At 39.0% G+C, this 42,830-nt stretch carries 48 protein-coding genes; 22 read left to right on the top strand and 26 right to left on the bottom strand.

Annotated features, from left to right (window positions below; translation table 11 throughout):
- Positions 1-74 precede the first annotated feature (74 nt).
- Complete coding sequence (locus A1QC_RS04485) at positions 75-401, top strand: hypothetical protein (protein WP_017023688.1); 327 nt, start codon at positions 75-77, stop codon at positions 399-401.
- Positions 402-619: 218 nt separating this feature from the next.
- Here the strand turns inward: A1QC_RS04485 and A1QC_RS04480 are convergent, their stop codons facing one another.
- Positions 620-1,024 (bottom strand): cystatin domain-containing protein, encoded by a 405-nt coding sequence (locus tag A1QC_RS04480; RefSeq protein ID WP_017023687.1) that lies wholly within the window; start codon positions 1,022-1,024, stop codon positions 620-622.
- Between the two features lie 170 nt (positions 1,025-1,194).
- Positions 1,195-1,506, bottom strand: a complete 312-nt coding sequence (gene yciH / locus A1QC_RS04475) for a stress response translation initiation inhibitor YciH (protein WP_017023686.1) — start codon at positions 1,504-1,506, stop codon at positions 1,195-1,197.
- Between the two features lie 129 nt (positions 1,507-1,635).
- Between yciH and A1QC_RS04470 the strand changes: the two genes are divergently transcribed.
- Positions 1,636-2,601, top strand: coding sequence for a tyrosine-type recombinase/integrase (locus A1QC_RS04470; RefSeq protein WP_017023685.1), 966 nt, complete (start codon positions 1,636-1,638; stop codon positions 2,599-2,601).
- 31 nt (positions 2,602-2,632) lie between these two features.
- Here the strand turns inward: A1QC_RS04470 and A1QC_RS04465 are convergent, their stop codons facing one another.
- On the bottom strand, positions 2,633-3,628 hold the full coding sequence (locus A1QC_RS04465) for a D-alanine--D-alanine ligase (RefSeq protein WP_017023684.1): 996 nt from the start codon (positions 3,626-3,628) through the stop codon (positions 2,633-2,635).
- Positions 3,629-3,797: 169 nt separating this feature from the next.
- Complete coding sequence (locus A1QC_RS04460) at positions 3,798-4,379, bottom strand: SPOR domain-containing protein (RefSeq protein WP_017023683.1); 582 nt, start codon at positions 4,377-4,379, stop codon at positions 3,798-3,800.
- Positions 4,380-4,757: 378 nt separating this feature from the next.
- Here A1QC_RS04460 and A1QC_RS04455 point away from each other — a divergent pair, with 378 nt between their 5' ends.
- Positions 4,758-7,433: a bifunctional acetate--CoA ligase family protein/GNAT family N-acetyltransferase gene (locus tag A1QC_RS04455; protein WP_017023682.1), complete on the top strand. Its 2,676-nt coding sequence runs from the start codon at positions 4,758-4,760 to the stop codon at positions 7,431-7,433.
- Positions 7,434-7,509: 76 nt separating this feature from the next.
- Here the strand turns inward: A1QC_RS04455 and A1QC_RS04450 are convergent, their stop codons facing one another.
- Positions 7,510-8,406: a LysR family transcriptional regulator gene (locus A1QC_RS04450; protein ID WP_017023681.1), complete on the bottom strand. Its 897-nt coding sequence runs from the start codon at positions 8,404-8,406 to the stop codon at positions 7,510-7,512.
- Positions 8,407-8,642: 236 nt separating this feature from the next.
- Between A1QC_RS04450 and A1QC_RS04445 the strand changes: the two genes are divergently transcribed.
- Positions 8,643-10,790 carry a TonB-dependent hemoglobin/transferrin/lactoferrin family receptor gene (locus A1QC_RS04445; protein WP_017023680.1) on the top strand — a complete coding sequence of 716 codons (2,148 nt, stop codon included), beginning with the start codon at positions 8,643-8,645 and terminating at the stop codon, positions 10,788-10,790.
- A 519-nt stretch (positions 10,791-11,309) separates the two neighbouring features.
- Here A1QC_RS04445 and galE read toward each other — a convergent pair.
- Entirely contained in the window at positions 11,310-12,326 is a 1,017-nt protein-coding gene (galE, locus tag A1QC_RS04440) for a UDP-glucose 4-epimerase GalE (RefSeq protein ID WP_017023679.1), read from the bottom strand.
- A 139-nt stretch (positions 12,327-12,465) separates the two neighbouring features.
- On the opposite strand from galE, the gene A1QC_RS04435 reads away from it, so the two are divergent.
- Positions 12,466-13,215 carry a 5-oxoprolinase subunit PxpA gene (locus tag A1QC_RS04435; RefSeq protein WP_017023678.1) on the top strand — a complete coding sequence of 250 codons (750 nt, stop codon included), beginning with the start codon at positions 12,466-12,468 and terminating at the stop codon, positions 13,213-13,215.
- Positions 13,216-13,237: 22 nt separating this feature from the next.
- Here the strand turns inward: A1QC_RS04435 and A1QC_RS04430 are convergent, their stop codons facing one another.
- The 4 genes from A1QC_RS04430 to A1QC_RS04415 all read right to left on the bottom strand — a co-directional run bounded on the left by A1QC_RS04430 (position 13,238) and on the right by A1QC_RS04415 (position 15,717).
- The gene (locus A1QC_RS04430) at positions 13,238-13,483 is read right to left on the bottom strand and encodes a DUF2789 domain-containing protein (protein ID WP_017023677.1); all 246 of its coding nucleotides are present in this window, start codon (positions 13,481-13,483) and stop codon (positions 13,238-13,240) included.
- Positions 13,484-13,604: 121 nt separating this feature from the next.
- Positions 13,605-14,033: a YeeE/YedE family protein gene (locus A1QC_RS04425; RefSeq protein WP_017023676.1), complete on the bottom strand. Its 429-nt coding sequence runs from the start codon at positions 14,031-14,033 to the stop codon at positions 13,605-13,607.
- A gap of 11 nt (positions 14,034-14,044) precedes the next feature.
- Positions 14,045-14,464, bottom strand: a complete 420-nt coding sequence (locus A1QC_RS04420) for a YeeE/YedE family protein (protein WP_017023675.1) — start codon at positions 14,462-14,464, stop codon at positions 14,045-14,047.
- Positions 14,465-14,625: 161 nt separating this feature from the next.
- Positions 14,626-15,717: a ketoacyl-ACP synthase III gene (locus tag A1QC_RS04415; RefSeq protein ID WP_017023674.1), complete on the bottom strand. Its 1,092-nt coding sequence runs from the start codon at positions 15,715-15,717 to the stop codon at positions 14,626-14,628.
- A 162-nt stretch (positions 15,718-15,879) separates the two neighbouring features.
- Between A1QC_RS04415 and trxC the strand changes: the two genes are divergently transcribed.
- Both trxC and A1QC_RS04405 read left to right on the top strand, forming a co-directional pair.
- Positions 15,880-16,314 (top strand): thioredoxin TrxC, encoded by a 435-nt coding sequence (trxC, locus tag A1QC_RS04410; RefSeq protein ID WP_017023673.1) that lies wholly within the window; start codon positions 15,880-15,882, stop codon positions 16,312-16,314.
- A gap of 209 nt (positions 16,315-16,523) precedes the next feature.
- Entirely contained in the window at positions 16,524-17,684 is a 1,161-nt protein-coding gene (locus tag A1QC_RS04405) for an MFS transporter (RefSeq protein WP_026025642.1), read from the top strand.
- 87 nt (positions 17,685-17,771) lie between these two features.
- Here A1QC_RS04405 and queE read toward each other — a convergent pair whose 3' ends face one another.
- Together queE and queD are read right to left on the bottom strand one after the other, a co-directional pair.
- Positions 17,772-18,440: a 7-carboxy-7-deazaguanine synthase QueE gene (gene queE, locus A1QC_RS04400; RefSeq protein ID WP_017023670.1), complete on the bottom strand. Its 669-nt coding sequence runs from the start codon at positions 18,438-18,440 to the stop codon at positions 17,772-17,774.
- A 15-nt stretch (positions 18,441-18,455) separates the two neighbouring features.
- The gene (gene queD / locus A1QC_RS04395; RefSeq protein ID WP_017023669.1) at positions 18,456-18,818 is read right to left on the bottom strand and encodes a 6-carboxytetrahydropterin synthase QueD; all 363 of its coding nucleotides are present in this window, start codon (positions 18,816-18,818) and stop codon (positions 18,456-18,458) included.
- Positions 18,819-19,036: 218 nt separating this feature from the next.
- Between queD and A1QC_RS04390 the strand changes: the two genes are divergently transcribed.
- Positions 19,037-19,219, top strand: a complete 183-nt coding sequence (locus A1QC_RS04390; protein WP_017023668.1) for a DUF2986 domain-containing protein — start codon at positions 19,037-19,039, stop codon at positions 19,217-19,219.
- Between the two features lie 43 nt (positions 19,220-19,262).
- Here the strand turns inward: A1QC_RS04390 and A1QC_RS04385 are convergent, their stop codons facing one another.
- The 5 genes from A1QC_RS04385 to A1QC_RS04365 all read right to left on the bottom strand — a co-directional run bounded on the left by A1QC_RS04385 (position 19,263) and on the right by A1QC_RS04365 (position 22,646).
- Entirely contained in the window at positions 19,263-19,736 is a 474-nt protein-coding gene (locus tag A1QC_RS04385; protein WP_017023667.1) for an NYN domain-containing protein, read from the bottom strand.
- 75 nt (positions 19,737-19,811) lie between these two features.
- Positions 19,812-20,135: a divalent-cation tolerance protein CutA gene (gene cutA, locus A1QC_RS04380; protein WP_017023666.1), complete on the bottom strand. Its 324-nt coding sequence runs from the start codon at positions 20,133-20,135 to the stop codon at positions 19,812-19,814.
- 37 nt (positions 20,136-20,172) lie between these two features.
- Positions 20,173-21,867, bottom strand: coding sequence for an SgrR family transcriptional regulator (locus A1QC_RS04375; RefSeq protein WP_017023665.1), 1,695 nt, complete (start codon positions 21,865-21,867; stop codon positions 20,173-20,175).
- A gap of 120 nt (positions 21,868-21,987) precedes the next feature.
- Positions 21,988-22,227, bottom strand: a complete 240-nt coding sequence (locus tag A1QC_RS04370; RefSeq protein WP_017023664.1) for a DUF3389 family protein — start codon at positions 22,225-22,227, stop codon at positions 21,988-21,990.
- Positions 22,224-22,646, bottom strand: coding sequence for a hotdog fold thioesterase (locus A1QC_RS04365; protein ID WP_039836068.1), 423 nt, complete (start codon positions 22,644-22,646; stop codon positions 22,224-22,226). The genes A1QC_RS04370 and A1QC_RS04365 overlap by 4 nt, the downstream gene beginning before the upstream one ends.
- Positions 22,647-22,925: 279 nt before the next feature.
- On the opposite strand from A1QC_RS04365, the gene A1QC_RS04360 reads away from it, so the two are divergent.
- Positions 22,926-23,729: a M48 family metallopeptidase gene (locus A1QC_RS04360; RefSeq protein WP_017023662.1), complete on the top strand. Its 804-nt coding sequence runs from the start codon at positions 22,926-22,928 to the stop codon at positions 23,727-23,729.
- 372 nt (positions 23,730-24,101) lie between these two features.
- Here A1QC_RS04360 and hutZ read toward each other — a convergent pair whose 3' ends face one another.
- Both hutZ and hutX read right to left on the bottom strand, forming a co-directional pair.
- Entirely contained in the window at positions 24,102-24,632 is a 531-nt protein-coding gene (hutZ, locus tag A1QC_RS04355) for a heme utilization protein HutZ (protein ID WP_017023661.1), read from the bottom strand.
- Between the two features lie 11 nt (positions 24,633-24,643).
- Positions 24,644-25,153: a heme utilization cystosolic carrier protein HutX gene (gene hutX, locus A1QC_RS04350; protein WP_017023660.1), complete on the bottom strand. Its 510-nt coding sequence runs from the start codon at positions 25,151-25,153 to the stop codon at positions 24,644-24,646.
- A 173-nt stretch (positions 25,154-25,326) separates the two neighbouring features.
- Between hutX and A1QC_RS04345 the strand changes: the two genes are divergently transcribed.
- The 7 genes from A1QC_RS04345 to A1QC_RS04315 all read left to right on the top strand — a co-directional run bounded on the left by A1QC_RS04345 (position 25,327) and on the right by A1QC_RS04315 (position 30,410).
- Entirely contained in the window at positions 25,327-26,100 is a 774-nt protein-coding gene (locus A1QC_RS04345; protein WP_017023659.1) for an energy transducer TonB, read from the top strand.
- A gap of 2 nt (positions 26,101-26,102) precedes the next feature.
- Positions 26,103-26,801, top strand: coding sequence for a MotA/TolQ/ExbB proton channel family protein (locus A1QC_RS04340; RefSeq protein WP_017023658.1), 699 nt, complete (start codon positions 26,103-26,105; stop codon positions 26,799-26,801).
- A complete protein-coding gene (locus A1QC_RS04335) occupies positions 26,798-27,232 on the top strand; it encodes an ExbD/TolR family protein (RefSeq protein ID WP_017023657.1) in 435 nt (144 codons plus the stop codon). The genes A1QC_RS04340 and A1QC_RS04335 overlap by 4 nt, the downstream gene beginning before the upstream one ends.
- On the top strand, positions 27,229-28,098 hold the full coding sequence (locus tag A1QC_RS04330) for an ABC transporter substrate-binding protein (protein WP_017023656.1): 870 nt from the start codon (positions 27,229-27,231) through the stop codon (positions 28,096-28,098). The genes A1QC_RS04335 and A1QC_RS04330 overlap by 4 nt, the downstream gene beginning before the upstream one ends.
- A gap of 22 nt (positions 28,099-28,120) precedes the next feature.
- Positions 28,121-29,155, top strand: a complete 1,035-nt coding sequence (locus A1QC_RS04325; RefSeq protein WP_017023655.1) for a FecCD family ABC transporter permease — start codon at positions 28,121-28,123, stop codon at positions 29,153-29,155.
- Entirely contained in the window at positions 29,155-30,012 is an 858-nt protein-coding gene (locus A1QC_RS04320) for a heme ABC transporter ATP-binding protein (RefSeq protein ID WP_017023654.1), read from the top strand. Before A1QC_RS04325 ends, A1QC_RS04320 begins: the two co-directional genes overlap by 1 nt.
- A gap of 92 nt (positions 30,013-30,104) precedes the next feature.
- Positions 30,105-30,410 carry a DUF406 family protein gene (locus A1QC_RS04315; protein ID WP_017023653.1) on the top strand — a complete coding sequence of 102 codons (306 nt, stop codon included), beginning with the start codon at positions 30,105-30,107 and terminating at the stop codon, positions 30,408-30,410.
- 171 nt (positions 30,411-30,581) lie between these two features.
- Here A1QC_RS04315 and A1QC_RS04310 read toward each other — a convergent pair whose 3' ends face one another.
- Complete coding sequence (locus A1QC_RS04310; RefSeq protein ID WP_017023652.1) at positions 30,582-31,703, bottom strand: 1-acyl-sn-glycerol-3-phosphate acyltransferase; 1,122 nt, start codon at positions 31,701-31,703, stop codon at positions 30,582-30,584.
- Positions 31,704-32,037: 334 nt separating this feature from the next.
- Here A1QC_RS04310 and A1QC_RS04305 point away from each other — a divergent pair, with 334 nt between their 5' ends.
- A complete protein-coding gene (locus A1QC_RS04305; RefSeq protein ID WP_017023651.1) occupies positions 32,038-32,574 on the top strand; it encodes a hypothetical protein in 537 nt (178 codons plus the stop codon).
- Here A1QC_RS04305 and A1QC_RS04300 read toward each other — a convergent pair.
- Positions 32,571-33,092, bottom strand: coding sequence for a nicotinate-nicotinamide nucleotide adenylyltransferase (locus A1QC_RS04300; RefSeq protein WP_017023650.1), 522 nt, complete (start codon positions 33,090-33,092; stop codon positions 32,571-32,573). The two genes, A1QC_RS04305 and A1QC_RS04300, sit on opposite strands and share 4 nt — an antisense overlap.
- A 160-nt stretch (positions 33,093-33,252) precedes the next feature.
- Between A1QC_RS04300 and nadE the strand changes: the two genes are divergently transcribed.
- Positions 33,253-34,083 carry an ammonia-dependent NAD(+) synthetase gene (nadE, locus tag A1QC_RS04295; RefSeq protein ID WP_017023649.1) on the top strand — a complete coding sequence of 277 codons (831 nt, stop codon included), beginning with the start codon at positions 33,253-33,255 and terminating at the stop codon, positions 34,081-34,083.
- Between the two features lie 91 nt (positions 34,084-34,174).
- On the opposite strand, the gene A1QC_RS04290 is transcribed toward nadE, so the two are convergent.
- Both A1QC_RS04290 and A1QC_RS04285 read right to left on the bottom strand, forming a co-directional pair.
- Positions 34,175-34,744 carry a YceI family protein gene (locus A1QC_RS04290; RefSeq protein WP_026025636.1) on the bottom strand — a complete coding sequence of 190 codons (570 nt, stop codon included), beginning with the start codon at positions 34,742-34,744 and terminating at the stop codon, positions 34,175-34,177.
- Between the two features lie 11 nt (positions 34,745-34,755).
- Positions 34,756-35,295: a cytochrome b gene (locus tag A1QC_RS04285; protein WP_017023647.1), complete on the bottom strand. Its 540-nt coding sequence runs from the start codon at positions 35,293-35,295 to the stop codon at positions 34,756-34,758.
- Between the two features lie 384 nt (positions 35,296-35,679).
- On the opposite strand from A1QC_RS04285, the gene msrP reads away from it, so the two are divergent.
- The 4 genes from msrP to A1QC_RS04265 all read left to right on the top strand — a co-directional run bounded on the left by msrP (position 35,680) and on the right by A1QC_RS04265 (position 39,126).
- On the top strand, positions 35,680-36,699 hold the full coding sequence (msrP, locus tag A1QC_RS04280; RefSeq protein ID WP_017023646.1) for a protein-methionine-sulfoxide reductase catalytic subunit MsrP: 1,020 nt from the start codon (positions 35,680-35,682) through the stop codon (positions 36,697-36,699).
- A gap of 3 nt (positions 36,700-36,702) precedes the next feature.
- A complete protein-coding gene (gene msrQ, locus A1QC_RS04275; protein WP_017023645.1) occupies positions 36,703-37,347 on the top strand; it encodes a protein-methionine-sulfoxide reductase heme-binding subunit MsrQ in 645 nt (214 codons plus the stop codon).
- A gap of 58 nt (positions 37,348-37,405) precedes the next feature.
- A complete protein-coding gene (locus A1QC_RS04270; RefSeq protein WP_026025635.1) occupies positions 37,406-38,197 on the top strand; it encodes a lipase family protein in 792 nt (263 codons plus the stop codon).
- A gap of 161 nt (positions 38,198-38,358) precedes the next feature.
- Positions 38,359-39,126 (top strand): EAL domain-containing protein, encoded by a 768-nt coding sequence (locus A1QC_RS04265; protein WP_017023643.1) that lies wholly within the window; start codon positions 38,359-38,361, stop codon positions 39,124-39,126.
- A gap of 147 nt (positions 39,127-39,273) precedes the next feature.
- Here the strand turns inward: A1QC_RS04265 and ppiC are convergent, their stop codons facing one another.
- The 3 genes from ppiC to A1QC_RS04250 form a co-directional block, all read right to left on the bottom strand.
- A complete protein-coding gene (gene ppiC, locus A1QC_RS04260; protein ID WP_017023642.1) occupies positions 39,274-39,552 on the bottom strand; it encodes a peptidylprolyl isomerase PpiC in 279 nt (92 codons plus the stop codon).
- An 88-nt stretch (positions 39,553-39,640) separates the two neighbouring features.
- Positions 39,641-40,324 carry a MaoC family dehydratase gene (locus A1QC_RS04255; RefSeq protein WP_017023640.1) on the bottom strand — a complete coding sequence of 228 codons (684 nt, stop codon included), beginning with the start codon at positions 40,322-40,324 and terminating at the stop codon, positions 39,641-39,643.
- A gap of 553 nt (positions 40,325-40,877) precedes the next feature.
- Positions 40,878-42,608, bottom strand: coding sequence for a choice-of-anchor I family protein (locus A1QC_RS04250; RefSeq protein WP_017023638.1), 1,731 nt, complete (start codon positions 42,606-42,608; stop codon positions 40,878-40,880).
- Between the last annotated feature and the right edge of the window lie 222 nt (positions 42,609-42,830).

Below are 42,830 nucleotides of genomic sequence, written 5' to 3'. Positions count from 1 at the left end.
CTCATTGATTTATTCTAATTCTAGTTAGAAGTATAACGTTATGTCATGCTGCAGTAATACAAGAGGCTAACGTAATGAGATCTATTTTATTCACACTTATCTTTTTAAGCCAGATTACCTATGCAGATGATGACAGCAAAAGATATAAGGCCGCAAAGTTTTATAAGCAGCAAGCGCAATCTGCTGTATATGCTTCTAAAGCAAATGTTAAAGGGGATTGCCAGTTAATGCTGACAATGCATCATATTGATCAGAAGTATGCACAACTTAAACGAATAAAATACACGGGTAGTCCCAAAGTCTGTAAAGTGGCAAAGAGAGAATTAAAGTCGTATATAAATAAAAATATTCGCTATGATATTACTGAAAAGTATTTAAGAATTGAGGTTAGTCGTTGGTGAAGCCAAACTAATTTTGTAGTGATTGAATAGCGATAAGAATTTTTATCATGTAAATATTTCCTTTTTCACTCCCTACACAGTGCGCATTATGTATCTTATGTTAAATTAGAGTGCGATGTGACTGAATTCTACCCAGCCTACCCCTTAAAGAAAAACAATAAAATAGAATATTCCAACAGAACTTAGCTTTATTTAAGTTAAGCTCTGTTGAATTTATCTTATTCGGATTTATTGCACTCATCTACTAAGGCTTGAGGTTGAACACTGATCAGTTTGTATTCGCCTTTTAAGCTTCTAAATACTACAGTTGAATACGCTTCACCATCTTCAATGGTAAAGTTAACTTTGTAATTCATTCCTGCTACAACTTGTTGTTCAACACTGTGAATCTCTTTTAACGAGTGCCCACCATCCATGCTTGCTGTTGCAAGAACCGCAGCCTGTTTTGCTTCAGGCGTAACTTCTGCTGGTTGCCAGCTTCCTGGCATTGCTTTGGCAGGTTCACAAATCGCCTGTTGAGTTGAACCTGTGCTTGCTGTTTCTGCATCTGGTGTTTCAGGTGATGAACTACATGCCATAAGTGCCAATGCTCCAACGGTAACAACGAGAAGTTTCTTGTACATATTCAATTCCATTTTGTGTGCTTAAGGTTCAGTACCTTAGAAAATCTACTTTGATTATAACCAACTATGAAATGCATTCAAAAATATGTTCGTCATAACCTTGGTTTTTCTTTATTTATTGTGTAGTTAAGCAAAGAAGTAGTCGTACCATTAACTTTCTCTGTAAATATTTAGCCACCGGCTAATTTGACTTTATGGCCTTTTTTTTCAAGATGAGCTTTGATTTTATCTCTATTATCACCTTGAATTTCGATGTTTCCATCTTTAACGCTACCACCACAACCACATACTTTCTTTAGTTCCGCAGCGACTAACTTTAACTCTGTATCATTCATGTCTAAACCTGAAACGATACAGACACCTTTACCTTTACGACCTTTCGTTTCTCGTTGAATTCGAACAATACCATCCCCTTTAGGGCGGATCTCTTCTGGTTTTTCTTGTTTGATGCGACCAACATCTGTTGAATATACGAGTGACATACAAAACCTTATTGATACTTGGAAATTAAAAAGTGTTTTTATCTAGAATAATCTAATAGTAAATGTATTTGGTATAGGTTCAAGTATTTGCTACTATTATTTTAGTTATAGTGCTTTAGGTTAAACAGTATGAAGAAAGTAATTCCATTAATATCTGATTTAAGTGAGCTAAAATCAAGCCAAGCCAAATTTTCACATCTTATTATGTATGATGATTTGAATAAACTAACCGCTTATCAATATGCTCATAACTCTTTGCTTTCTATGGTTAACGATTGGAATCGATTTGTACAATTTTGTCAGAGCAAGCATGTTAGCGCTTTACCTGCATCTGTAACCGCTATTCGACTTTTCTTGGAAAAAGAAAGTGCCCAAAGAAAATATTCAACCCTACGTCGTTATAGCCTAACCATAAGCTTACTCCATCGATTACATGGGTTACCCGATCCTGTTAATCATAGACAAATCCATTTCACTTTATCCGCGCTCAGAAACCTTAAAAAAGGTGACGCCACCCAAGCTACGCCTTTTTCAGCTGAACATCTCTCTGCGTTAACTAAGATACTCGTATCTTCCGAGTCAATTAAAGATTTACGTGATTTGATCATATATTACCTTATGTTCGAATGTATATTGAAGCGAGGCCAATTAAGGATGCTTTCAATTAATGCACTCGATACGACTAATCCGCATGCCATAAAGTTAAGCATAGGTGATCAAACTTACAGCCTTTCAGAAATAGCTAGTTCATTGATTACACGATGGTTATGTATTATTAATCGGGATACCGGATTTTTACTTTGTCGAATTGATAAGCATGAAAATATTGGCAATGATGCTTTAAATGACTCTTCGATCTATCGTGTATTTCGTCGTGCAAGTGAGAGACTTGGCCTACCACAGCATTTACATTTCTCTGGTCAATCAACACGTGTAGGTGCAACTCAAGAGTTATTTAAACAAGGATATAATCTTAGACAGATTCAAGAAGTGGGTAGATGGGTAAGTCCTGTTATGCCGGCACAATACTTGGGTCAGCATCAACTTTCAGAATCAGAACAATTGGTTTTCAAAAGAATAAAAAGTTGGGATTAATCACAAACATCCCAACTCTTATAATCAGCGACTAAGATGAAAAACTTTGTCTAATTGTCTGTTCAAGGAACTCATGGAATTTATCGCCATTATATTCCATTAACTTAGGAAACATTGAAATGGGCGTCATTCCTGGGAACGTGTTAACCTCATTAAGGTAAATCTCATCATCTTCTGTTAAGAAGAAATCAATTCTCGATAAGTTCTTTAAATTCATGTGAATAAAGACCTTTCTTGAGTACGTCTCTATTTTCTTTTGTTGCTCAGTTGATAAACCTTCCGCTTCTAAAACCGTTGTAGAGTGGCTATCAGCGCTGTATTTTTCATCATAAGTATAAAAGACACCTTCAGGTGCTATTACTTCTCCAGGCTTAGTGACAATTAATTGGCCATTGAGCTCATAGGCAGCGACTTCAAGTTCACGGGGTTTAACTGCTTTTTCAATCAGGACTTGTTCTGAAAATTGAAATGCATCAGATACGGCTTTAGCTACTTCACCTTTAATGGTGACACTGTAACATCCAACGGAAGATCCCTGCCTTGCGGCTTTAACGAAAACTTTTCCCCATAAATCAAAAGCTTGCTCTGCAACTTTAATTGAGTCTTGATTATTTTCAGTCAAAAAACGATACGGTGTATTCGGAATATCTAATGCATCATACCAAAGCTTTGATGTTATTTTGTTAAAGCTATTTGAGCTTGCTTCTGGCCCACAACCTAAATAGGGTATATTTGCCATTTCAAGCAATGATTGGATATCTCCTGTTTCACCAGGAAAACCATGAATACAAGGAATGGCATAATCGATTTTAATCGTCTCGACGTCATCTCCTTTTAAACAAGCATGAGCAATATCCAATTCAACTTTTTGCCCTTCAGAGGTAAGCCAACCTTGTTGCGTTATTTCAGCTTTAACGATATTAAAATCGGCTGTTAAACCCAATTGTTGCTCTAAGTATTTCGCTGATACCAATGATACTTCATGTTCAGAAGAACCACCGCCACACAAAAGTAAAATATTTTTCATCTTTAATTCGACGCTTTTATAGTTAGTGTATGCAAGTAAATCATTTATCTAATCATAATGTTTTATTTATACATGTTCAGTATAAACTTCAAATTATGCATACACATTCTTAAATGAGGGAGCGACACCGTCTATGTCCTATCAGCTCCCATGTATTCTAGTTGCTTTCTTATGGTAATTTTTTCAAATCAGGATACGGTGATGATGAAATAGATTTGACACTTTTCACAAATGGGCCCATTGATTGATAAGATGCAGGTAATTTCATTAACGCATCTTTGGCATCTTGAGCAGTAGAAAAGTCCCCCACCAATAAGCTGTGCCATTGCTTACCATTCACTGTTTTAACATTTTCCCATTTAGGTAAACTCTTTGGTAGGTTAGCGGCTGTCGATAACAAATGCTGCTCGTTTTCTAATGCTGCAATTTGAATGAGATAACTATTCGTCCCTGGTTGTTCTAAAGCCATTGAATTATTTGGAGGGCTTAGCTTAACTACTTTTTTGCCGTTTGAGTTAGCGACTTCTGGAACTTTTGGTTCAACCATAGAAGGTTCGGCAACACTTGCTGTGTTCACCGTTTGTATGTCTTCTTCTATTGGCGCTACCGATGATTCCGTAATAGGTTGAGGTACTTCGTCGGTTTTGAACGTTTCTTGATATGTTTCTGTTGTTACTTCATTGTCGTAATCTGAAGATGAACATGCGGATAGTAATAAAACAGAAAGAGAGATAATTGCAATTTTTTTCATAAAAAGACCAAAGCGTTAAAAATCTTTATGCATCATGCCCCCACCATTAGTGAATATCAAGATGAATGAACAAAACTTGATGAGAACCTTACAGATTGATTCAGTTAAGTAATTTATTGTTCATAATTTATAAATAAATACGACTGTTTGATGAAAATTATCGTGATAGATCACACTCAAACATCAGGTTAATACCTTCATACTCAAATCATATTATTATAATTAAAGCATGGGATAAATTCGCAAGCTTATGATTATTCTCAACCCTTTGTCACCTAATCGCTTAAAGTGCGCTTTTCAATGTTCAACTGAACATCTCTTAGGTCGATCGATTTTAGGTATAATCAGCGTGATAACAACTTTCTAAACGGTGGATGAATGCTCAATCTTAATCATTTTTTGAAACCCAAGTCCATTGCCGTTATTGGTGCTTCTCAACGACCTTTTCGTGCTGGTTCCATCGTCATGCACAATTTGCTTCATTGTGGTTTCCAAGGGGCGATTATGCCCGTCACTCCTAAGTATCAATCGGTAAGTGGTGTATTAGCCTACCCTAATATTAGTGATTTACCCCTCGCACCAGACCTTGCCATTGTTTGTACAAATGCCAAATACAATAAACATGTGTTTCAAGAATTGGCTAAAATTGGGGCAAATGCTGCCATCATTGTTTCTTCAGATATGCATCAATGCCTTAATACTGAGCAAAGTGTTGACCAAGAATGCTTGGATATTGCTCGTCAATCGAATATACGGATCCTTGGCTCTAACAGCCTTGGTATGATTTTACCTTGGCTCAATTTAAATGCCTCCCTTTCACCGGTTACAGCGTCACGTGGTAATATTGCATTCATATCACAGTCAGCAGCGGTATGTACCACCATTTTAGATTGGGCAAATGATAAAAATATCGGCTTCTCCGCTTTTATCTCTTTGGGAAATGCTATTGATATCGATTTCTCTGAGCTTTTAGACACCTTATCTGTAGATAGTAAAACCTCTGCCATTTTACTTTATGTCGACTCAATCAAAGACGCTCGTACTTTTATGTCAGCGGCGAGAAGCGCATCCCGTAATAGAAGAATCCTTGTTTTAAAAAGTGGTCGCACGCCCGAAGGGCAAAATGCAGCCTCTATACACACTGGTGGTAGTCAAAGTTTAGACATCATTTATGACTCTGCAATTAAACGCTCTGGCATGCTGCGCGTTAATAATACACATGAATTATTTGCCGCTCTTGAGACACTCACCCATGCTGTACCATTGCGTGGCGAGCGTTTAGCAATTGTTACCAATGGTGGTGGCCCTGCAATTATGGCTGTTGATGCTTTGATTGAACGTGGCGGTAAACTGGCTGTACTGCCAGAACAAACCATTGAAAAGCTCAACACCATACTTCCCAGTGGTTGGTCGCACAGTAATCCCATTGATCTTGTCGGAGATGCAGACAGTCAGCGTTACGCCAGTGCATTAAATGTGCTATTAGATTGCGGTGAAGTCGATGCTATCCTAGTCATGCATAGCCCTTCGGCCATTTCTCACCCGACACAGACCGCTCAAGCTATTATTGACACAATAAAAGCACATAAGAAAAGCAAACAATTTAACATTCTCACCAATTGGTCTGGTGAACAAACCGCTAAAGATGCTCGTTTGTTGTTTACTCAAGCCGGTATTCCAACTTATCGCACACCTGAAGGTGCAGTTGGGGCTTATATGCATCTAGTTGAATACCGTCGAAACCAAAAACAACTAATGGAAACCCCTTCCTCTGTTGAACTTAGAAATGCAGCGCAGCTAAGCGATGCCCATCAGTGGGTTCAACGTAACCTTAAAGAAACCGTCACAACCTTTGATTCACATCAGCTTAATGGCCTTTTTAGTTGCTATAACATTTCTGTTCTTCCAACTTGGCTCGCATCCGATCCTAGCGAAGCGGTTCATATCAGTGAAAAAATTGGGTATCCCGTTGCCGTTAAATTACGTTCTCCAGATATTCTTCATAAATCAGAAGTTCAAGGAGTCATGCTCAACTTGAGAAACGCCAATGAAGTTGCGAGCGCCACTCAGGCTATATTAGATCGAACCTCCCTTTCTTATCCCTCTGCGCTAATTCAAGGTGTTTCAGTACAAAGTATGGCTAGCCGGTCTGGCGCTCAAGAGTTAAGAATTAGAATTGATAGTGACCCCATTTTCGGCCCTGTCATCATGCTAGGGCAAGGTGGAATGGACTGGGATATTAACCAAGATGCATCTGTTGCCCTACTTCCCTTAAACATGGCACTAGCGCGTTATTTAGTCATTCGTTCCATGCGAGTAGGAAAACTACGCCTAGAGCAGCTTCCCCATCCAGTTGATACGATTGCTTTATGTGAATTTCTCGTTCGTCTTTCACAAATGGTGATTGATAACAGTGAGATAATCAGCTTGGATTTACACCCTTTATTGGCAAATGGTAATGAATTTTCGGTCATTGATGCTCGAGTAGAATTACAAGCCAAAAATGGTGTTAAGCGACAACGACTAGCAATCAAACCATACCCTGTTGAACATGAGCAAGCAGTTGAACTTAAAGATGGTGAGATGTGTTTATTCCGACCGGTATTGCCTGAAGATGAACAAAAGATGGCTAACTTCATCACTCGAGTCTCTCGTGAAGATCTTTATAAGCGGTTTTTCTCTGACGTTGGAGAATTTAACCATGAAGCTTTAGCAAACCTAACCCAAATAGATTATGACCGTGAAATGGCTTTCGTCGCGACAAGAATGGAGAACAAGCAAGAAGTCTTACTAGGCGTTGCTCGGGTTGTAGCCGATTCGCATAATTACGATGCGGAGTTTTCGATATTAGTGCGTTCAGATTTAAAAGGTAAAGGTTTAGGTAAGATGCTGATGCAAAAGCTTATCGATTACAGTCGAACCAAAGGCACAATACGGTTAAGCGGTATCACTATGCCTTCTAATAAAGGGATGGTTAGCTTAGCAAAAAAATTGAATTTCAAAACAGATATTCACTTTGAAGATAATACTGTTGATATGCTTTTAACACTGTAGTGATCAGGATTCATAAACTTGATGCGGGGTGTTAGTGAGACACGCCCGCACTATAGCTACCTATTATCGTCTCAATTTAACGACCAAACTCACTAAGTTTCCAATATTTTTTCAAGTATTGAATACACCACGATTTCGATTTCCCCATTTTATTTCGTCGCCAAGCAATCACCATGTCCAATGACTGCGCTTCACTACCTTCAATTATGGCTAATTTATTCTCTGTAACCAGAGTATCTGCAATATGTCTTGGTAAGGTTCCAATTCCTAATCCAGCGCACAGTGCATCAATTTTGACCGGAAAATTACTCACGGTTAAACGTGGCTGATCATCGATTAAATTTCGGCTTAATCTAGGTGCAGTTCTTGCGGAGTCAGCAATAACTATCGCCCTGTATTTTTTCCTTGATGTCTGATCAAATTGTGACGTTCTTTTATGAACAATATGATCAGGAGAGGCAACCCACACCATATCGAAGCTGCCTAAAACTTCTACTTTTACATCAAGCGGAATATGTTCCGGTTTTGGGCAAATTAGTAAATCGGCCCTGTCATAGGACAAAGCTTCCCAACATCCAGCTAATACTTCTTCTTGTAATTTAACTCTCGATTTAGATACAGAGGCAAGATCACGAACCAATGGAAAAAAGAAGTCAATAGGCAACAAATCATACGCAATTGAAATCTCTAATTCCCAACCATGAGCAAGAATATTGGCATCCTCAACCAAATCATTTGCAGCAGAGAGCAATATTCTGCCCCTATTTAACAACAATTGCCCCGCTTCAGTGAAAACGGCTTTATGTCCAGAACGATCAAAAATTATAAGATCAAGATCTTGCTCTAATTTTTGAACTTGGTAACTCAATGAGGATGGCGCTCGATTCAATTCTTGAGCCGCTGCGGCAAAACTGCCTCGACGATCGATGGCATCAAGTACTTGTAAAGCTTCTAAAGTAAGGCTGTTGCTCAAAATAAAGGTCCTCTAAAGGCACAAAAAGGTGATAAGTATCACAAAAATAACATTGTGTTATCTATATTAATAATAGAATAAATGAACGTAACCAACTGAAATTATTTATAAAAATAAAAAACAAACATATTGCTATTTTAATAAAACACACCAAATGCAATTACAAATGATAGTTATTATCATTACAGTTAAGTAGAATGCGATCAAATCATTAACATAGTGAATGGAAAAACTATATGTATACCCCCAAGTTTAAACCAACCTTATTGGCAACATCTATTACTTTCTCTTTGTTTGCAAGTAACGTAGCCGCCCAACAATCTGAATTACAAGAAGTTGTTGTATCTGCTACTCGTACTGAACAAGATATTAAAGATGTATCCGCGTCAATAGAAACGGTTTCTTCAAATGATATTAACCAAGAAATGGCGACCGATCCTAAACAAGCTTTAAAATACACTCCTGGTGTTGATGCTCAAGGTTCAGGCCGCTTTGGTATCTCTGGTTATAATATTCGAGGTATGGAAGACAGCCGAGTGAAAGTCATGGTGGATGGCGTAGAACAGCCTACCCCTTACAATCCTGGATCTAAAGAACAACGTTCTTACCCAAACAATATTGAAGTAGATACGCTATCTGCTATTGAAATTAATAAAGGCCCTTCTTCTACATTGTATGGTTCAGATGCTTTAGGTGGCGTTGTTCTCTTCAAAACAAAAGATCCATCCGATGTATTAATTACCGATGGTGATGAGAATCGTTTTGGTATTAAATCTGGCTACACTTCCGCAGATGAAACCTTTAAAAATACCTTAACGTGGGCATTACGTAATGGCGATCTAGAAACCTTACTCATGTTAACCTATGCCAATGGGCATGAAACTGAAACTCATAGTGATGGTGCCGATATTACAGGCCCAGATAGAGGGGCAGCCGATCCTGCCGATAAAGAAATAGGCAATCTACTTGCCAAAGTATATTACCAAGTTAACGAAGCTAACCGAGTTGGATTGGCCGTTGAATATAATCAAAGAAACTATGATGAGACTGAGCTTTCTTATGAAGGCTATGAAATTTTTCCCGGTTTTGTTTATACCAATAACTATAACGAAGATGAAACCCAAAGATTACGTATAAGTTTACTGCATGATTGGCAAATGAATACCACAATAGCCGATAGCTTATCTTGGTCATTAACTTATCAAGGTACCGATTCACTGTCCAAAAACTATGATACCACTCCTTCTAATGGACAGCGTGAACGTCGACGTGATGCAAAAGACACAAGTATTCAACTTGATGCACAATTTGATAAATTAGTTGAGCTAAATAGCAGTTATCATCAACTCACCTACGGCCTAACTTTTATTAATGATGAATTTAAGCTTGATAATACCGATCATAAGTTCGATTTTGGCACCGTGACACCGGGTAGTACAGGTATGCCAGATTCAACCGTACAAAAGTGGGGTGTCTATCTACAAGACCAAGCTTTCTTCTTACAAGAGCGTTTGATCCTAACTGCAGGTTTACGCTATGACTCTTTCAGTACTTCCCCGGAAGCTGATGATGGATTCTCAACCCAATATCCAGACAGTGATAGCGACGCATTTACCGGTAAAATTGGCGCAGTCTACCACTTTAGCGAAAACTTCAGCGGCTTTACTCAAATAAGCCAAGGGTTTAAGGCTCCAACTGTTTATGACTTGTACTATTTCTATAATCAAGGTGCAGTTGTAGAACCTAACCCCGATCTACAACCTGAAAAAAGCACCTCTTATGAAATTGGCTTTAGAGGTAATAATGACAGTACTCGCTTTGAAGTTGTCGCATTTTACAATGATTACACCAACTTTATCAGCGATGTCAGCCTAGGAACTATTGATGGCAAAGATGGATATACCAAGGAAAACATTAACAAAGCTGAAATTTATGGTGCTGAATTTTCTTCTACTACCATGTTAGATCAAGCCTTTGGTGCTCCAAAAGGTTTATACAGTAAATTAAGTGTTGCTTATGCCGAAGGCCGAGATAAAGACACAGGCGATCACTTAGATTCTGTGGCCCCTCTCACTGGTAACATCGGTTTAGGTTATGATAGTACAAACTTTGTCTACGGTGGTTTAATCAATATTACGATGGCAGCCAGTAAAGATGATTGGACAACGGAAGACAATTTCGTTACCCCTGGCTACTCACTTGTCGACTTAACAACGTACTACCGACCAGTGCAAGACCTAACATTACGTGCTGGTTTATTTAACGCATTTGATAAAAAATATTGGTTGTATTCTGATGTGAACGGACGAAGCCAAGGTGATAATCAAGATTTCTATACTCAACCTGGGCGAAACTGGGGTATCAGTTTAGATTACCAATTCTAATCTTTACTTAATCTCCTATACGTTTACTCATCTACAGTCACTATATCTAAAGTTGGATATAGTGACTTTTTTAATATGAAGGCACAAAAAAAGCCAGATAACTGGCTTTTTAACTTAAATCGATTAGCTTGAGAGTTGATTCAAGCTATTGAATGAGAAGTAGCAAAATGAACGATAAAGGTATCTAAGCTTCTCAAGTATTCAAATCGATTAAGAATTTTTAGACATTTCATGTTTTACCATTGCCGCTGCAGCAACGATAAAAGCAATAATCAAACCCAATGACATTACTATCCCCTAAACGTTAATTAAATAATAGTGGTCGATGACCAGATAAAATCGAGCGCATTATAACCAATTTAGTTAAAGAGATGTGTGAAATGTATAAATATGAGAGTTAGTCTACGTTTTGTGTCATTAAGTTATGAATATCAGATAATTGAAATAATAAAAATAAAATAGCGCCAGTTGTTAGGCGCTATTTTTATTCTAGTACTAAGCAGATAAATGTATGGTTACTTATTTTTCTGGATAGCCTTGTGGATTATTCGACTGCCAACGCCAAGTATCTTCTGTCATTTCTTCTAACGAACGAGTCGCCTTCCAATTCAAATCTGCTTGCGCTTTTGCAGGATCAGCCCAACATTCAGCAATATCCCCTGGGCGGCGATCAACGAGTTTATAAGGCACTTTTGTACCAGATGCTTTTTCAAAGGCAGAAACCATTTCTAAAACACTATTACCACAGCCTGTACCAAGATTATAAATATGCAAACCTTGCTTACGACCAACATGCTTTAATGCAGCAAGATGTCCATCCGCTAAATCCATAACATGAATATAATCACGAACCCCGGTTCCATCTTTGGTTGGATAATCGCTCCCAAAAACAGATAAGAATTCACGGCGACCAACCGCAACTTGAGCAACAAACGGCATTAAATTATTCGGGATCCCTTGAGGATCTTCACCTAACTCACCAGAAGGATGAGATCCTACAGGGTTAAAGTAACGCAATAAAGTAATGCTCCAATCAGGATTTGCAGCTTGGAAATCAGTTAAACATTCTTCAACAATCAACTTACTGCGACCGTATGGGTTCGTCGCACTGGTTGGAAAGTTTTCTAAAATAGGCACAGAAGCAGGGTCGCCATATACTGTTGCTGAAGAGCTAAATACTAATGATTTAACGCCAGCATCACGCATCGCATCAACTAAAACAAGGGTTCCATGAACATTGGTATCGTAGTATTCAAGTGGTTTTTCAACCGATTCTCCAACTGCTTTTAAGCCAGCAAAGTGAATAACCGATTCAATATCATATTGTTTTAGCACAGCTTCAAGATCGGCTTTATTTCGAATATCACCTTCAATGAAAATTGGACGAACGCCAGATACTTTCTCAATACGGTCTAATACAGTTGGCTTGCTATTGTATAAATTATCAAAAATGATGGGGGTCATCCCAGCTTCGATCATTTGAATGCATGTATGGCTACCGATGTAACCCATTCCACCTGTAATTAGAACAAACATAAGAACCTCGTGATTGAATTTATATATGAATTTGAATAATTGCCAATACCTTACAACAATGCTTCTTGATGATATACCCTTTGAGTGTCAATATTAATAATCTATATCAACCAGTTGAGCCCAGGCTCAAAGGAATCCTATGACTCTTGAAATTGCCAAACTTAAATTAAATTGTGATATGGGAGAAAGCTTTGGGTACTGGACCATGGGTAAGGATGAAAATGTTATGCCTTACGTCCATATGGCCAACATTGCTTGTGGGTTTCATTCTTCGGATCCAGACACTATGGCGAGAACAATACAGCTCGCGCAAAAACACAATGTCAGTATCGGAGCACACCCATCTTACCAAGATCTCCTTGGATTTGGACGACGCTCAATCCCTCATACACCAGAACAAATTTCACACCTCATTTGCTATCAAGTTGGAGCCATACAAAATCTTGCGTCATTTTATGACTCGCGGGTTGATTACATTAAGCCTCATGGGGCCTTATATAACGACATGATGTCAAACCTTGAAATTTTCGAAGCGATTGTTCAAGCCGTTATGCCAACTGGCCTTCCCTTAATGGTGTTAGCAAAAAAAGACAACACACCCTATCTTGATATCGCCGACGAATATAATGTTCCATTATTATTTGAAGCTTTCGCAGACAGAGCTTACAAAGATGATGGAACATTAGTACCACGTCATCAACCTAATGCGGTTCATAAAAATGTTGAAGATATTTTCTATCAAGCCATGCAGTTGGCGAATTTTGGCACCGTCACCACTGCAAAAGGAAACACATTGGAATTACAAGCAGATACACTATGTGTGCATGGCGATAATGAGGAATCTATCCTCGTCATAAAAAAAATATATCAAGCCCTGCACCGTATTTAAGCCAAGATTTTATAAAGTAGATTTAGTGATGAGATGCTCTTAATAGCGCATCTAATTGATCGACAACTTCAGCCCAGTTCGCATCATCTTCTTTCGCTTCCTTAAGGAAAGTCGCTTGACCTACATTCCAAAAGTCTGCTTGATGTAATTCTGATGCACGATTTAACTCATTTGAATGCCGGTGAATGAATGACTCTATCTCTTGCTGTGAACTCGCTAAACCTAACTGTTCAAACAAGGTTGCTAAAGAATGATTGTGCAGTTCCATAAATCCTCCTGATCTGATTCATTACCTAAACCTTAGATCAATTATAGGACAAATGAAAACTTCCACTCTTGTTATCTATTTTAATTAAGCCGTCAATAGAAAGTGCCATAAAAATAACCCACTAATGTTTACTGGTTTTATATCCCAAATTGACCATCAACATACCAACTAACATAGAAACCACGAAAGCAATCAAACTCGTATTCATTAAAGATAGAGAAGCTAAAGCTGGCCCGGGGCAGACACCTGCTATTCCCCAACCTATTCCAAATAAACTGGCACCAAGGATCAATTTTTTATCTATCGACTTATTGTTTGGGATACAAAACTCACTGTTATCAATTGGTTTTTGTCTTGGTTTAATCAATAAATGGTATGCAGGCACAAACACCAGTAATGCCCCACCCATGACAAATGCAAGGCTTGGATCCCAATCACCTGCAACATCTAAAAATCCAATGACTTTGTCAGGATCAACCATACCTGAAAGCACCATACCAAAACCAAACAACAAGCCTGAAAATAAAGAAGCGAGACTATACGATTTCATTAGCGTGCCTTTTAAAGTAGGTGTAAACGAATAAAAACAACTAAAGCAGCAACACTCATAAACGTGCACGTTGCTGCAACAGAACGCACAGAAAAACGCCCCATTCCACAGATCCCATGGCCACTAGTACAACCATTACCTAACTTAGTGCCTATGCCAACAAAAAGCCCGGCAACAATCATCCAACCTAGACCATTTTTATACTGTATAGGAATAATACTGCTGCCATTTGAAATACCTAGATTCATCAGATAACCACCAGCAATCAACCCAACAATAAACAGCCAGCGCCATCCATTATGATGCTTTTCGGTAAAGAGCCCGCTAACAATTCCGCTTATCCCGGCAATTTTACCTTTGACTAATAATAAAATAGTTGCCGATAGCCCAAGCAAGATACCGCCCGCTAATGCATTCCAAGGTATATTCATTATGTTCTCCTACTATTTATCTCCACTTATTATATTAGCAATAATAAAATTAGCAATAGCTAAACTAATGGTGTTTTATTTTAATAAGGTAAGTTTGTAATAAAACGTAGATAAAAAAATACCCCATGAAAAATCATAGGGTATTGTTATCAAAAGTGTGTTTATTTTTGATAAGACTTACAATGTTCAATTGCCTCTTCTAGCAATTGCAGTGCTGTCTTATCGCACGGTTCTAGCTGCGCAGTTTGGGTCTCAATAGGAGTAATGCGGTCACCCCATTTGATCATACCCGCGCCCCAAGTTAAACCAGCACCAAATGCCGCAACCAAAATATTCATATTAGGCTGAACAAAACCCTGCTCTACCGCTTCACATAGCGCAATCGGTACCGTTGCAGCAGAGGTGTTGCCATATTTGTTAATATTTACAAATGCTTTTTCTTGTGGAATACCAGCAAAATCACACAAGGTTTGAATAATACGGATATTGGCTTGATGAGGAATAACGCAATCAATTTCATCTTTTTCTAAACCGGAGCGATCAAGCACAGATTGTGTTGCTGCGCTCATACCTCTTACCGCTCGTTTGAAAATATCTTTTCCTACAAAGTTGAAATCCCAATGACCATTCTCATCCGAAAAACGATCCATACTGGTTCCAAACTCAGGAATAGCTAAAATATCACGACCTTCCGCATCACAGCCTAACGCAGCTTCTTGTAATCCAACTGGTTGATCTTGTTCACGGCGACTTAAAATCACCGCACCAGCACCATCACCAAATAACACTGCAGTATCACGTTGTGTCCAATTGATGTAATAAGAAAGGTGTTCAGCACCAATCACTAGCGCATTTCGATAATTTCCCGCTTGAATTAATCGCGTTGCAGTTTCTAATCCGTATAAGAAACCAGTACAAGCTGCATTCAAGTCAAAAGCTGCTGCCATTTTAATGCCAAGATTACTTTGTACTTTAGATGCGATATTTGGAATGAGCGTATCCGGTGAGCACGTAGCGACAATAATACAATCTATGTCTTCCGCCGTAACACCTGCCGCTTGCATAGCATTCTTTGCTGCAACAGTCGCTAGATCAGAGGTATCAACATGAGAGATTCTACGGCTTTCAATGCCAGTGCGAGAGCGAATCCACTCATCTGATGTTTCTAAAAAAGTACTTAAATCATCATTGGTCAAAACAGCTGGTGGAAGACACTTGCCCCAACCAGTAATTTCTGCAAATACGTTGGCCATAAAAACACCTTACAATTTTATTGTTTTATTTTTGTTTATTTTAAACTTCGAAACATTATACGATACTTGCTCAATAACTGATACGTTGGTTTTCTCACTATTTACAAGGTTATAAATAACAATCATCAATAGTAGCCTCATTTATTTACCACAAGGATTTGTATGACCACTTTCACAACCCCGTGCCCTCATTGCCAAGGTAATAATAAAGTTCCTCTAGAACGCGTAGCCGATCATGCTAATTGTGGTCGTTGTAAATCTCCTCTTTTTGATGGCAAGCCCATTACTGGAACGTCGAATAACTTCAACGCTCTTTTAAAAAGTACAGTACCCGTCGTTGTCGATTTCTGGGCACCTTGGTGCAATCCTTGTGTTGGATTTGCACCTGTTTTTGAAGACACGGCGAGTGACATGGCAAATCAAGCTCGGTTTATAAAAATAGACACTGAAAGTGAGCAAAACATTGCAGATTTATATCAAATAAGAAGCATTCCAACCATTATGGTATTCAAAGATGGAAAACAAGTTGATATGATTAATGGCGCATTGCCAAAAGGTCAGTTTACTCAATGGTTAACACAAGCATTGAAGAAATAAAGCATAGTAATAAAACCCTACCTAAATAAGCCCGAAGTTCTATAAATCGGGCTGTAAACTATTAAAAACCCACATTCCACTCTTCAATTAATTTCTTTTATCGTTAACTCAAAAAAATCTCATTTTACTTAATGTGACATTAGCCTCATATTCGCCGCGAAAACTCTTACCTATTTCATTAATTTTTTAAACCAAAGCGGAGTATGGCGGTGAACGACGTATCTTTACCTTCATCAAAACAATCCCTCACCGTTCCTGTGATTGCACTTTCTTTGTATGCGATCGCGTCAGGTTATCTGATGAGTTTGATTCCTTTGATGCTTGATCAATATGGTTTAAGTACGGATGCTGCTAGTTGGTTGGCGAGTGCCTTTTATGCAGGATTGCTATTAGGTGCCATGTTTATTGAGCCTATCGTTGCTAAGATTGGCCATAAATACTCATTCATTTTATTTTTAATTGTATTCTCATTAACAATAGCGATCATGCCGGTCATTCCAACACAGGATATGTGGCTATTTGCACGCTTTATCGCTGGCATGTCGGTTGCAGGCATTTTTGTAGTGGTTGAATCTTGGTTATTGATCGGCGATGAAAAAAGCCGCACTAAGCGTTTAGGTCTTTACATGGGGTCACTCTATGGTGGCTCTACCTTAGGTCAACTTGGCATTGGTGTGTTTGGAAACGAAGGTACGACTCCATTTTTAAGTATTTTAGTACTGCTTGTGATTGCAACAACGATTTTGCTATTTTGCCGTACCCAACAACCGGAATCACAGCAGCATTTAAGTTTGAGCCTACGCAAGATTCTAAAGTTAGACAAAGCTGCCATCATTGGTTGTGCCGTCTCAGGCCTATTATTAGGCTCGGTATATGGTTTAATGCCTTTGGAGTTAAAAGCGCGTCACGTCAGTACTGAACACATTGGTACGCTAATGGCTTTATTAGTGCTTGGCGGTATGGCTGTTCAACCATTGGTTTCATGGGCGAGCAATCGTATGAGCAAAAGCTTATTAATGGGATTATTTTGCTTATTAGGTGTGTTTTCTATTGGCCTTACAACCATCAATGGCAGTTACTCGGTTCTTGCGATCTGCTTAGTGTTACTGGGAATGGCAACATTTTCACTCTACCCAATTGCGATTACTTTAGGGTGTAACCAATTGGAAGAATCGTACATTGTATCGGTAACACAAGTCATGTTGCTGAGCTACAGCATTGGGTCAGTCTTTGGTCCTTTAATGGCACATAACTTCATGCGCAACCCAGAAGGCTTAATGGGATACTTGTTCGTTATTTTACTGGCAACTGCCCTCTACATGTTTGCGGCAAGTTTAAAAGGCAAACAACGTATTGTGGCTGGCGATTAATACCTAACTGAACCCATTTATACTCGATATAAAAAGAGGCCCTGAAGTCGATTGATTTCAGGGCCTCTTTGTCATTTCATTTTATGATTAAGCGATATTTAGATATTTGTGAGTTTGAATAGAAAGCCTCCAATTGCGCTCAATACATGTATCCATGCAGAGTTCTGTCGCTCTTGGTTTTTGACTGATCGGCTGTAAAGCAATATGTTCTTTAGCCTCACAGTTGGCTTTTTTCAGTAGTGCGTCTAAATGATCAATATCTTTTTGTGTCCCAACCGGATGCTTTATCTCGTTAGCACGTTGAAGCGCGGAATCGAGAACATCAAGTTGCCCTTTCATGGCCACCTTTGGTGACACTGTCACCCATGTATTTGAGCTGCACAATATTTCAGAGGTGCCGCTGGTTTCAATTTGACATCGACACCCTATTGCCTCAAAAGCCTGAGTCAGTGGAATCAAATCATAAATACAAGGCTCTCCACCAGTAATAACAATATGCTTTGCTGTATAGCCTTGTGCCACATATTGCTGGATGATGCTTTCCGCCGTCGCGTGGCTCCATGTTGGGCTATCACCTTGCTTTAGCATAATATCACCCAAGGTGGTTTCATCCTGAATTTCAGCCGTCCACGTTTGTTTCGTGTCACACCAAGCGCAGCCAACTGGGCAAACTTGTAAGCGAACAAAAACAGAAGGCACACCGGTAAAGTATCCTTCGCCTTGAATCGTTTGAAAAACCTCATTAACTTTATACAAAGTGTCACCTACAACTTATTGACCAACGTAGATACAACCCGCGGTACACGTTTCTTTAATTTCAACTTTACTAAGCTCTGGTAATAATGGTTTGACTTCATTCCATATCCATTTCGCTAGTACTTCACTTGTAGGATTTTCAAGACCAGGAATGTCATTAAGATAGTAATGATCAAGGCGGTCATAAATTGGTGCAAAGATTTTTTTTACGTCACCGAAATCAATAACCCAACCTGTCGTGGCATCGACTTCACCAAGGATATACAAACGCACAAAAAAGGAATGGCCGTGTAACCGTCCACATTTGTGGCCTTCTGGTACATTTGGTAAATGATGCGCCGCTTCAAAAATAAAGTCTTTATATATTTCACAAGTCATCGTATCGGTATCTCAATAAAAATTTGGGCTAAGAATATAGAAGTCGACTCAAAAATGAAAGGTAATGATAAACTTTGCTTACTGTTCAAATGATGGCAATGCTTATACCAAAGTGACTTCAAGATACCAAGCTCAGAGTCCTAACTTGAGGTTACTTGGGTATATTCGTACTTTGGATAATCTGTTATGATACGGCACCATTTTATGAGAGCTTAGCTATGAACCGTAAAAAGAAAATCAACTCTATTTTAAAAAAGCGCCTTAAGCAGCAAAACGCGAAATTACACAGTTCAAATAAGCCTAAATACATCTCAAAGGCTGAGCGAGCTCGAATGGAAGAAGAACAAGCTCAACAAGCGTTAGAAGCACCAAAAACCGACGAATCAGCAGCCCAAGAATAATCCATCATATATTTTAAACTCATTGAAAGTGATAGCGACAAGATTATAACAGCAATGATGCTTCAATCGGGTGATAGTGATCGGCGGCTTCAATTAAAGAATTGGCCGTCAATCCAGGAACCCCATAAACTTCTACTCTTTTTCCGTAACGTTGCTGAATTCGTTTTGCTAACAAATCAAAATCACCATCACCGGATGCAACCACTATCACATCTGAAATTTCAGCAAGTTCAATCGCATCTAATGCAATACCTACATCCCAATCACCTTTTGCCGATCCATCTTGACGTTGAATAAATGGTTTTAACTTCACTTCAAAGCCAATCCCTCGCAGAATGTTATGGAATTGCTTTTGTTTATCATCACTACGCGCAATTGCATAAGCATTCGCTTGTACTAAAGTGCGATCTTTCATCACGTCAGCCCAGAATGCATTGTAATCAAAGTGACGCTGGTATTTGTCGCGAGTGGTGTAATAGATATTTTGTACGTCAACTAAGATTGAAACTGTTTGCATAATGTCCAACTACTGTTTGTTTAAAGAGAATGAAGAAATGCTGTACCCACAATCTTCAGCACTGTGGGAGACTGATTACTTACTGCTTTTTTGAATCCACTGTAAGTATTCGTGAAAACCTGTTTCGATTGGCAACATGACAACTTGCGGCACTTGATAGTTATGATGCGCTAGAATGACACGCTCTACTTCAATATAATGGCGATGCAATATTTTGATGATCATTAAAGATTCTTCATCGCAATTCACTTCACCATGCCACTGGTAATAACTGCTAATAGGCATGACTTGAATGCAAGCGGCTAGTTTTTCATTGAGTAAGGCTTCAATGATCGCTTGTCGAGATTCTTCATCATTGGTGGTAGATAAAACAATGGCATACCCTTCTTGACTTTCCATTATCGCTCTCCTTTGTATACCTAGAAACTTCACCGCGTTATTCTGGCTTCACCCATACTTGGCTAAAATCAAACCAGCCTAATGCATTACAAGTAGCATTTTGTAGAGAACCACATTGCTCATGGCTCACACCAAGCCAACAGTGAAACATAGGAATAAGCTGCTTCGTTTCTACTAACTGTTTGGCCAATTCTTTCGCTGGAAACTCTGTATTTGCGGTTTGACGCCAATGAGAAACCAAATTTTTCCATTCCGTAAAATTATCATTTGTACTCATCGTACTAATATCACTGTAGCCTAATAACCACCCTATCAGTGCATCTTTACGGTTATTTGCTAATCCCATGGGTTTAAGCCAAATATCAACATTATCAGGATCATCGACCGTTAGATCATATTTTAGCGCCTTTAACTGAATTCCATCTTCTTTTAACAAGGCTTTCATGGATTGGACAACGTAAGGAAATAGTGGATGCTTGGCATGATAAGCCACTGTTATTTCAATTTTATCATCCATATTTATTGGTGGCGTAGGGCACGGGTTAAGCATACCACTGTGATGCCAACCAGGTTTTAAACCATGTGCATGCAATAGCCCTAATTCAATCACTTTTTGATCCGGGATGTGTCTGAGTAAGCTAAATGGATTCAACTTGTGAGATAAATATTCAGCCCACAGATTATCCTTCGCGATGCCTTCCCGGCGGTTTAGTAGTAAATAGGTACAACCGGGATCAAGTTCAACATCGGTAAACTGACCTTCTTGAGGCATATTAGGATGCGTTAAACTTGGATAAACCATGGAAGAATGCGCTTGATCGATGACCCAAACTTCAACTCGTTCAATTAATGGTCTATAACCAAAAAAGTGCTCAAACCCTTCAAGTACTAGACGAGTCTCATCATTCCTTACAACCTTATAAGGTCCGGTACCATTAGGAACTAAGTCAAATTCATCATTTTGTTCAATTTGGCTTTGTAGAATTTTAGCTTGAGTTTCTGTCAGCAACAGAGGTAAATAATAATCATCAGTATGGAGGTGAATATCAACAATATTACTCGTTGGCGATGAAGCATAATCAATATGCTCAAAAAGTGTTAACGTGGATAAACGTTGAATACTCTTAACGACATCATCCATCACCAAGCGATCACCATTATGAAAACGCACACCCGATCGAAGGTAAAAACGCCAATGATTCGGTTGTATCATTTCCCAATGGTGAGCAAGATCAGCTTCTACCTCACCTCGTTCATCCAATTGGGTTAAACCACTGAAAATTTGTCGGATGATGTGTTGTTCGGATCGACGAGTTGGCTTCAAGGGGTTTAAAGTGGCAAGCTGTCGATAATAAGGCAAACGCATAACTTGCTGGCCTTCTAAATGACTAACACCTAAATAGCCTTGAAATACTTGTGTTAAGCGGGCTGGATCATTGTCCAAAACCGCTAAGGCATGTTCAATTTTGCCTTCTTCTAAGTAGCGCTTTGCTAAATTGTCGCTCACATCGTATTTGTTACGCTTAAATATAAGCTGAGACTGTTTACCTCGGCCAGCGGCAGGAATCCACTCAATCCACCCTTCTTCTGTTAGCTTGCTCAATACAATACGAGTATTACGTCGAGTACAGCACAGAATATCCGTTAATTCATCTAATTGGATCGCAGCATCTTCACCTTGAAAATGCTCAAATAAACGTTCAAATTGGGTTCGTAAACGTGGGCTACTCATAAAGAGGAAACTCTACTTTGTGACAATCGGATATTATTTCCTACTTTAGCACGTAAAAATCGATAAATCTTTGCCTGAAATAAATGGATAGCTGTAATTATTTACCTCTTTTAATCGCCGTTATCCGTTATTAACCGGTAAGCAGAGAAACTCAGCGAGCTGATTAAGCTGCTCATCATCGTCCAGTTTTATCGACCATTGGCAGCCCATATCATGCGCAGTGATGACATTAGCCCCACGCCCAATCAGAGTTAAACAATCAACTTGAGCTTGCAAACTTGAATGTGGAACCGCCACTAAACGAATAACGACTTCATGCTGGTTAGCAATTATTTTTCCATGCGAAAACTCAATGATCATTTTCTATGTTTCACTGCCATTGTAATTCGACTGGTACACAGCAACCTTTGCTCTTCATCAACAATTTCGATTTGCCATACTTGAGTCGACACACCGATATGTATTGGCCATGTTTTACCGGTTACCAAACCGTTACGCTTCGCTTTAATATGGTTCGCATTTATGTCTAACCCCACACAATACGCATCATCACCAACACACATATTGGCAGCAAGTGATCCCAGCGTTTCAGCTAAAACAACCGATGCACCGCCATGTAATAGCCCCATGGGTTGATGAGTTATGCTAGAAACTGGCATTGTTGCAGAAAGGCTATTATCGGTGAGCTCTACATACTGAATGTTTAAATGCTCAACTAAGGTATTTTTTGATGTTGAATTCAATAATTCTAAGCTGACGTCTTTTTTCCAGATCATAATTTGCCTATATTGATGAATAAAATTGATGGGTGAAATGACTAGGTATATAAGATATTCTCATCATCAATACACTTCAAGAGGTCTGATCTCTGGATGAGACTTGGGTAATGGTTTATGTATCAAAGCAATACACCTAATATTACACCTATACCTTACTAACTATTAGCTACAAATATCCGGCTACGAATAAGGTACTTTACCATTTTGCGCTATTGTCTAATTACTAAACTGTACCGTTATTCAAACAACGCTCGCTCATTACCGTATTAAGGGATTAGTATGTTTTTTTCTTCATTTTCATTCAAACATGTAGCCATTGGCAGCTTAATGATTTCCGCCTTAACAGCTTGCTCATCATCACCGACTGGTCGCAGCCAAGTGATATTATTTTCAGATAGTGAAATGTCGCAATTGGGTGCTCAATCTTTTGAACAGTTAAAACAAACGGAAAAAGTCAGCACTAATGTCAAAATCAATACCTATGTAACATGTGTGGCCGATGCCATTACTCAACAAGTGCCAAAGCAAGCAAGCTTTGATTCATGGGAAGTGGTCGTTTTTGATTCGCCGCAAGTGAATGCTTTTGCACTTCCTGGTGGAAAAATTGGTGTTTACACCGGCTTACTTAACGTGGCGACGAACCAAGACCAACTAGCAACGGTGTTAGGCCATGAAGTAGCACACGTTTTAGCTAATCATGGCAATGAACGCATGTCTCGAAGCCAAATCACGAATACCGGGTTACAAATATCCGACGTTGCTTTATCCACGACAGGCTACGGTGAATATAGAGATCTCGCAATGGGTGCGTTAGGTTTAGGCGTTCAATATGGCATTACATTACCTTATGGACGAACCCAAGAAACTGAAGCCGACATTATGGGTATCGACCTCATGGCTAAAGCAGGGTTTGATCCAAACCAAAGTATTCAGCTATGGAAAAATATGGCAAAGACCTCGGGTGGAAACCAACCACCAGAATTATTATCGACTCACCCCTCTCACGGTACACGTATAAATGATTTAACCTCAGAGATTAAACGTTTGCCTAAATACAGCGTGAAAGCACCTCAATGCCAGTGAGTTTTGCTAAAATGCACCACCAATTTAGAATCGAGTGCCATATAATTACAGTGTAAGCGTACGAAATGATCTTTAATCGTTAGATTTTGGCGTAAAAATTTGCAACATCTAAGCTAAATTACATAAACCACCATTACAAATAAGAGGCTTCTCACAGATATAACCATTTAACATGGATCTTTATTTATCCATTAGTATGCTGAATGAATAATATCCCTTAAAGGGAAATGTAAACGACCTTCGCTTGTATAAGTAAAAAGGGGTAAGTCAACTGACTTACCCCTTTTTACTTATGAAAACTAAATAAACAATAACAGTCAATCTCACCAGATGCAGAACTCAGAGAGCTCTTCTTGACGTTATTTGCATATATTAGTCATTCACGATTTTTTTATGACCTTGATCTAAATGAACCACATCAACCAAGTCATCACCAGAAACTTGGAAAGCTTGACCAAAACCTTTAACGAAAAGACCTTTTTCTGGTTTTAGGCAGAATAATTTAAAATCTTCTAACTGACTCAACCCTTTGATTATTTCACCAAATCGTTGCTCCATGTCTGAAATGACGCTATTCCACGTATCATTATCACGGCTCACAATACTCGCCACCGCATCAAACGTTAATCTTTTTCGAGCAAAAAGCTGATTGGCTTGCGCTTCATCTTCGATCAACATTAATGATACTTGAGGGTTTGTAGTTAAGTTTCTAGCATGGCGAGCTATTTCAGAGATCAATACAAAGTATCCATCTTGATTACACACAAAAGGTGCATAACTCACATTAGGCGTACCATCTTGATCTATTGTGGCCAGTTGGATTGTTTTTCTCTCGGCTCTAAACTCTTGAATTTCTGGCCCTAAACGATTTTGAAGGCGTTCTTGTTTCACTGTGCTGTCCATCATCTTAATCCTTATTGAGTAAACGCTAACTGTAATGCTTTGAATTTTTCGACTTGATCGCTCAACAATACACGTTTGTTATCTCGACCTAGGTAAATTTTAAAAATACTGTTTCCTTGAGCATCAAAGAAACCAAAGTAATAACTTTCCTTACCTCTGAACGGTTTAGAAACTAATGCTAGTTTGTCCATCAAATCCAATTTTAAGTGACCGTGTAACTCACCATCTCTTCCCATTAAGTTGTAATATCCATGCGCAACCTTCCCCTTGGGAAACGGCGCTTTTACTTCAAAAATAGAACCAAAAGAATGAATGATTGAAGTTACTGGCCCCCACTCAGGTAGTTGCTCTAGAATACCTTGTATATGTTCACCATTTACCACTACTGCCATTTCTTCAGGTAATAGGGAAACCACTTCTCCTTCACTTACTTGTAACTTTTCAGCTAAAGCAGCCGGTAATATGCTTGGGTCTTGTGTTACTGCATTGATTACCATTTGTTTTAAATCAATTTTTTCCATTCGATAGTCTTCCTATTTACCTATTCTTTAGGCTTAAAAATATCTTGCCATAATAATATTTTCAAAATAATAATACACCCAAATGATAATGCAATTGATAATTGATATTATTTGCATCCTGATCAATAATCGTTTGCAATGATGCTAAATATGGTACAGAAAAGGATATTCTTGTGAATTTGAAACGGTATACATTTGCTGCGGTCGTTTCTATCAGTGCTCATGCGGCTGCTATGGTTCAATTTAATGAACAAAAAGCATTCGCTATGCCCGTTGGCACGAATAGCACTTCTGTCTCAGTTAATCTTGTTTCTATGGTAAGAAGCGAGCCTGTACTCTCTCATCCAAAAAAAACAACGGTTCAAGAATCGGCAATTACTCCTGTACCAAAAGCCACCAAAGAAACCGTTCAAAAAACGACTCGCACTGCTAACGCAAAACCGGTATCAAAACCTGCTATTAAAAAAGCCGCCATTCAAAAGGCTACACCTAAAAAAGCAGTCACTCCTAGTGTTAATCAGCCAAGCAAAACCGTAAAAACAGCGTCAACCACGCAACAAAAGCAAAATATAACGAAACCACAGCCTAAATCTAAAAATGCTGAAATTACGCCTCATGTACAAAAGTCTCAATCAATAGCAGCAAAACAAGGGGCTTCCCAAGAACCTTTGATGATCGAAAAGCCTGATTTTCTTTCTCCTCCTAAGAAGCCACGTTACCCACGTTTAGCACAACGCAAAGGAATTGAAGGTACTGCGACATATGAAATTTGGCTCGATGAAAATGGACGCCAAGTTAAACAAAGCCTTATCTCATCATCTGGTGCGGCAATGCTCGATAAAGCGGCATTAGATGCCATTAAGAAATGGAAGTTCTCACCCCAAAAAATCAATGGCACGTCTATTGCCCATCGCGTGCAAGTCCCTATTCGTTTTAAATTGGATTAATCATGGAATTTATCAACCAAACACAGCAACACTTTGGCTTAATGGCTTGGCCTTTAATGATCTGCTCATTGCTAACACTCATTATTATTACTGAGCGCCTTATTCATGTAATTGCCAATTTACACTCAGGTCGTAAAGAGATTAGCTCCTTACTTGCCAATGCAAATTCATCCAATCCCACCGATATACAGATGGTCATTGATGCTATTTCAGAGCAAAAAGCTTTAGTTTTTCAAGCAACGAGCTTATTGCTTCGTCAATCTCATATTGAAAAAAACTTAAGAGAAGATCTCTTAGGCATCTGGTTACAAGAGAAGCGTCATCAATTACAAAGTGGTTTGAAAGTCTTAAGCCTAATTGGTGTGATTAGCCCGTTATTAGGTTTATTAGGTACGGTATTAGGCTTAATTGAAATGTTCAAAGGTGTGGCAATGAGCTCTGGTAATATCACCCCTAACGACTTAGCCGACGGCCTAGGTTTAGCAATGAAAACAACAGCCGCAGGTTTAATTATAGCCTTACCTGCCATTGTGGGAGCGCAATTATTTACTCTATGGTCTGAGCGTTTATTAGCAAAATTAGAACACAGTTTAAACCGCACTAATCTGTGGTTATCTGGTGTTCATGATAGCCCCTCTAACAAGCACTCAAACCAATCGACAAAGAATAACACGACATTAAATCAACAGGTTTTCGAATGATACGATCGAATCAACATATACAACCCCATTCGATAACTCCAGATCTAACCCCTTTATTGGATATTATTTTCATTGTAATGGTGTTTTTATTATTAACCGCTTCGGTAAAGCTCGCTTCCTTAGAGGTTGAACTTCCTTCCAATGAAACTAGTCAATCTGAAGCCATTGATACCCAATCCATTACTTTAAATATCTTAAAACAAGCGCCTCATTGGGCGATTGATGGAAAATCTTATCCAGATTGGAATAGCTTCAAAGAAGCTTTGTTATCACAGGTAGCAAAGCCTGCCCAAGAAGATAAACCTAAAAAAGATATTGTAATTGCTGCGGATAAAAGTGCAGAAATTCAGCACATGGTCAAATTATTCACATTTTTACAAGAACAAAAAATCTCTGCGACCCAAATCCTAATGGAGGATAAACTTCAATGACGTATTCGATATCTCCAACTCTAATGCGAGCACGAACCGTCTCGTTTATTGCCAGCATCAGCATTGGGTTAATGACCCCTTCTCTTGTTAATGCACAAGAAAGAATCATTAGTGCCGGAGCAGCAGTAACGGAAACAATCGAAGCATTAGGTGCCAGTAAAAACCTCATTGCTATAGACGTCACCAGCATTCAACCAAGTGACTCGCCACTCCCGGTTATTGGCTATCACCGTCAGTTATCGGCTGAAGGACTCATTGCTTTAAAACCGACGATGATCATCGGATCAGATGAAATGGGGCCAGACACAACATTAGATCTTCTAAAACAAAGCAATATAAAAGTCACCGTAGTTAACTCTGAACCTTCTGTTGACGGTTTAAAACAACGAATCGATGAAATTGCTCAACTGACGAACAGTGAATCACAAGCTCAGAAACTTAAATCGTTAGTAAATAGCCAAGTTGAGAGCCTTCAAAAACATTCGCGCACGGAAAAGAAAAAAATTCTATTTTTACTCATTCACTCCGGTCGTCCAGCAAATGTTGCAGGTAGTGGCACAACCCCTGATGCCATTATTAATCTAGCAGGAGGCATCAACCCTGCCGCTGAACAATTAAATTCATATAAGCCAATCTCTGTTGAATCCATGCTTCAAATGCAACCCGATGTCATTCTAGTCAGTGGCCGCAGCTTTAAAGAAATGGGTGGAGCAGCAGGCGTGATTAAAAAAATGCCAATGTTAGCGTCCACCCCTGCTGGAAAGTCTCAATCCATCATCACCATAGATGGGCATGCTTTAGTCGGTGGTTTAGGGCTTAAAAGTCTTTCTGAAGCCCAACGTATCCAAACATTGATATACCCTTAATGGACTAAAACAGGTACAGCAAATGTTACGCCAATTTTCACTCGCACCTTTGTTATTGTTTTTTACATTGTTACTCGCCACGACAGCAGTGCTGTCAATTACTGTTGGACCAATGAAAATTACGTTCATACACAGTTTACAAGGCTTGTTTCCGACATCGACACCCTTGCCTGAATATGTATCTTTAATTATTCATCAAGTCAGGCTACCCAGAACACTGTTATGTATGTTTGTTGGCGGTACGTTAGGTTTATGTGGTGCGGTGATGCAAGGTTTATTTAGAAACCCGTTGGCCGAACCGGGGATCATTGGCGTGTCATCAGGGGCAGCTTTAGGGGCAGCACTGGCTATTGTTTTATTTTCTGGCGTGAGTGCCAATTACCCTACCTTTATGAATCTTGCAGCCGTTCCCATTTTTGCTTTTATTGGTGGCGCTTTAACAACCATCGTAGTGTATAAGCTAGGTACCAGTGCCATGGGAACTTCTGTCACTATTATGCTTCTCGCAGGAGTAGCTATCAGTGCCCTTTCTGGCGCGGCTATCGGCTATTTAAACTTTATTGCGGATGACCAAATGTTAAGAGACTTAACGCTCTGGTCTATGGGTTCACTTGCTGGGGCTACGTGGTCTGGCATTGCTTTATCTGCCATTTCTTTAGTCTTACTCACTTATCTATTTATGAAGCAAGCTATGCCACTAAACGCCTTATTATTAGGTGAATCGGAAGCCAAACACATGGGGGTTCCGGTACAATCTTTAAAGCGTAAATTAATTTTACTTACCGCTGTGGGTGTGGGTGTAACGGTTAGTCTCAGCGGAATGATTGGGTTTGTCGGGCTTGTTATTCCTCATTTGGGCAGAATGTTAGTTGGACCGGATCACCGAGTGTTATTACCTGTATCTATTCTCTTAGGCGCGCTTCTCCTCACTGTTGCAGATATGTTTGCCCGCATCGCTGTTGCACCCGCCGAATTGCCCGTTGGAATAGTGACAGCCATTGTTGGCGCACCATTTTTCCTTTATTTATTATTTCAACAAAAAGGAAAGTTCGCATAATGGTTCCAACTACTTATTCAAATGAAAATTCGGTCGTGTCTTCTCCGGATAATCTACGTTATGACAATATCAACGCTATTACTGCTTCGCACCTTAATCTTAAATATGGTCAAAAAGTCATTCTTGATAACATCAATATTGAGCTTAAAACTGGTCAAGTTACCGCTTTACTCGGTCCAAATGGTGCAGGTAAAAGCAGTTTATTGAAAATCCTATGCGGAGAACAAGAAGCGGATATTAATTCTAATCAACCGCCTGTAATTCAATACTTTGGAAAACCAAGAACTGAATGGAACAAAAATGTCTTAGCAAAACATTTAGGTATTTTGCCACAACACAGTACCCTTTCATTTCCCTTTCTGGTGAAAGAAGTGGTTGAACTTGGCGGATTACCTTTAACCATTTCCAATGTGGGATTGAAAAGTATTTCTGAGCAATGTATGTCTGATGTAGGTATCCAACATATTAAAGACCGCATGTATCCTTCCTTATCCGGAGGTGAAAAACAACGCGTTCATCTTGCTCGAGTTTTAACTCAATTAAGCCAAGCCAAAGATCATAAAATATTTATGTTGGATGAACCAACCTCTGCGTTAGATTTATCTCATCAGCACAATACACTCATGCTCGCAAGAGAAATGGCGCGCTCTGGCGCCGCGATTGTTGTCGTGTTACATGACCTCAACCTTGCATCTCAGTATTCAGACCGCATTTTATTGTTGAATAAAGGTAAGATCGTGGCAGATGGATCGCCGTGGGAAACCCTAACTTCAGACATAATAGAAAATGTTTACCAACAAAAAACCATGATCACACCACACCCTAATTACGATATTCCGGTTGTTATGCCTATTTAACCGATTAAATCTTGTCCTTGCTCAATATATTTCACGCATTTTGACCTAGAATAGTGAGTAAAGTCACAACGATTTAAGCAGAGGAATTAGAAATGACAACAGAAGTAGACGTTGTTGAAAATGAAGTATGTGAAGCTTGTGGTTGCAGCGCAGAAATGGGATTTATCATCAAAGAAGGTGACGATGTCGCTGAAGTCACTATTTTGGCCCAAGGCAAAGACGTATTACTTACTCAACTTGAACCGTATCTAAAATTGGCAGAGCGTGTTAATCCAAATTATGAACATCAAGTTGATGATCTCGCTGAAGATGCGAATCAACTCACCGCTAGAATCAAATTTGAATGCAGCGCAGAAAAACTGATTTTTGAGCTTCAAAGCCGCTCATTGAATCGTTAGAAGTTTCAAAATTACTGACGCACAAAAAAAGCAACTGACAAAACAGTTGCTTTTTTGTGTCTTAAACCTAATTCAGCGATAGCTTTTAGGTAGTATCGTTTTTGTAGCAATAACACTGTTTTATCAGTATCACCGCTACTTATTGCCCTAGAATCATTAAACTAGAGGCACTCAAACCAAATCTAAATTCGATTTTTTAGCCACCGGATTGGCATACATTTCAACAAGCTTCTGCTGTGCACCTGGTGGCATCTGCTTTAATTTACTTGCGAAATTGGCTTCTACTTCATCAGTAATCGCATCACTTTGTTTACCCGCCGCCAATAAATTCACTGGGTATAATCGGTATAAAGAGTGAATTTGGCGGTCCAGTTCTAACGCCATTTCTTCCGGTGTTTCAAAGTTATCAGTAATCACGCTACCAAAACTCACATGAACGCGACCTTTCTCACCAATAATGCCTTTAACGATACTTTCAATATCTTCAAATTCTGTTTTCTCATAACGGCCATTCACTTCTATTTCATGCAACTCTTTGGCTTTGGCAATATCACAAGGATCATTTTCATAGGAAATTGAAACTGGAACGATTTTTAAAGATTTCATATACTCGCCAAAAGGCACTTTTTGACGCCTGCCTTCAACGTTGAACATCTTCAAGATAGCTGGTTCCGTTAGATCATTGCCATCTTTTGCTCGCCCTTCTCGTTGAGCAATCCAAATAGAGTTATTGGTATCAAGTGAATGTTTGATATATGAAGAAAGCAACCCAAGCGCTTTCATCATTTCACGCGGTGCCTTTGCTGAACGTTTCACAATAAAGCTTTTATTTAGCCTCATCATTTCCGTTGCACATGGCATTTTTAACAGGTTATCACCAATTGCAATACGTACCGTTCTATGGCCATTGTTGTATAAACCCCAATTGACCAACGCCGGATCCATCGCAATATCTCTATGATTCGAGATAAACAAATAAGATTGCTCAGGATCGAGTTTATCTAAGCCTGAATAGGTTACCCCATTGGTGGTTTTTTCTAACGTTGAACCCATATACAGCTCAACTTCACGCTGTATATCTTCAACTGTTTTTAGTTTAGACCACTTAAACTTTAGATAGATTTGAATCGCCGGTGAAACGAGCTTTTTGAACCAAGCTGGTTTATGAGAAAAACGATATTTGATAATGGCATTAATAAAGTCTTCATCGTTAATTAAACGTTCAAGCGCTGCCGGGATTTCATCATCGTTATACGGACGAATTTCTTTGTAAGGATCGTTATCTATACTCATTAAATTACTGCAGTTATGAATTAACACGTTATTTTACGTTGCACGGCGTCCAATAGACAGTAGTTATTCAACGCAAAACCTAAAAATCAGCGCGTAAAGTACATGAATTCATAAAAATAGTGAACAGACGCAGGTTTAATTTTTGTCACCAGAACGCTCGAAGATAAAATTACGCGACGTTTGCGTTTAAAGATTGGCATGAAAGCCAGAAAAAGCTAGTCTTAGCGCCCTAGGATTCACCTAACAATCTAAGCTTTTTGACACAATGAATTATTTAATCTCACACCATACCGTTCAACACTCTTTTCTTTCCATGACAGCGAGAAAGAAAACCATGAAGCACAAACTCATCTTTGTGTTGGATGGCCATGTGTCTGCTAGAGTTGGAAAAGAAGAATATGTCATCTCATCGCATGACGCATTTTGGTTGCCATTAGATTGCTTAACAGCCACCACTTACTTTCCCAACACTCATGTCTTAGAAGTAGAGATTTCTGCACGATCACGAAGTCGTTATTCTTATCAGGCTGGTTACTGTGCCATTTCACCACTTACGTTAGCTCTATTACAACAGTTGGCGTTGCAGCCCTTCAATCCAGAAAATAACCAACAATCGACATGGTTAAAAGCGTTAAATTTTGAGTTAGAAACACTAAAACCTCAAATTAATACTGGAGAAAACACCTTAGAAAAAGCATGCAAACAATCTCCAAACGCCATGTCTTTTCAAATGGTCATTAATGTTCGTGAAGCCTTAAAAGCACGCTCTTCAGGCGCTAAACGAGAAAAAGTAATCGCAGACTTCTTTAATGGTTCTGAAAGTAATGCCAATGAACTCTGCCTTGCTATTGCCAATACGCCTTTAAGTTAATCTCGGTATATCCCTTGCTGTTGTATAAAGTCATTCACTAAAGGTGTTGTTAAATCTTCAATGCTTTCCCCATTCAAACACCGCTGTCGGATACTGGTACTTCGAATAGGCAGTGTTTCAGGGCAAGCTAAAACTGACCACTGATGCATAATTGCATCTGCTTTATAAAAACTGGAAAACTTCGCAAAATTATCTGGGCCAATCACAAAAGTTAAACCATCTTCTGGATACAGCTCTTGTAAATTATTAAGCACCGAAAAGGTTGTGACGTTGTCACCTGGAGTATACAAGATTTCTTCTATTCTGCTGAGCTTTGCATTGGGTAAGTCAACATCAATAAGAAATTTTTCAACCATTTGGCAACGAATATCAAACGGTAACATATCTTTGCCCCACGCATGAGCAATGCTAGGGACCAATAAAATTTGATCAAAGTGAGACAAAGAATCCAATACACTTTTATGCCCAAGGCTTGGCGGATTAAATGCGCTACCAAATATGGCAATATTAGATTTCATTCTCTTTCCTTTTACTCTTCGTTTAAATTAGTCACCAGATGGAATTGTATGCAAATAGTGCACATAAATCATCTTGAAAGTTCAACCGCCCCTAGTATCTTAAAGACATTTAGGTATATGATAAATACGTTTATTTTTTGCTGCACAATAAGGAAGCCTCATGGAGCAACTCATCCGCCAAGAAATGCAAGTATTGCCATCAATTGATCCTCAGTTTGAAATCGCTCGTCGTGTCTCTTTTATCAAAAACAAACTAAAAGAATCTGGCTGCAAATCATTGGTTTTAGGGATCAGCGGAGGTGTTGATTCCACAACTTGTGGCCGTCTCGCACAACTGGCTATTGATGAACTTAATCAAGAAAGTCAGTCTACCAGTTATCAATTTATCGCGGTACGTTTGCCATACGGCGAGCAAAAAGATGAAGATGAAGCACAACTCGCGCTATCCTTCATCAAACCAACCCACTCTATTTCAGTGAACATTAAAGCAGGCGTTGATGGTATTAACGCAGCGACGCATGAATCGTTAAGCCACACCAATTTATTACCAAACGATCCGGCTAGGTTAGATTTTGTTAAAGGGAATGTAAAAGCGCGCGCTCGTATGGTTGCTCAATATGAAGTAGCAGGCTACGTGGGAGGCTTAGTACTGGGTACGGATCATTCTGCAGAAAACATTACAGGTTTCTATACCAAATTTGGTGATGGGGCTTGCGATCTCGCACCTTTGTTTGGTTTAAGTAAGCGCCAAGTTCGTCAAGTTGCTGGTGAATTAGGCGCACCTGAACAGTTAGTACAAAAAGTTCCCACCGCGGACTTAGAAGAATTAGCACCACAAAAAGCCGATGAAGATGCCCTGAACCTCACTTACGATCAAATTGATGATTTCCTTGAAGGAAAAGACGTTTCTTCCGATGTAATCGAACGTCTAGTTGGTATCTATAAAGCGACTCAACATAAACGTCAGCCAATTCCGACTATCTACGATTAAATAACAAAACTATTCAAAATATCAACAAAAAGGGCTCACACGAATGCGAGCCCTTTCTTTATCTGTCTATTACAGATGTAGCAACATCAAATTATTGCTTTACACCTTCAACATAAAGATCTAAATCAACGTAGCTCGCTCCAGCCATTTCTTGGATGCCGAAATCTTTTAAATCAATACGGCTTGTGCCTTTAAAGCCTGCACGCTCACCACCCCATGGGTCTTTACCTGCACCGATAAATTCGGCATTAATAGTAATAGGCAGAGTTTTACCATGTAGAGATAAATCACCATCAACAGCCAATTTACCTTCACCTTGATCAGTCACTTTTGTACTTGTGAATGTGGCTTTTGGGTATTTACTAACATCTAAAAAGTCGCCACTTCGGATATGCTTATCACGGTCTGCATGATTTGAATCAATACTGCCCGTATCCACTTCTACACTGACTTTAGAAGCGGCAATATCATTAGCATCATAAGAGAAAGTACCTGCAAAATCATTAAAGCGACCTTGAGTAAAACTGTACCCTAAGTGGCTAACACGGAAGTTGACAGAGGCATGCGCACCTTTGGTATCAATTTTATAATCAGCAGCGATAGCACCCATAGGAAGAACCATGGTCGCACATAAACCTGCTGTGGTTAGCCATTTTTTCATTTCCATTTTGATCATTTTATAGCTCCTGTTATTTTTCTTAAGGTATTGTCTTTATTAATAAAGTGATGTTTTAAAGCTGCTGCTGCATGAACCAATGCAAGCCCTATTAACACGTAAGCAAAATAATAATGTAGAGTCCCTGCAATTTCGGTTTGGTCTTCAAACAAAGCGCCTAACGAAGGTACAGTTACCCAATCAAAAATATCAATTCCACGTCCATCTGATGTTGAAATCAAATAACCTGAAATGAAAATCCCAAAAAGCAGAGCGTACATTAAAGTATGGGCAATCTTAGCTGCTACTTTTTCAAAATGTGACCCTTCAATTTTAGGCGTCGCTGTTATTAACTTCCAAACAACTCTAAATACGGTATAAGCGGCAAGTAACAAACCAACTGATTTATGCCAATGTGGAGCATCTTGATACCATGCACTATAGTAATTGAGATCCACCATCCACCAACCAGCAGCAAATAATCCAATGATGATAATTGCCGATAGCCAATGGTTCAGTTTTGCCAAAAAGTTATATTGTTTTACTTCAAGTTTCATATCATCGTCTACTGTTTCTATTTACTCAGTAAAGTATTACTGAATCCACTTTTTAATCAAACTCATACCACTGAACAACTTGTTCAAAAAAACTGATGCAGTTGTTGGTATTTTGTTGCGAATTATTTCAACACCACCAACCTTTAACTAACACTATAATGTTAGACACTAATACCACACATTTTTTCTGTTTTTTTCTGTAACATTTTGTCAGGCACTTTTGTTTCAGAAGTATCCTACAGCCCGCTTCGGTTAATCTGCGGTACATTATCGATAATTCTATTCAATTAATTGAAATATCTTAATAGCTAGCACGGTCATGTTAAGCAATGATGGTATTTAAAGCGCTTGTTAAACAAGAACAGCGATAAAAAGGACTCTATTATGCTAATTAAAAACCGCCCTTCTTGGTTCTTAAATGAAAATGAATCAACGCCAGAGGCAATTTACAAACAACGCCGTGAAATCGTGAAGAAGCTAGGCCTTGCCGCTGCCGTCACTCCTTTTGCAACTCAAGCAAACGCAGGGCTCTTTGACGTTTTCTCTCCAGCAAAAGATGAAACACCTTATCAAGACCCACGTATAGCATTAAAAGGCATTGATTCAAAGTATTCAACACAAGGCTTGTCGTTAACACCTGAAGATAAAGTATTGACGTATAATAACTTCTATGAATTTGGCACCAGTAAAGGACAACCCGCAGAGCTTGCTAAAGGATTCAAAACCGATCCTTGGACCATAACCATTGATGGTGAAGTAGCCAAAGCAGTAACGCTAGATATGGATGACGTAATGAAAAGTATGCAAATCGAAGAACGCATCTATCGTCACCGCTGTGTTGAAGCTTGGTCAATGAATGTGCCTTGGTTAGGCTTTAGCCTTGCCTCTTTATTAAAACTGGTTCAACCAACCAGCAAAGCAAAGTATGTTGCATTTGAAACGCTCTATGATCCAGAACGTATACCGGGTCAAAGCTCATATTCAGTGGGTGGTGGTATTGACTATCCTTATGTGGAAGGCCTTACCATTGCCGAGGCGATGAACCCACTAACATTAATGACCGTAGGTTTATATGGAAAAACTTTAGCACCACAAAATGGAGCGCCACTACGTTTGATCGTTCCGTGGAAATATGGGTTTAAAGGCATAAAATCTATCGTGAAAATTCATTTACTGGAAGAACAGCCACCCACAACTTGGAATAAATTAGGGCCAAATGAATACGGTTTCTATGCCAATGTTAACCCAAATGTTGATCACCCAAGATGGAGCCAAGCAAGCGAACGCTTTATTGGTGAAGGCAGTATATTTAGTTCACGTAGACAAGATACGTTAATGTTTAATGGTTATGGTGAAGAAGTGGCTTCATTGTACAAAGGTTTAGATCTAAAACGGAATTATTAAGCAATGAAACTGACTCCCAAACACATTATTGTACTAAAAGTTGCCATACATTTAGCACAACTATTCAGCTTTATATGGCTTGTTTTTGCCGTATTGAATGATCATTTGGGAGCGGATCCCGTTCAGCCCATCATACATTTTACCGGTAAAGCAGCATTAAACACATTAATACTCTCTTTATTAATTTCACCAATTGCGCAAAAATTTAAGCAAGGCCAGCTCATCCGAACGCGTCGCCTGTTAGGTGTATATAGTTTTGTTTGGGCTGCTATTCATTTAACTGGATATGCATGGTTAGACCTTGCGCTAGAGTGGCAATTAATTGGCAGTGAGATCATTAAAAGGCCTTATCTCATCCTAGGGGCTACAGTGTGGGTTATCTTATTATTGCTCACCATTACTTCAACACAAGGATTTCAAAAGCGTTTAGGCAAGAAATGGCAACAATTACATAACTGGGTCTATGTAGCCGTTATTTTGGCTCCAATACATTATTATTGGTCGGTGAAATCCGCCATTGTTGAACCCGCTATTTATATCGCTGTTGCGGCTCTGCTATTGTTTGTGCGTAAAGATAAAATTCAAAGATGGCTTAAACCCCTTCATAAAAAATGTCTCCCTACCAGAGCTAAACACCCACAGTCATAATTTCTTCACGGACTCTTGGCATTCTGAATGGTAGAACTTCTAACCATGATGTAATGCCTTGAAGACCCTAAAACGATACCAGTACGAACGTTACGCCGTATTATGCCGCTTAGCCTACCCTAGAGTTTTTAAACAAACTCGTTACGGTTTCGATCCCAACGGGCAACGAATCGTAAAAAATGCAAAAGGCAAAACTTTAATGCGGGTATTGTGGAGCAAAGATAAAGAAGAAGTTATCGTTGTCATTAAAGGCTCTCATAGCCCTTCAGACTGGTTTTTAAATCTCGCTATGTGGCATCGCTCTTGTCTTTCCACATTAGGCTTAAACTACTCAATACACGCAGGGTTTCATTACCTACTACATCAAGAAAGTGTCCCCGCTCATCGACAAGACAAACTCGGTGACCCTGTCTACACCCGCTTAGAGTCCATTCTTAGCCCATTAATTCATTCTGGTAAACGAATTAGCATCACTGGTCATTCATCAGGAGGGGCGATTGGCTTGGTCCTTGCAGACTATTTAGAATTAAAATACCCCAATGTCATTAAGCGTGTGGTGACTTTTGGTCAACCGGCTGTGGGTGGTTGGCGCTTTAAAAAGAATTATCAGCTCGCCCGGCGTACATTTCGCATTTGTTGTGATATTGATATGGTCACATTCCTCCCTCCCATTCCAATTATGTATTGGCATACTGGAAAAATGTTATGGCTTTATAATGAGCGAATTTATGAAAACACCCCCACAATTTTACGACTCGGCCGCTCCATATTCAGTTGGCTGATCAGACCTTTTTCCTACCATTTAATGAGCAAGTACATTCGTGATAAAGACTTTTTCGATGAGCGATAGCATTTATGACGTAATATTGTTCAACGATTAATCAATACATTTTGCACAATTTGATCTATGTTAATTGAGGCGCATAAATTCGCTATGAATAGTTATATTTATAGCAGTTGATCATTCAATTTGTTACATTCTCACCAACTTGGTGCAACAGAGCCTTCTAAATGTCTAATAATATAGAAATTTCTTTCTTCACAGATGAATTTGGCAATCACTTTTCTAAGTATAAAGACTTTTTACTTAGCAGTGTTTTTCAACCAATTTTCAATCAAGAAAATGAAATTATAGGCGTAGAAGCTCTGTTAAGAATCAATGACCAGACTGGAGAGCACATTTGCCCTGGGTATTATTTTTCTGATCAAAACCCTGAAGATGACGATAAGCTAGCCATTGATATTATCAGCCGAATTCTTCACCTAAATAACTTTGCTGCATCTCAATACCGTGATGCAAAATTATTTTTAAATTTCCTGCCTAATTCGAGCAAAATGATTGATTCACCTTGCATGCATGATATTCGTTTCCTACAAGAGCTTGAAAAGCTGAATGTATCATCAAGACAGGTAGTTTTAGAGTTACTAGAAGTTCGCTGTGATAACCTCGATGAATTACAACACTCAATAAAAAACCTAAACAATCATGGCTTTAACATTGCTGTAGACGACTTTGGTTCTGAGCATTCGAATTCTGAACGGGTTCAACTCATTTGCCCAAGCATTGTAAAGATCGACAAAAGTTTACTCGACCACTTCATGAAGGGAGAGAAACAAAAGTTAATTGAGGCAATGAATATTGCCAAAATGTTCCATGCACAAACCGTCATTGAAGGCATAGAAAACCAAAAGCAACTGGATACAATGAGAAGCCTTAACATCGATATGTACCAAGGCTATTTCCTCGCCGTACCGCAACCAATGAGTCCAGCGGCTTAAGCAATCTATATTAGATAAAAACAAAAAAGAGTTCAGCGATCATATTAATCATTGAACTCTTCTTCATAAGAAATATTTATCGTGTAGGTTGCTTTTTGCCACAGTAACCATCTATCGAAATAAGACAATAAAAGCACCTAAACACTTCTAGGTTCTGTAAAGCACCTTGACCACATGCCATCCAAATTTAGTTTTAACTAACTGAGGCTTTAATACTTCGCCGTTAAAACAGGCTTTATCAAAAGCAGGAACCATTGCGCCTTTCTGAAACTCGCCAAGATCGCCGCCTTTTTTACCTGATGGGCATGTAGAGTATTTCTTGGCTAGGGCTTGAAACTTAGCCCCTTTCTTTAGCTGTTCCAAAATATCTTTTGCTTGTGATTCGTGCTTCACTAAAATGTGTAGAGCCGCAGCGGTTCTTGCCATGTCTCAGCCTCATGATGTTTTACTTACCGAAATTAAAAAAGCGCTGATTAGCTGTCAGCGCTTCACAAATATTACTTTGTTATTAAGATTAGAAGTATAAACGAATAACCGATACAACAACACAGCCAGGTCGCCTTACACCATCTATTTCTACTTTAATCTCACGCTCGATTTCAAGACCACGCTTAATTGGAGTCACTTTCAACAATTTACTACGAGCACGAACACTATTGCCTGCTTTAACAGGATATGGAAAACGTACTTCATTTAAACCAACATTCACCGTCATTTTTGCGGTTGGAAAAGGCGGATTTTTTTCATCCACGCTGTCGGTGAGCCGTGACAATAAAGATAAGGTTAAAAAACCATGCGCCACAGTGGTTTTAAAAGGAGATTCTTGCTCTGCTCGCTCAGAATCAGTATGAATCCATTGCATGTCTTCGGTAACTTGACCAAAAGCATTAATACGCTCTTGATCGATAGTTAACCAATCCCCGACATGCATTTCTTCACCAATTTTTTGGCTTAATTCATTAAATAATGCATCCGCTTCCGGCGATAATTCAATATCAGGAACTGCAACAGGTGCAACTTCTTCATTGACAGCTGGCGTTTGATGCTCTTTAAGCCAAGGAAATATTTGCTGTGAGTTTGCACGATTAATAAAATCAGCCCAGTATTCTCTCAATACTGGCGACATCAAATCTTTCAATTCAAATTGATGTTTCGCTAAAGAATCTGTTTTGTGCTTGATGATATCAACGACTCTCATGTTCAGTCTTTGCCCTATAAGATGTTTAAAAGAACTCTTACCAGTAATCTAATAAATGGAATTTTGAACCAGTTCACAAACCTCTGCAAATACTTTCGAGCGTACAGGTGTATCTAAATTTAATGAAAACATCTTTAAATCAATATCTTGTATCAATTTCATCAAATTGTCATTATTTCTTATTTAACATCTTCCTGACTTTTCAATGTCGTTTCGCTCTAAATAAATACATTTGTTCATGATATGGCATCTATCATTGCTCTGCTAGGCTAATCAAATATTAAGCTATATTTTTGAGCCTATTCCTACAAACAAGTGAAGTATATTTTTAGGTTTTCGTCTATACATAAAATAATTAATATGAGGTTAGTTATCTATTCAATAAATACACTTAACTTTCTGTTAAACCAGTCCAAACATAACGGTTTATACTTAATCATAGTAAAACAAAAAAACCTTGTTCATCAGAACAAGGTTTTTAGACTAGCTTTCAAGTATTGGCTACCACTTCAGCCAATTAGAATACGTTATAGCAATCTTATTAAATCTGAAATTATTTAATTTGATATACTGACACCGTTCCACTGACTTCATTTGCCACCAATAAAAGTGCATTTTTGGTTGGGCTATTTTCAGCTTTAATAAAACGCATACCTTCTGGTGCAAGATCACCGGCTTTTGCATAGTCTCCTTTCAAGGTTACCGGGTTTGTAGAATCATCAATTTCATAATCAACGGTTAAATCTCGGTTTAAAATATAATCGACAAAGTTCGGTGCCTTAGGATTAGAGACATCATAAATCATAATGCCGCCCATTCTTTCTAATCCAATAAAAGCATACGTTTTACCATCAACTTGCCCAATGGCCAACGCTTCTGGTTCGCTGCCTTTATCGTCAGAGCGATTATCTTTCTTGTTCTCTGATTCATTTGTATTGAATCCTTCTGGGTAGCGCTCAGCAATGGTCTTCGCAAATTGATTGCCACTATCAAAAACTAATTCACCATTATCGTTCCAAATTGAGAATGAACGTGCGCCAAAGGTGACAATCTTTTCATATTTTCCATCGCCATCTTCATCGCCCATTGCTTTAGTAACTTTTAATCGACCTAATTCTTTATTATCTAGGTGAGAAAGCTGAGGGTGTGTATCGGCTAAGGTTAATTTACCCGCTCTCGTTTCCTCGCTGTAGGCAAGACAGCCATCTTCTTCATCAAATTTGCTCCCACCAGCATCAAGGCAGGACTTTTCATCTGCGGCGCCAAACCACCAATCCCTGGAATCACCTTCGTTAGCTGTAACGGTAAAATGCTGACCATTAACACTGTAACCATATATTGTATCCGGTTGATAAAGACCATAAACTCCTTCCCAAGAACGAATGTTGATTTCTTTGTCCTTATCACTGGCATCGATCCCATTATTTTTATCGCCAAAGTCTTTAAGACCTAATGGATGGATAGCCACAATGTCGTTATTAACCAGATCTATTTTTGCCAAAGCATTGTTTTCTTGTAACGATACCCAAGCTGTTTTGCTGTCATCTGAAACCGTAATATATTCAGGCTCTATATCTTGTGCAAGAGAATGCCCCTTCGGACTAGCAAACTTAAACCCTTTCGCCTGTAATTCTGCTTTTTGGCTTTCAAACTTATCAAACATCATTAACACAGCGGTATTTGCTGGCATGCTATTTTCCATGTTTATAACACCAATACTCCCCACAGGATCAAATTGATAATCCGCTGTAGGTTCGCCTTCATTAGCAACTAACACTTTTTGGCCATCAGGGGTGAAAGTAACCATGTCAGGCAAAGCGCCAACTTGTACCGCTTTAAATAGCTCTGGTTTGTCTTTCTCAATTTTGTAGAAGAGTACAACACCATCATCTTTTTTATTTACATTGGCGACCGCTACCGCCAACCAATCACCATAGATTGAAAGTGAATTAGCCGTTCCTAATGACAAAACTTGGTTATCTGAAGTCGTTACTTTTTCAGGTAAGTTCAAGTGCATGGCCGTTAACGTATTCGCAGTCAATGGATTATTAATTGCCGTAGTAGGAAGCTTGGAAAGTGAAATGATGTCAATGCGGTTCTTTGCGCCATCTACAACATAAGCACTTTGTGTATTTTTATGATAATCAACAATTTCTGCCCCTGCTTCACCGTAAATACCCGTTTGGTAACGACCAACCAGATCCATTGTGAGGGATTTCGCGGGCATTGAAGCCATCATTCCAAGTGCTAATAAGGTTAACGATGGTAAGTTTCCAAGTTTCATTTTAACTCCTGTGTTCGTCCATGAAAATTCAAACTGTAACCTAATGGGTAATGATGAAGATTAAGTTACAGTTATGTGCCATTTTAATGAACGCGTTACCATGAAGTGGAAAACAGAAAAGAAAACATAGAAACAAAGAGTGGAAAGTAAGAAATTCACAGAAATAAAAAAGGCTTATCATTTCTGATAAGCCTTCGTTATAGATGGTGCCCCGGGCCGGAC

Source organism: Vibrio rumoiensis 1S-45 (assembly GCF_000286955.2).
GTDB lineage: Bacteria > Pseudomonadota > Gammaproteobacteria > Enterobacterales > Vibrionaceae > Vibrio > Vibrio rumoiensis_A.
This window is presented reverse-complemented; position numbering and strand designations above follow the sequence as displayed.

Coding starts and splice junctions, on each gene's coding strand:
- yciH (WP_017023686.1), bottom strand. CDS start 1,506: ATGTCACTCGTATATTCAACAGATGTTGGTCGCATCAAACAAGAAAAA.
- A1QC_RS04415 (WP_017023674.1), bottom strand. CDS start 15,717: ATGGCCAACGTATTTGCAGAAATTACTGGTTGGGGCAAGTGTCTTCCA.
- A1QC_RS04250 (WP_017023638.1), bottom strand. CDS start 42,608: ATGAAACTTGGAAACTTACCATCGTTAACCTTATTAGCACTTGGAATG.
- ppiC (WP_017023642.1), bottom strand. CDS start 39,552: ATGGCAAGAACCGCTGCGGCTCTACACATTTTAGTGAAGCACGAATCA.
- trxC (WP_017023673.1), top strand. CDS start 15,880: ATGACCACTTTCACAACCCCGTGCCCTCATTGCCAAGGTAATAATAAA.
- A1QC_RS04265 (WP_017023643.1), top strand. CDS start 38,359: ATGTCTAATAATATAGAAATTTCTTTCTTCACAGATGAATTTGGCAAT.
- A1QC_RS04305 (WP_017023651.1), top strand. CDS start 32,038: ATGAAGCACAAACTCATCTTTGTGTTGGATGGCCATGTGTCTGCTAGA.
- hutX (WP_017023660.1), bottom strand. CDS start 25,153: ATGGAAAAAATTGATTTAAAACAAATGGTAATCAATGCAGTAACACAA.
- A1QC_RS04310 (WP_017023652.1), bottom strand. CDS start 31,703: ATGAGTATAGATAACGATCCTTACAAAGAAATTCGTCCGTATAACGAT.
- msrQ (WP_017023645.1), top strand. CDS start 36,703: ATGAAACTGACTCCCAAACACATTATTGTACTAAAAGTTGCCATACAT.
- A1QC_RS04435 (WP_017023678.1), top strand. CDS start 12,466: ATGACTCTTGAAATTGCCAAACTTAAATTAAATTGTGATATGGGAGAA.
- A1QC_RS04375 (WP_017023665.1), bottom strand. CDS start 21,867: ATGAGTAGCCCACGTTTACGAACCCAATTTGAACGTTTATTTGAGCAT.
- A1QC_RS04480 (WP_017023687.1), bottom strand. CDS start 1,024: ATGTACAAGAAACTTCTCGTTGTTACCGTTGGAGCATTGGCACTTATG.
- A1QC_RS04465 (WP_017023684.1), bottom strand. CDS start 3,628: ATGAAAAATATTTTACTTTTGTGTGGCGGTGGTTCTTCTGAACATGAA.
- A1QC_RS04370 (WP_017023664.1), bottom strand. CDS start 22,227: ATGATCATTGAGTTTTCGCATGGAAAAATAATTGCTAACCAGCATGAA.
- A1QC_RS04300 (WP_017023650.1), bottom strand. CDS start 33,092: ATGAAATCTAATATTGCCATATTTGGTAGCGCATTTAATCCGCCAAGC.
- msrP (WP_017023646.1), top strand. CDS start 35,680: ATGCTAATTAAAAACCGCCCTTCTTGGTTCTTAAATGAAAATGAATCA.
- A1QC_RS04485 (WP_017023688.1), top strand. CDS start 75: ATGAGATCTATTTTATTCACACTTATCTTTTTAAGCCAGATTACCTAT.
- A1QC_RS04445 (WP_017023680.1), top strand. CDS start 8,643: ATGTATACCCCCAAGTTTAAACCAACCTTATTGGCAACATCTATTACT.
- A1QC_RS04425 (WP_017023676.1), bottom strand. CDS start 14,033: ATGAAATCGTATAGTCTCGCTTCTTTATTTTCAGGCTTGTTGTTTGGT.
- A1QC_RS04290 (WP_026025636.1), bottom strand. CDS start 34,744: ATGAAAAAATGGCTAACCACAGCAGGTTTATGTGCGACCATGGTTCTT.
- A1QC_RS04385 (WP_017023667.1), bottom strand. CDS start 19,736: ATGCAAACAGTTTCAATCTTAGTTGACGTACAAAATATCTATTACACC.
- A1QC_RS04470 (WP_017023685.1), top strand. CDS start 1,636: ATGAAGAAAGTAATTCCATTAATATCTGATTTAAGTGAGCTAAAATCA.
- A1QC_RS04315 (WP_017023653.1), top strand. CDS start 30,105: ATGACAACAGAAGTAGACGTTGTTGAAAATGAAGTATGTGAAGCTTGT.
- nadE (WP_017023649.1), top strand. CDS start 33,253: ATGGAGCAACTCATCCGCCAAGAAATGCAAGTATTGCCATCAATTGAT.
- A1QC_RS04325 (WP_017023655.1), top strand. CDS start 28,121: ATGTTACGCCAATTTTCACTCGCACCTTTGTTATTGTTTTTTACATTG.
- A1QC_RS04460 (WP_017023683.1), bottom strand. CDS start 4,379: ATGAAAAAAATTGCAATTATCTCTCTTTCTGTTTTATTACTATCCGCA.
- galE (WP_017023679.1), bottom strand. CDS start 12,326: ATGTTTGTTCTAATTACAGGTGGAATGGGTTACATCGGTAGCCATACA.
- A1QC_RS04285 (WP_017023647.1), bottom strand. CDS start 35,295: ATGAAACTTGAAGTAAAACAATATAACTTTTTGGCAAAACTGAACCAT.
- queD (WP_017023669.1), bottom strand. CDS start 18,818: ATGACTTGTGAAATATATAAAGACTTTATTTTTGAAGCGGCGCATCAT.
- A1QC_RS04340 (WP_017023658.1), top strand. CDS start 26,103: ATGGAATTTATCAACCAAACACAGCAACACTTTGGCTTAATGGCTTGG.
- A1QC_RS04330 (WP_017023656.1), top strand. CDS start 27,229: ATGACGTATTCGATATCTCCAACTCTAATGCGAGCACGAACCGTCTCG.
- A1QC_RS04335 (WP_017023657.1), top strand. CDS start 26,798: ATGATACGATCGAATCAACATATACAACCCCATTCGATAACTCCAGAT.
- A1QC_RS04455 (WP_017023682.1), top strand. CDS start 4,758: ATGCTCAATCTTAATCATTTTTTGAAACCCAAGTCCATTGCCGTTATT.
- A1QC_RS04420 (WP_017023675.1), bottom strand. CDS start 14,464: ATGAATATACCTTGGAATGCATTAGCGGGCGGTATCTTGCTTGGGCTA.
- cutA (WP_017023666.1), bottom strand. CDS start 20,135: ATGGAAAGTCAAGAAGGGTATGCCATTGTTTTATCTACCACCAATGAT.
- A1QC_RS04360 (WP_017023662.1), top strand. CDS start 22,926: ATGTTTTTTTCTTCATTTTCATTCAAACATGTAGCCATTGGCAGCTTA.
- A1QC_RS04430 (WP_017023677.1), bottom strand. CDS start 13,483: ATGGAACTGCACAATCATTCTTTAGCAACCTTGTTTGAACAGTTAGGT.
- A1QC_RS04255 (WP_017023640.1), bottom strand. CDS start 40,324: ATGAGAGTCGTTGATATCATCAAGCACAAAACAGATTCTTTAGCGAAA.
- A1QC_RS04390 (WP_017023668.1), top strand. CDS start 19,037: ATGAACCGTAAAAAGAAAATCAACTCTATTTTAAAAAAGCGCCTTAAG.
- hutZ (WP_017023661.1), bottom strand. CDS start 24,632: ATGGACAGCACAGTGAAACAAGAACGCCTTCAAAATCGTTTAGGGCCA.
- A1QC_RS04320 (WP_017023654.1), top strand. CDS start 29,155: ATGGTTCCAACTACTTATTCAAATGAAAATTCGGTCGTGTCTTCTCCG.